Raw genomic sequence first — 55289 nt, 5'->3', positions numbered from 1 at the left:
GCAGCAGCCCTCCGGCGCCCGGCCCCAGGAAGGCCAGCCCGACGGGCCAGATCGCGCGCAGCGTCCCGGCCACGACCAGGACCTGGTACTGCCCGAACCGGGTGACGAGCGGCCGGGCCAGCCGCGAACCGAGCAGCCCGCCGATCGCGGGCGCGGCGAAGGCGAGACCGTACTGCCACGGCGTGAACCCGAGGTGCCCGAGCATCAGGACGGCCAGCAGCGCGTCGATGGCCAGCACCAGGCCGTTGAACAAGGCGGTGTTGAAGAACAGCGGACGCAGCGTCGCGTCGGCGAGGATGTACCGCCAACCGTTGAGCAGATCCCCGGGCCGCAGGCGCGCGCCCTCGCGGCGCTCGGGCCGCGGCTCCTGGCCGCCCATCGCGCGGATGCCCAGGGCCGAGAGCAGGTAGCTGACCGCGTCGGCCACCACCGTCACCACCGGACCAAGGATCCCGATCGCGGCACCGCCCAGCGGCGGTCCGATGATCGTGGTCGTCCAGGTCGTGGACTCGAATCGCGCGTTGGCGACGAGCAGGTCCTCGGCCGGCAGCAGCGTCTTCAGGTACGCGCCGGAGGCCGCGCGGAAGGTGATGTCGGCCGCCGCGACGACGACCGAGACCAGCAGGAGCTGGATGAAGGAGAGCACGCCGAGCGCGAACGCGGCGGGGACCGTCAGCAGCGCCGCGAACCGCACCAGGTCCATCCCGATCAGCACCGGCCGCTTGCGGCGGAACTCCACCCACGGGCCCAGCGGCACCGCCACGGCCGCGCCCACCAGAGCCCCTACGGAGGACAACACCGCGACCTCCGCCGGCCCGGCGTGCAACACCTTGATCGCGATCAGCGGGAACGCGCCGAAGGCGAGCCACGTGCCAAGCGCGCTGGTCCCGTACGCTCCCCAAAGCCACCCGAACTGCCGCCCCAGCCGGTGCCCGCTCCGCATGCCGACGCTCCTCACCACTCCGCCGCACAACCGATCCGCGATCACGATCATCAAAGCGCGCGGCATACGAGGAGATCAAACAACCGCAAGGTCGCTTAGCCACAACCAATGGTTGTATCAGTAGGGTGTCCCGCATGGACCTCGACACCGTCCGGACATTCGTCGCCGCCGCCGACGCGGGGCAGTTCCAGGAGGCCGCCGCCGAGCTGGCGGTCACCCAGCAGGCCGTCTCCAAGCGCATCGCCGCACTGGAGCGCGACCTCGGCGTGCGGCTGTTCAGCCGCACGCCGCGCGGCGCCGAGCTCACCATCGATGGGCAGGCGTTCCTGCCCCACGCCCGCGAACTGCTGCGCGTCGCCGAGCGCGCGGTCGCGTCCGTCCGCGCCGGCAGCCGTCCGCTGCGCGTCGACATCATCGCCTCGCGCGGCGCGGCGTCGGGCCTGATGCGCGGCTTTCACCGCGCGCATCCCGAGGTCGAGCTCGACGTGGTGATGCTGTTCGACATCGAGGCGGCCGTCGCCGCCCTCCGGTCCGGTGTGATCGACGCGTCCTTCCGCGCCGTCGCCGTGCCCGGCCGGCCCCTTCCCGAGCACATCGAGGCCGTCCGGGTGCTGGACGAGCCACTCCAGCTCCTCACCGGGCCCGCCCACGCGCTGGCGTCCGCCCGTTCGGTGACCGTCGCCCAGCTCGCCGGGCACCGGATCTGGATGCCCGGCATCGTCCCCGGCACCGAATGGGCCGCCTACTACGACGACCTCGTCGCCGAGTTCGGCCTCACCATCGAGGCGACCGGCCCCAACTTCGGCTCCGACGCCCTCCTCGACACCATCGCCGACACCCCCGCCCTGGCCACCTTCATGGGCGGGCAGACCCGCCTCGTCTGGCCCGCCGGCCACGGCCTGCGCCGCATCCCGGTGACCAACCCCATGCCCGTCTATCCGCACTCGCTCCTGTGGCACCGCGACAACCCCCACCCCGCGCTGGCCACCCTCCGCGCCCACCTCGCCGCCGCAGGGGCCGGCCACGACGCCGCCGAGACCTGGGAGCCGGACTGGGCGATCCCGCGCTGAACGCCACCGCCGTAGCGGGCGGCTTCAGCATGCGCAGGGGGCGCACACGGTCGCGACGAAGCTCCGCAGCATGCGCGCGGACACCGGATGCGTAACGTCCTCCAGAGCGGTCAGAGCCGCCCGGTGGGCGTCATGGCAGGCGGTCACGGCCAGGTCCAGGGCCTTCGATCGGGCGTCCGGGTCACCGGCGAGAAGGTCGCCGGTGATCCCCGGGAGCGCGTCGGGGATGGCCGAGAGCCGTCCGGAGAGCATCCCGGGCAGCGCGACGTCGAGCCGGGTCCGCTCGCCGCGCACCGCCAGGACCTCTTCGGCGTGCAGGAAGGCGTGCCCGCTGTGGTTGCCGAAGTCCCGCAGCGCGCGGATGGTCTCGGGCGACGCCCCGCCGAGTTGCGCCCCGATGCGGGAGGGGAACTCCAGCAACGCGGCGAACACCTCTCCCGCCCGCGACCGGCCGGCCGGGTCGATCCTGGCGGAGCGGAGCGCGGCGAGCTCACCCAGCCAGTCGGCGAAGGACCACGACACCTCCGGCGCCGAGGCCGCCACCAGCCGCGATGCCTGCGCCAGAAGGAAGTCGCCGGCCAGCACGGTGCTGGCGACGGCCCAGTCCACCCGCCTGCCCGGTGCCGCGCGCGGGGGCATCGGGCCGAGGAAGGCCAGCGCCCCGAGGGTGGCGAGCTCGATCGCGGCGGCGAGGGTGGCGGAGGTGGCGTCGGGCGGTCTGCCACCGGCCAGCAAGGCGGCGAAAAACGGCACGGCGGGCCGCAGCCGCTGGTGCGGGGCCTGTTCTCCGGCGATCAGCAGGCGGGCGATGAACGGCCATTCCTTGCGGACGGTGCTGACCGCGACCTCGTCACAGGCGAGCAGGAACGGCCCGAGCAGCGCCACGTCGGGTGCGGGCAGCGGCATCAGATCGGCGGCCGTCAGCCCGGAGAACCCCTCCGGCGTCAGCACGGCCCGCCGGACCTTCGCCGAGACGGGCCGCTCGTCGCCGGCCGTGGCCACGAGGACGCGCCAGGCCAGGTGGTAGCGCCGGGCGGCGTGCGTTGCCGTCTCGAAGTAGCCGACGAACGTGGCGGACAGCCGCCGCGTGTAGGTTCGCCCCGCCGCGCCCGGATCGTCGGGATGGTCGGCGATAGCCCGGGCGGCCAGCAGGGCACTCTGCACGGCGTAGCTGAGCCCTTCGCCGGTGAAGGGGTTGACCAGTCCGGCCGCGTCGCCGACCAGGAGCCGTCCGTCATGGACGCTGCGCTCGGGGGCGAAACCGCTGTTGAGGACTCCGGTGACCGCCGGACCGGCGGGCAGGGCCCCGGCGAAGCGCGGATCCTCCTCGGCCAGGACGGCCAGGGCGGGTCATGCCGATGATCAGGGTGGATCCGGCGGCGCCGGACACGCGGAGCATGGTCCGCCGTGTCACAGGGACCGATCGAGGGGGATGGTCGCGCATCAGCCGCTGTCTCTTTTCCGAGGGGGACAAGACACATGACTGTGCGTCATGATCACCAGGAAACGTAGCTTGATCAAAAAACCATGATCAGGAGATTCCGGTCACCGATTTGCGTTGATTTCACGACAGAATGGCGATTCGGCGGACCAGAACGAGACGAGAACGGTGCGCCATGCAGACACCTCCTGGGCCACGCTCCTCCGCCGAGATCCGCGCCTACCTGAGAGACCGGCTCAACCAGGCACTTCGCCGTCCTGGCATGTTCGGCGGAGAGATGACCCTACGACTGCTGCTCGATCACCTGACGTACGCCGAACGCGATGACGCGGCATGGGCGGAGGAACTCCGGGTGCTGGAAGCTCGGGGCGCCCGCGACGCGCTCGGTGTGACCGGAGCGTTCACGACCGTGGTGGCCGGCGACTACGAGTCCGGCGTCGCCTCGATCTACGCGGAGTTCGTCCGCGATCGCGGCTGGCTGGACGTCGACCGAACGCTGACGACTGCGGAATACGCGTCCATACGCCGTGAAGTGGCCCTCTGGGTCGTTCAAGATCGTACGCTCACCGAAGTGCGGGAGACGTTCGGTCCGCCCTCCGTCCTCTTCGGCGGCGGCAACGCCCTCTACGGCAAGACGCTCGCCTACGCGACCGAGCGGGTGACCCAGCCGATGGTCTTCTTCCATCTCTGGAACGGAACCGATCCGGAAACCGGGCCGACCTGGCCACCGGCCTACCACGAGCCCATCCTCCTGGCCGTCCGCTGCGGTAGGGGACCGTTCAAGGACACGTTCACCTTCACCCCGCGAGGAAGCATGCGCCGTCCCGGCACCGCATAGCCCGATCCGCTCGACGGACTCGCCGCCCGCGTGGCGACCGTCAACTGCCCGCGCATGTCAGCCGGCCGAGCTCAGTCCCGCGGCTTGCGCCAGGTGATGCTGTAGCGGAACAGAAGGTGCCGGCGATACCGGGAGCCGGGCAGGATCTCGGCGGCCAACGCCCGCATCTTCGCGTACGTCACCGGTGGCGGCCACACCACGGGGGAGGGGGTGCTCCCAGTGGCCCTTCACGATGCGGTGGAGCGTGCCGACGACGACGGCGGCCAGGTCGCGCGGCAGGTCGTCGGGCATGGTGCTGCGGGCCAGACCGACGACGACCAGGACGCCGCCGGGGCGCAGCAGGTCGCGCATGCGGGCCAACCCGGCGGCGGCGTCCATGTGGTGCAGGGTGGCCACCGACGCGATGACGTCGAACGAGGCGGGTTCGAAGGGGTGGGTGAGGAAGTCGCCGAGGATGTAGTCGACGTCGTCCGGATGGTCGCGGGCCTGGTCGATGCTGGGCGCGTGGAGGTCGACGCCGGTGACGCGCGGCACGGTCCGCTGGAGTTCGCGGGCGAGCATGCCCTCTCCGCAGCCGACATCGAGGGCGTGCCGGGCGCAGCCGGCCCTTGCGGGCTGACATCTGAACGTCGCCCGTATCGAGGCGGACGGCCTCGCTGATGCGCGCGCCGGCGTAGTACGGGATCAGCGCGATGCACCGGCCCCGGGGCGACAGGTGCGCCTCCACGGCGCGCAGCCAGCGGATGCGGGCGCGCTCCTCCAGCGCGCGCGGCGCGTTCTTGGGCAGGTCTTCGCGGGCGACGTCGGCCTTGCCCAAGCCCCGGCGGACGTGGAAGTCGTCAGCGCGGTGAGAACGGAGCTGACGTAGACGCGGCTGCGCCTGGCCGGCCCGTCGCGCAGCAGCCACATCCGGTAATCGCGCACGGCCCAATCGCGAGCCTGGCGGTCAGTCAGGGGATCGGCCGGATAGGTGGCTAGGCGCTCAAACAGTGGTGCCCATTCTCATCGTGCACCCGTTCGCTTGACCACCAGAAGGGTGATCAAGAGAGCGGCGACTGCGAAGGTGAGACTGACGGTGAAGGCGGTTCCCATACCGTCAGCGATGGCGTGGACCGTGGGCTGCGTCGCGGAGTCGCTGTTGTCTTTGATGGTTGAGGCGTACACGGCGGACAGTACGGCGATGCCGAGTGATGCGCCGGTGAGCATCGCGGTCTGGAGCACCCCGGCGGCGGCTCCCGACTCGGCAGGGTCGACCGTGGACATGATCGCTATGTTGAACGGCACGACCACCAATCCCAGCCCCGCTCCGGTCAGCAGGAGGGGACCGGCGATGCCGGCCGCATAGCCGGTGGTTGCCGAGATCGGGACGAGCCACGCGACGCCGGTCATGAGCAAGGCCACGCCGATGAGCGCGACCGTCTTGCCGCTGAACTTGGCGATGGCTGGTAAGGCGTTCTGTGCGGTCAGCAGCATCCCGATCGCCATGGGCAGGAATGCCAGTCCAGCCTGCAGTGGGCTGTAGTTCAGCACCTGCTGGAGGAACTGGACGATGAAGAACTGCATGCTCATCGTCACCATGGGGATCAGCAGGAGGGCGGCGAAAGCGCCGGCGCGGGTGCGGTCGGCGAACAGCCGGAGCGGCATGATCGGCTGCCGCGTCCGTGACTCGATCAGTACGAACGCGACCAGCAGCACGATCCCGGCCGTCAGCGCGGCGAGCGCGGCCGGGTCCCGCCAGCCGTGCTCGGCGGTGCGTACCAGCGCGAAGGCGACGGCGACCAGCCCGGACATCGACGTCAGCGCCCCGGCCGCGTCGAAGCGGCCAGTTCGTCGCGGCGACTCGGCGAGATAGCGCGGTGCGATCAGGACGGCGAACAGCCCGATCGGGACGTTGATGAACAGCACCCAGCGCCACGACAGTGCGGTGGTGATGACGCCACCGAGGATGAGGCCGAGAGTCATGGCGGAGGCGGTGACGGAGGAGTAGACGCCTAGCGCCTTGGCCTGCAGGCCGCCCTGGAAGTTGGTGGTCAGCAAGGCCAGCGTGCTCGGCGCGGCCAGCGCAGCGCCGAGACCCTGCGCGGCGCGGGCGACGATAAGCACTTCAGGGTTGGGCGCCAGCCCACCCAGCAGGGAAGCGGCGGTGAACAGCACCATGCCGGCAAGGAACACCCGGCGGTGGCCGAGAATGTCGCCGGCGCGCCCGCCGAGCAGCATCAGGCCGGCGTAGGCGAGCAAAAAGGCATTGGTGACCCAGGACAGTCCAGCGGGGGTGAACCCGAGGCCGCCGCGGATCTCGGGCAGGGCCACGTTCATGATCGTGGCGTCGAGCATCAGGACCAGTTCACAGGAAACGATCACGGCCAGGGTTATCGCGGCGACGCCGGTCAGTTTCACATCAGCGGCTTTCGGCTCGGCCTCGGCGGCGGCCGCCGGTGCTTCAGCAGCGGATCGTTCGGGTGGGCTCGACATCTCTTCTCCTCCGGACCAGAGCATCCAAATAGGGAACTAGGTGGTTCACTATATGGGGCCGGTAGGGTGGGGACGCAACCCGGTCCGGTGTGAAGGAGGTGTCGATGATGACCACATCGGCGCAGCGACCGGCGCGACCAGAGCCGCCCTCCACGCGACGGCGCGGTGAGGCGCTGCAGCGGGTCATCTTCGACACGGTGATCGAGCAACTCGGCACCGTCGGCTACGCCAAGCTGAGCACCAACCGGGTCGCCGCCGCGGCGGGCACCGGCAAGGCGGCCCTGTACCGGCGGTGGCGCAACAAAGACGAGCTAGTGCGCGACGCGCTGCGTGACCTGCTTCCCGCGCCACCGGAGACCTCGCCGGACATGCCGCTCCGCGACGGTCTGGTGATGTTGCTCCGGTACCTCAACCAGGCGCTGTACGACTCCAAGGGCACCGCTTTCCAGGCGGTGGCGGCCGCGGGGGATGAGCAGACTACCCAGCTTCGCGTGCTCTTCCACGAGTCGGTGACCGTGCCCTGCGAGAGGGGCATCGTCGAACTGATCAGGAGACACGGAGGTGCCGCACCGGGTGCGAGCGAGACGGCCATCGCCGCGGCCGGGCCCGCGATGCTCCTCTACCACTGCGTCAGCGGACAGCCCAAGAGCACCGACGAGCAGATCGAGTCGGTCGTCGATGACCTGCTGCTCCCACTCATCGCACGTGGTTGAAGCCCCACGCCGTAGCCTCAGCCTGCCAAGGTGCTCACACCACACCCGTCTCCTCGCCCAGATCGAGATGAACGTCCATATCGTCCAGCGGCGCGTTTAGGTCGTAGATGTACTCGCCGAAGCGGCGAACGTTGTCTTCCTGGTAGGGGGACATGATGGCCACGTCGGCGCGATGGACCGCCTCGCCTTCCCGGATCGAGATCGCGACCTTCATCAGGTCCTGCCAGTGGTCCTCGATCAGCTGCCAGTTGATCGGGTCGCCGAACAGCGCGTCGATGTGCCGATAGCGCACCCCTGGCTCGGGCCGGTGGAAGGTCAGGTCCCGGAAGTTGCGGATACGCGGCAGCAGCTCGAACCCGAACAGATGCGCTAAACCGAAGACCGGGAACCTCTGGCCTTGCGCATTGGCATGGATCTCCTTGGGCGCCGCCTCGCTCTCCTGCTCCAGCAGCCCCTCGATGATGTAGACCGCCTCCCACACCCCACACGGTACGAATCTGAAGAAGAGCGCGATGTAGTTGTCGGCGATGTGGTGGTAAGCAATCCCGCCGTAGCCTCCGTAGCAGATGTGGTACTCGGCGATCAGATTGTCCGCGTAGATGTCGTACTTGGGGCCGTCGGCGGCCACCGCGTTGCCTTCTCCCCACAGCCGGGGCAGATCTAGCCGCAGGTAGGCGTTGACCACGTCGGCGATCGCCTTGTTCAAGCTGGCCACCGTCACGTGCTTGCGGACGGTGTAGGAGAGCTCGTGCGCGCTGATGTGCCCTCCCAGAGGCCGGGCGGCCTGGGCGGCGCCCAGGTTGCAGCCGTAGGCGAAGGCGACCAGCAGATAGCGCTCCAGCGGGTCGGCGGGGTCAGCTTATGAGATCGACTCATGGCCGGTTTTACCCGTATCTCGGCTGGACCCGACGCCTCTCCGAGGTGGCTCTTACAGCAGCCGTCTTTGCAGGACGTCGGCGATGACCGTGGTCACGACCTTGTCGACGGCTCCGGTCTCCGGGGGAGCGCCTTCGCGGCCGGCGAACAGCAGGTGCCCGGCGCCGATCAGTGAGAGCGCGAGCGTGTCGACGTCGGCGTCGGCTGCGATGCGGCCCATCGCGCACTCGTCGTCGAGGTAGGAGGCGAGCATGACCGCGGCCTCCGCCAGGACCGGGATGCCATGGCCTGGCCTGCCGTGACGCAGCCGGGCGCGCAGCTCGTCGCGGAAGATGACGAGACCGACGATTGCCGTCGCGACCGGGTCGAACAGATCCGTCAGCGCGCCGGTGAGGTTGCCGGCGACGGTGCCGGTGCCGGCGGATCGGCGCAGGGCGGCGGCCTGGTCGTCGATCCGGGCGATGCGGTCCCGCACGAGCTCGGCGAGGAAGGCGTCGAAGTCGGCGAAGTGACGGTGCAGGACGCCCTTGGCGACGCCCGCCTCGGTGGCGACGGCGCGGCTGGTCAGCGCGGTCGGCCCGTCCCGGAGCAGGACGCGCTCGGCGGCGTCGAACAGTTGGCGTCGCGCGTCGCGGATGTGCACCCCGGTCGGCACCGCGTGCTCCTCCTTACGCTCACCGCTTATTGCTAGCCGGTTGTCGAGTGGGCGGTCGCCCACTATGGTGGGCGCATGCCCACTATACCGCAGGAGCGATCACGCCCCTCCGAGAATGAGCCTCACCGGGCCCGGCAGATCGCGGAGTCGTTCGGGGTGGACGCCGAACGCTACGACCGGGCCCGCCCTCGCTACCCCGATGCCCTGGTGGAGCGGATCGTCGCCGCCAGTCCCGGGCCCGACGTCCTCGACGTCGGGTGCGGCACCGGCATCGAGGCCCGGCAGTTCCAGGCGGCCGGCTGCACGGTGCTGGGCGTCGACCCGGACCCGCGGATGGTCGGGTTCGCGCGGCGCAGCGGGGTCGAGGTCGAGGTGGCGACGTTCGAGACCTGGGATCCGGCCGGCCGAGCGTTCGACGCGGTCATCGCGGGCCAGGCCTGGCACTGGGTGGACCCGGTCGCGGGCGCGGCCAAGGCGGCCCAGATGCTGCGGCCCGGCGGGCGGCTGGCGGTGTTCGCGCATGTATTCGATCCTCCGCCCGCCGTCGCGGACGCCTTCACGGCGGTCTATCGGCGGGTGGTGCCCGACTCGCCGCTCAATGACCAGCCGCCGGGGCAGGCTTCGGCCATCTACCAGGCGATGTTCACCACGTTCGCTGACGGGATCCGACAGGTGGATGAGTTCGGCGACCCGGAGCAGTGGCGATTCGACTGGGAGCACTCCTACACCCGCGACGAGTGGCTGGATCTGCTGCCCACGACCGGCGGCCTCACCCGGCTCCCGGCTGACAGGCTGGCCGAGGTGCTGGCAGGCGTCGGGGCCGCCATCGATGAGATCGGGGGCGGCTTCACCATGCCCTACACCACGCTGGCGGCCACCGCGGCGCGAACCAACGCCATCTGATCCGGACGCACCTGAGGAGGTGTCTCTAATCCGTTGATGATCGTTAGGGAAACACCAAAAGACCTTGTTTGCCAGGGATTGTCACTAGACGTGATCAATAGGATGCTTGGTGTTGGTGGTCCGCATCCCGCCGTTGTCCCGTACGTCACGTGCGTGGGGAGAGCGGAGCATGCCGACCATGATCGGTCACGTCAGCCAGGAGCGGTACGAACAGATCGTCACTCGCGGCCGGGAGCTGGTTGAACTCCAGACCCGTTCCCAGTTCGAGCTCGGCGACCTGGCGCTGGAAATCGAGCCGATGCAGCCGCACGGCGGCGCGCACCCGGACCGGGGCGAGGCGCTGTTCGGCGTCGTGGAATCCCTGCAGCTGTTCGCCGACGACCTCGCCATTCCGGTGAAGACACTGGAGACCCACCGCTGGGTGGCCTCGCGCTGGCCGGCCCAGCACCGCCGGCACGGGGTCCCGTACTACATTCACAAGACGCTGGCCTCGCTCCGCGACGATGAGGAGCGGTGGGAGCGCATCACCAAGCCTCCGCTGAACAAGCGCACCAGGAAGCACCGGTGGACCGACACGGCCGCCAAGCAGGCCGTCGACCAGAAGTTCGCCGACACCACCTCGGTGCAGCAGAAGGTCGAGCGCATCCACGACCTGGCCCGCGATGAGCAGGTCGCCGCCGCCGTGGCGACCGATCTGCTGCGCCGCCCGGAAGTCGCCTTCAAGGCGATGACCGACACCACCGCCCGGCATCTGGTCAACCGTGCGCAGGTCGACCAGGCCCGGCAGGCCGGCGATGCGGTCCGCGAGCGCACCCCGGCACTGCCCCGGATCGAGCGCAGCCGCGACCTCATCGAGCTGGTCGGCGCGTGCTCGGTGTTCGTGGCCGCGGTGGGCCGGGTGCTGCCGACGCTGCGCGGGCACGCCTTCACCACCGAGGAGATGGCCACCGTGGCACGCAATCTCGGCCGGGTGCGCGCGACCGCCGACTGGCTGGAGACGGCCGTCGAGTCCGGCGACGTGAGCCTGGACGAGGGCCTGGCCCGGCTGCTGCGCGGCGAGTAGCGCCATGCCCTCCAGGGGCCTGGCCGCCAACGTCTGCGGCGACCAGGTTCGTCTCGCGCTGCTGGAGGCCCGCCCGGCCGGACTGACCGCCCGGCAACTGGTCGGCGCCACCAAACTGAGCCTCTTTCAGGTCCGCAAGGGCATCCTCTACATCCGGGAGGTCTCGGCGATGGCCCACTTGACCCCGCTGATCTGGACCTACGCCGACGGCTACCGCTTCTCCTCCCAGCCCGATGATTGGATCGCCTACGAGCGCTCGCGGATGCGCACCGAGCTGACCTGGATCAGCCGGCTGCTGTCGGCGACGGTGGCACCGCACGCGGCCAGCAGACCCGAAGCGGAGTGGGTCAACCTGGTGCTGGGCCAGCTCAACGTGGTGCAGGTGGCGCTGAGCCTGCTCAACAAGGCCGGGCGAGCGTGAGCCGATGCGCAGGCGCCTCTATCCGTCCGACACCAGCGATGAGGAGTGGGCACTGATCGAGCCTCTCCTACCGGTGCCCGCCTGCCGGACGCGCACGGGCGGGCGGCCGGAGAGGCACCACCGCCGCGACATCTTCGACGCGATCAGGTACGTGATCGACAACGCCTGCAAATGGAGGGCCTTGCCCGCGGACTTTCCGCCTTACCAGACCGTGTTCGGGTTCTTCAGCCGTTGGACCAGAGCCGGGGTCTTCAACCGGGTCCGTGATGAGCTTCGCCGCGCCATCCGGTTGCGCGCCGGGCGCTGCCCCAACCCGGTCGCGGGCGTCATCGACTCCCAGTCGGTGCGCGCCGCACCCACCGTCACCGGCCGCTCCCGGTCTTATGACGCCGGGAAAAGGGTGCCGGGGAGGAAGCGCCACCTGGTCGTGGACGCCTTCGGCTTGCTCATGATGGTCATGGTCACGGCCGCGGGACAGCCCGACCACGACGCCGCCCGGGAGTTACTGGCCCGGATGCGGATGCTGCACCCGCAGCTCACCCTCATCTGGGGTGACAGCGCCTACGCCGGGACGCTGGTGGAGTGGGCCCGCCGCGATCGGGTGGTTGATGAACGCCCGCCGCAACGTGATCGACTTTGAACGCAAGCCCTCGCACAGCGAAGCCCACCTGACCGTTGCCTCGATCACGCTCATGACCAGACGGCTGACCAGGAAGAGGCCGCCGGCATGGACCCGAGGGCCAGCGTCTGTTCCGCAGGCCGCCTGAAGAGGGCCGCCAGCTCAGGAAGCCGCCGCCTCGTGGTCCTGCTCGAGAGCAACGCCCTCTAGCATGGCCAACCGCGTCACGAGCCGGGGCAGTTCAGGACCTCCTTGCCAGCGATCGGGAGAGACCTGTGCGCACGCTTGGCCCGCAGCCAGCATCGCGGCCAGTGCCGAGACCGAGTTCTCGTAGATCTGTTCACCCTCGTACTTGTCCATCAGGTCGGCAACGTGGGACGGGGCCTCCCCGCGCGCCGTGTCCCACTCAGCGCCGACCAGACGGTTCGCCTCGGCTCCAAGGTCATTCCCGGGCCACAGGGACACCAGTTCCACGGCGTGCTGAAGCGCCATCTGGGCGCCCCCGGCGACGCACGCGGCGATCGAACGGACGAACTTGGCTCCAGGAAATGGCGACGACGACCCGCGCGAGAGGCCAGGAGGCCGAGTTGACGAAGATCGTGGACACCAATACCCTTTTACTAATCTAATAGGAAAAGGGTATTGCGGTGATCAAGCTTCGCCTCGACCCAAGCTCCGGTGTGGCGACATATCTGCAACTGGTGCATCAGGTCAAACACGCCTTGCGGCTCGGTGTGCTCATGCCGGGCGATCGGCTGCCGACGATCAAAGAGGTCGTCAGCGACCTCGCGATCAACCCGAACACAGTGGCCAAGGCCTACCGCGAACTGGAACACGAGGGCCTCGTCGTCGGCCGGCCCGGGTTGGGCACGTTCGTGCGGCGGTCCCTGGGCGGCGGATCCACGGCCGATCACACCCGGTTCCGCAGCGACCTCGCCCGGTGGGTGCGCGGCTGCCGTGAAGCGGGGCTCGACCAAGGGGATATGGAGGCGTTGTTCGCCTCGGTGCTCGCCGACTCCCCCCAGGAGGGGATCGCATGACGGTGGGTCGGACAGTGAGGATGTTCGGCGGCGGATCCGGTGAGCTCACCGCTCCCGCACAGAGCCCGACGGCTCTGGAGGCCATGAGGCTCGCCAAGCGGTATCGGGGCACGTGGGCGTTGCGCGAGTGCACGCTGTCCGTCCCCGCCGGCCGGGTCGTCGCGTTCGTCGGACCGAACGGCGCGGGCAAGTCCACGTTCCTGCACCTGGTCGCTGGCCTGATCGCCCCCACCCGGGGCAGCGTGCGTGTCTTCGGCGAACCGGTTGGGCAGCGGGCGGCGGCCCTCGCGCGAGTGGCGTTCCTGGCCCAGGACAAACCCCTCTACGACGGCTTCACCGTCGCTGAGATGCTCCGCTTCGGACACCATCTCAATCCGGGGTGGGACGACGCCCTGGCCCGGCAGCGGCTGGCGGAACTGGACATCCCTTTGAACCGCAAGGTCGGCAAGCTTTCCGGAGGTCAGCAGGCACAGGTCGCGCTGACCATAGCCGTGGCCAAGCGGCCGGATCTGCTGGTCATGGACGAGCCGCTCGCCAACCTCGACCCAGTTGCCCGGCACGACGTCATGCGCTCCTTGATGGCGGCCGTGGCCGAGACGCAGATGACCGTCGTGCTGTCCTCCCACGTGGTGTCCGACCTGACCAACGCCTGCGACTGGCTAGTGGTGCTCAACCGCGGCCAGGTCCAGATCAGCGGCGAGGTCGACGAGCTGCTCGCCGCCCACCGGATGCTGTCCGGTCCGGCCGAGCTCGCCGACGGGATGGCGGCCCGGATGCCGGTGATCAGCGACAGCCGCAGCGAACGGCAGGCCGACCTGCTGGCCCGCACCGGCCCGGGAACGCCGTTGCACGACCCGCGATGGAAAGTGTCCGGCGTGAGCCTGGAGGAGCTGGTGCTGGCCTACCTGCGCCGCCCCGACACCACGGCGCTGCCTCGTCCGACCCTGACCACTACCTGACCGCTTAGGAGACATGGAAGTGTTGTGGCTTACCTGGCGGCAGCACCGCATGCAGGTGCTCCTCACCACGGCGCTGCTGGCCGTCCTCGGCGTGGTTCTGCTCATCAGCGCTCTGGGCACAGCCGAGTTCGCCGCCCAGAACGCTCCGGCGACCGACTGCATGGCGGACACGCCCGCGTGCAGCGCCTACCTCGGGGAGATGAACGAGCGCATACGGCTGGTGGGTGAACTCCTCGGATGGCTTTCGCTGCTGGCTCCGGCGGTGATTGGCGCTTTCTGGGGCGCTCCGCTCCTGGCCCGGGAGTTCGAACAGGGCACGCACCAGCTGACCTGGACCCAGTCGGTGACGCGGCGCCGCTGGCTGGCGGCCAAGACCGTCGGGCTCGGCGCCGCGGTCACGCTCGGCGGGCTGGTACTGGCCGCCATCGTGGAGCCCTGGTTGGCCACCTTCGACGTTCCCCCCTACAACGTCGACCGCTTCGACATGAGTTGGTTCCGCGTTGTCGGCATCCTGCCGGCGGCGTGGTGGCTGTCCGCGTTCGTGCTCGGCATGGCCACGGGCGCGCTCTTCCGGCGGACCCTGCCGGCGATGGCGGTGACCCTGGCGGTGTGCGCGTTGGCATTCTTCGGACTCCTCAGGGCGCCGTCCTCCTACGCGACACCGGAGCGAGCCGTGCAGGCCACGGTCATGGACGACCCCACACCAGATGACTCGTTGTACGTGACGAGCTACTGGATCGACGGAGACGGCGTGAAGTACACCTCTCAGGAGAGAGGGCTCGCGCTCGCCGGCCCCTGCGGGACGGACGAGACGACCAAGAAGTACGCCAGATGCTCCTTCAGCCACGGCTATCGACAGGTGACCGAGTTTCACCCCGCGGACAGGTTCTGGCAGTTCCAATGGACCGAGGCGGAAATCCTGCTCATCCCCGCTCTCGCATTGGGCGGCGTCGCTGTCCGGCGCACCCTTCGGCCCCGCATCTGAAGCCCGCTATCGCCTCATCACGGTGACGGGAGGGCCTGGCGCAGGACCGTCACCGCCTCCTGCGAGGCGTCCAGTAGAGGGCGAGCAGTGGATCATGCAGGACCGAGTTCTGTGTGGCGGCGGTCGGCTCTTTGCGACCGGACATTTTAGGGAAGTCAACAAGATCACTTATAGTGACGGGGTTCAAAGACACCTTCTGAGCTTGTTCTTTATCCACCAGACCGTTGCGCTCGTCTGGACTAATGAACAACGCCTTGGGGTGGTCGACCTGCTCAACTCCTCGTTGCTAGGTCTTGTGGTTCGACTCGTTTGAGCGACGCGCTCATCGCTCATCCGCACGAGCCACCCTCGCGACCGATTCAACCCCCGGGTGGTCTAGTCGACGCGTAGTCACCCAAAACAACACCCAAGCGGTACGATGCGAACACCGAACCGGGCAGCTGGCCGTACCAGCAGCACCAGCGGGCAGGACTTCTCCGTCAGGGGGCGTGGCCGTACCGCGCCCACCAGCGGTTTTCCACGTACCTCACGTTGATGGAGAACCCGTCATGACCTCTGCCGTCCCTCGTGCCTTCCACTGTGAGCACACCCGCGCCAAGAGCAGGGTGCTCGCTCTCGTCGAGCGCTCTGGCCAGCCCGCGACCCTGCATGCCGTACTGACCTGTACCGATCCCGCCCTTGCTCAGCACGCCGCCTACCTGCTCTCCTCGGTGGTGGAGAACGGCTTGGGCCCCGCCGCCCGCGCTGAGTCGGAGCGGATCGCAGCGGCTCTGCCCGACGCGCCCGCCGCCTCCTTCCGTCGTACGCTGGCCGATGTCGTGAACGGGACCTGGGCCGACGCCCCCGAGCTCGCCGCCACGTGGGAGTCCCTGCGGCGGGGCCGCGGCGACTCGGCCGGCCTCGGTGGCGACCTTGAGAGCCGCACGCCGGGCGACGCCCGCCTCGACGCCTTCCCAGGGCCGGTCGTACGCACGATCAGCCTGCTGGAGGTGCACGTCCACGACCCGGCGCGCCTTCTCGCGGCGGCCACCGCGACGGGCTGGAGACCGTTCGACGCCGAGGACCTCGACGAGGACGACAGACAGGACGTCGTCGGGGCCGTCATGCACTTCGTCAACGGCCCGGAGTTCCTGCCGGGCGCCGACCAGCTGATGGACGTCGTGCAGGCGCGGCTGCTGCGCGTCGACAGGGGTGATGAGGTGAGCGACTGGAGCACCGCGCCCGTGACGGCGAGGTTCGACACGGGAACGAGGTCCGACCCCGGCGGCCGGGCCGACTGATCGCTACCTCATAGCCACGTCGGCGCGGCCGAGCACGAGATCGTCTCGGCTGCGCCGGGATGTTCACACGCCTAACTTGTTCTTCATCGTCCGGGTTGTTGTAGGGCTGCGAGGGTGCGGCCGCGTTTGACGGTCTTGCCGACGTCGTAGCGGGTGGCGGGCCGGCGGTTGGGGATGCCGGGTGGGCGCCCCGGGCCGGGCCTGGAGGGTTTGGGTACGCTGGCCGGTTGGGCGAGTGCGGGACGCAGGTTCCGAAACCCGCGCCGGACCCGGGCGGGGGTGAGCTGCCCCGGGCAGGCCGGTTTCTCCCACGGGTGACGCAGGTCCTTGACCAGGAGGCGAGCCAGGCGGAGCTGGGTGCAGACGATGACGAGCAGCCAGGTCCAGCGGTCGGCGGCCTGGGCGGCACGAATGCGGGGCCGGGTCCAGCCGAGGGTCTGCTTCCAGAAGCGGTAGGTGTGCTCCAAGTCGAACCTGCGCAGGAACGCCTGCCAGCAACGGTTCACATCCGCGCCGGTGGCGCCAGTCTTGGAGGACCACAGCCAGACCGGCGGGGCGTCACGGTCGCCGGGCAGATGCTCGACCTTCAGCCGGATGAGGGTGCCCTCGATGAGAGGCAACTCGCCTTCGTGGTCGAGCCAGGCCGCGCGGTGGGTGAGGCGCGGGTGGAGCCGGTCCCAGGCGCTCGCCTCGGCCTTGCCGTAGTGGGTGGTGTCGGTGACCGTGGTCACCGCGGGTTGGCCAGGTGGCGGGGTCGGCCAGAGCGAACTCGCCGCCATGCTTGGGCGGCCGGCCACCCTTGGGGTCATAGCATCGTGGCGGGGCGGGCAGACGCAGCACCCGGTCGGACCGGATGCGTCCCAGCAGTTCGACTGGTAGGTCGCGCAGGACATAGGCCAGGCGGGGGATGTCGTAGCCGGCGTCGGCCACGATGAGCATGTCCGGATCGCCGCTGTTCCACTGGCCGGCGGAGATCAGCCGCTCGATGACGCCGCGCAGCTGGGCGGCGGTGACGGCGGTGGCGTCGTCGACGGGACCGAGCCGCACCACGTCCAGCTGCGCCGTCCATGAACTGCGGCCCATCTCCAGCGCCGCGACAAATGAGTATGGCCAGCCCGGGATGAACTGCGAGGCGCTTTTGGCCCGGCCGTAGACGTGGCAAGACAGCCGCTTGGCCGAGCAAGCGGCGTCCGAGCGCAGCCACGGCGACACATCCACCGCCAGTACGATCCGCCCGTCCGGCCAGCGCGGCAGCAGCAGCCTGGCCAGCACCTCGCGCAGCTGTTCCACGTCGATCCGGCCGTGGTTGAGCCCGCCGTACAAGGCGCCGTGCCCGCGCCGGTATTCCGGTGACAAGGTCAGATCCACCGGCGAGTGGACCGGCCCCGGCGCGCACAACAGCGCGTCGGTCAGTTCGAACAACGCATCAGCCCGCGCGCGAAGGCAGGCGTAGACGTCGTTCCGGAACCGGGACAACACCCTGGAGGACTCGACACAGGCGGCATCGTTCAGCAGACTCACCCTCACGGCCTTGTAGCGATCGGCAGCGACTCGACACCGCACATGATCACTCAAGGCCGTCTTGCTGTCCGCGAAACGATCAACCAGCCGCTCAGCACAACGATCCGGACGATAAAGAACAAGCTGAGGGGCTGACATCCGGAACGCCGCCATCCGGTCAGGATCATGCCGTCGACCGGGACCTTCTCGCTCGGCCGCGCGACCAGCACGTCCCCGGGCAGCACCCTTGATGCCGATCTCGCTACCGTCGCGGCGGACACGGGCCCGCGGGTCACGACTGTCGGTGCTGGTCGCGGGGATCGTGGTGATCAGGGCCCGGCCGAGGCGGTGGCGGCCGGAGCGGGGGCCGGCTGGAACAGTTCGATGAGGTTGCCTGCGGGGTCGGTAAGCAGAATCTGGCGTCCGCCGGGGCCGGCGACCACGTCGCTGCAGAAGGACGACAGTCCGGCGCTGCGGAGCCGGCCGATCTCGGAGTCGAGGTCGTCGACGATGAGGTGGATGCGGTTGCGACCGGCGGTGAGGCCGGTGGGAGTGGCGCGGGCGCCGGAGCTGGCCGGTCCGGACAACAGCAGCCTCAGCGGTCCGCGTACCACGTCGGCGAAGGCGGGCGCGGCGTTGGTGCCCAGGGCGAAGCCCAGATGGGTGGTGTAGAAGTCGACGGCGGCGGCCACGTCATCGACGAGGTAGCGGACGCCGGCGAGCTGTTCGGGTGCGGTCATGACGAGACCTCCTGTGGCGTGAGAACGGGCAGCAGGTAGCGGACGCGGGTGTCGATCTCTTCCATGGTGCGGGCGAACGCGGGGGAGCCGGCCCCCTCGGAACGGCCGGGCGTGGCGGGGTCGGGGATGCTCCAGTGCAGGCGCCGGGGATGGCCGCCGATGTCGGGGCAGACCTCGCGGACCTTGTCGCACAGACTGATCACGTAGTCGAAGCGGCGACCGGCCACGGTGTTCACATGCCGGGGACGCTGGTCGATCAGATCGATGCCGTGGCGCTCGCGCAGGAGCTGCACGGCGTACGGGTGCAGTCGCGGCCGTGGGTGACTGCCTGCGCTGGTCACCTCGACACGGCCGCCGGCGTGGTGGCGCAGCAGGGCCTCGGCGATCGGTGAGCGGGCGCTGTTGCCAGTGCAGGTGAACAGCACGACGGGTCGGCGCGCATGTGCCGCTGAGGACGGTGGCGACGGCGGGGCCGGATCGAGGCGGAGTGCGGGATGCAGGACAGCGCCGGTGTCGGCCAGCTCCTGGGCACAGCGTTCCAGGTCCAGGTGGTAGTAGCTGTCACGGGCGTCGAAGGTGCTGCGGCGGGCGGTGACCAGCCCACCGCCGCGCAGAAGCCGTAGATGGTAGGAGACCAGGTTCTGTGGTTGACCGACCAGTTCCACGAGCTCCCGGACCCGGTGGTCGCCGACGGCCAGCAGGGTCAGCAGCCGCCATCGCACGGGATGCGCGGCCAGCTGGACGAAGGCCGGGGCGGCTTGAAGCGAACTCGCCATACGGCGACAATACATCAAAGTAATTTGATGTATAGCTGGTGGATCTTGTCAAGGGATATGGCGGTGCAGGACTCGCAGGGTGGGTCAGAAGGCGTAGGGGCCGAAACGGCCCCAGGCCACGAACGCCGCCAGGACGAGCAGCACCACGTTGACGGCGATCGCCGAGGTCTCCTTGCGGCGGGCGTGGGTGACGGCAGCGCCGATCATGACCAGGACCAGGCCGGCGGCGGCCAGCGGGGTGAGGATCGGCACGACGCCGAGCGCCGCCGGCAGGACCAGCCCGAGCGCGGCCAGCAGTTCCAGGGCGCCGATCGCCTTCACGGCGCCCCCGGAGAAGTCCTCGGTCCAGGCCAGGCCGGAAGTGGCGAGCTTGTCCTTGGGCTGGGTGAGCTTCATCGCACCGGCGGCCAGGAAGACGAGAGCGAGCAGGCCGGCGACGATCCACAGGGCGATGTCCATGGGGGGTCCTCACGTGAGTCACTTGAGATTTCATGCTCAACGTAGGGGGAAATGAGTTGAAGCGTCAAGTGATCGAAGCAAGCGCGTACTTGACGCTTCAAGATAAAGTGGAGGCATGTGCACCCAGGAGCCCCGATGGCTGACCGAGGAGGAAATGTCGGCCTGGCTGGGACTGGCCAGCGCGATGATCAGACTGCCGGCCGCCCTGGACGCCCAGCTGCAGCGCGATGCGGGCATCAGCCATTTCGAGTACCAGGTGCTGGCCGGCCTGTCGATGAGTCCCGAGCGCACCATGCGGATGAGTGAGCTGGCGCAACTGGCCGACGGATCGCTGTCGCGGTTGTCGCATGTGGTCTCCCGGTTGGAAAAGCGCGGCTGGATACGCCGCACACCCGACCCGGCCGACGGCCGCTACACGCTGGCCGTCCTCACCGACGACGGCTGGGACAAGGTCGTGGCCAGTGCCCCGGGCCATGTCGAGGCGGTCCGCGCCCTCGTCATCGACCCCCTGACCAAGGCCCAGCTCCGCCAGCTCACCGAGATCACCAGGCGCGTCAACCGTGCCATCGACCCCGACGGCGCCTGTTCTGCCGAACGCTCCAGCTGACCTCCCTCACGCCTGAACGCGATCCGCACCACCACCGCCCGGGCAGGCCGCCCGCTCGGCGGTCATCCGGAACCGATACCGGCCACCGCCGGAACCACACGACGAGATCGAGCGCCTGCCTCGGCTCAGCGCACCTTACGGAAGAACTCGCGAAGGTCGCCGATGAGCAGATCCGGCCTCTCCATCGCGAGGAAGTGCCCGCCCTCGCCGAGTTCGGTCCAATGCACGACGTGGTGGTCGCGCTCGGCCCAGCGGCGGATGGTCACGTCATGGTTGGAGACCAGCACGCCGGTCGGCACCGTCCCGCGCTGGGGCGCCGCCCACTCCTCTGCGCCTTCCCCCCAGTCCGCGCCGGAGCCGTCGCCGGAGCCGGCGCTCCAGTCGTTCGCGGAGATCTCCTCGTAGTAGATCTGCGCCGCCGACCCGGCTGTGCCGGTCAGCCAGTACAGGCAGACGCCGGTCAGGATGCGATCACGATCGATGCTGTCCTCGGGCAGCCCGTCCTCAGGGTCGGTGAGTTCCTTGAACTTCTCCACGATCCAGGCGAGCTGGCCGACGGGCGAATCGTGCAGACCATAGGTCACCGTCTGCGGCCGTTTGGAGTTGCACCGCAGATAACCGTCGTTGAAGTCCCGCATCGCCTGCCAGCGCCGCTGCTCGACCTCTGACAGGCCCTCCATCTCACCGTCCGCCCCGACCGGGAAGGTGAGCAGGGCGTTGACATGGACGCCTACGACACGGTCCGGATCCTGCTCGGCCATCCGGGGGGCGACCCACGCGCCGGTGTCGTAGCCGTGCACGCCGTAGCGCTCGAACCCGAGCTGGGACATCAGCCGTACGAGCACCCCGGCCATCCTGGCCGCGTTCATGCCCGGCCCGGCCAGCGGCGTGGAGAACCCGAACCCCGGCAACGACGGGATCACCAGCTGGAAGGCGTCGGCCGCGTCACCGCCGTGCGCGCGGGGATCGGACAGCGGGCCGATCACGTCGAGGAAGTCGGTGAACCCGCCCGGCCAGCCGTGCAGGAGCAGCAAGGGCGTGGCGTCGGGCTCAGGCGAGGGCACGTGCAGGAAATGCAGGTTCTGCTCGTCGATGGTGGTGAGGTACTGCGGGTACGCGTTGAGCGCCGCCTCCTGCGCCCGCCAGTCGTAGCGGGTACGCCAGTGCTCCGCGAGCTCCTTCAGGTAGCCCAGCGGCACTCCCCGGCTCCAGCCCACACCCGGCACTTCCTCCGGCCAGCGGGTGTTGGCCAGCCGCGCACCCAGGTCGTCGAGCTGAGCCTGCGGGATATCGAGACGGAAAGAACGGATGTTCGTCATGCCGGAAAAGCTAGGAAGCCCTTAGGACGGCTTCGGTCCTAAGGGTCTGGCAACCTTGAAGGCATGGTGGGGACCTCCGCACGGCTGCTGAGACTGTTGTCGCTCCTGCAGACCCATCGCGACTGGTCCGGGGCCGAGCTCGCCGACCGGCTGGGCGTCACCGCGCGCACGGTCCGCCGCGACGTCGAGCGGCTGCGCCAGCTCGGTTATCCGGTGAACGCCGTGCGGGGGACCGCTGGTTACCGGCTGGGAGCAGGGGCGTCGCTGCCGCCGTTGCTGCTCGACGACGACGAGGCGGTGGCCGTGGTGGTCGGGCTGCGCACGTCGGCGGGTGGCTCGGTCGCCGGGATCGAGGAGACATCGCTGCGGGCCCTGACCAAACTCGAACAGGTCCTGCCCTCCCGGTTGCGACACCGGGTGAACACGCTGCACGCGGCGACCGTCCGGGTCGGCGGCTCCGGGCCCACGGTGAGCCCGGACACGCTGATGGCGATCGCCGACGCCTGCCGTCGGCGCGAACGGCTGCGCTTCGACTACACCAGCCCTCACCGCGTCGACACGAGCCGGTCCGTCGAGCCCCACAGCCTGGTCAGCTTCGGCCGGCACTGGTATCTCGTCGCCTGGGACACCGACCGCGATGACTGGCGTACCTTCCGGGTGGACCGGCTACGGCCGCGCACGCCGACCGGCCCGCGATTCGCGCCCAGACGACCACCCGACGGCGACGTCGCGACCTACCTGGCACACCGGCTCTCATCACGCACCTGGCCGTGCCGGGCGACCGTCAGCCTGCACGAGTCCGCCGAGGCCGTGGCCGACCGGGTGTGGCCGGGGATGGGCGTCGTGGAGGCCGTCGACGACCACACCTGCCTGCTGCACGTCGGCGCCGAAACCCCGTCGGCGCTGGTCTGGATGATCACATCTGTCGACACCGACTTCACCCTCGTCAGCGGCCCACCGGCCCTCGCCGACGCCCTCCGCGCCCAGGCCACCCGCTGCCTGCGGGCCGTACCAGAAAAAGAGTGATCCAGAACGCCGATGCTCGTGCCTCATATCGTCGTCGCATGACGACTGTGCTGTGCGTACCACAATGGCAAGGCTCGGCGTCGAGCAGGGCGCGGCGGTTGACGTCCGGAGCCCGCCGCGCCGCCGAACTCGTTCCGGCCGACACGGTGGTGACCGTGCCGGTGCCGGAAACCGGCGGTGACAAGGTCGCCGGGATCCGGTCCTACGAGGTGCTCATGGAGAGCCAGCGGCTGACGCGGACGGCACTGACCGGCATCGACGACCAGGTGATCACCATCGGCGGTGACTGCGCGGTCGACATCCCGCCGATCGCCGCTGCCCACAACCGCTACGGTGCCGCGTTGACGGTGCTGTGGCTCGACGCGCACCCGGACGTCTACAGCCCGCCGACCCTACCTTCGGGCGCCTTCCACGGGATGGTGGTGCGCGCGCTGTTCACGTCGACCTCGACGTGCTGGAGCCCACCGCCTTCGGCGCGACCTGCTACCCGGAGCCGGACGGCGCGCAGCCGCAACGACTGATCGATCTCGTCTCGCAGGTGGACGGCATCATCGGCGCGGCCATCACCGAACACGCGCCGTCCAGCGACGAGGTCAACCCGGGCGAGGCCGAGGTGATCCGCCGACTGGGCGCCGCGCTGACGTCCGGCATGTCCTCGGGGACTTCGTGATCGTCATCGGGAAGGAGCGCGGGGTGACCTCATCGACCGGTCCGGGCCGCGCTCCGGCCGTGCACGAGCGGCACGGACCTTCCTGCAGGAACCCGTCCACGAAGGAGGGTTCGATCTCTGGGCCGGCCACGCCCTGCCCTACGAGAACAGCGGGTGCGCCTGCTTTCTCGTAGGGCATGGGGCGGGTCAGGCGCCGACGTAGGCCGCGAGGTGCTCGCCGGTGAGGGTGGAGCGGGCGGCGACGAGGTCGGCGGGTGTGCCCTCGAAGACGATCCGGCCGCCGTCGTGGCCGGCGCCGGGACCGAGGTCGATGATCCAGTCGGCGTGCGCCATGACCGCCTGGTGGTGCTCGATGACGATGACCGACTTGCCGGAGTCGACGAGCCGGTCGAGCAGGCCGAGCAACTGCTCGACGTCGGCGAGGTGCAGGCCGGTGGTGGGCTCGTCCAGGACGTAGACGCCGCCCTTGTCTGCCATGTGGGTGGCCAGCTTGAGCCGCTGCCGCTCGCCGCCGGACAGCGTGGTGAGCGGCTGGCCGAGGCTGAGGTAGCCGAGCCCGACGTCGGCGAGCCGGTCGAGGATGGCGTGCGCGGCCGGCGTGCGCGCCTCACCGGCGCCGAAGAACTCCTCGGCCTCGGTCACCGACATCGCGAGCACCTCGCTGATGTCTCGGCCGCCGAGGTGGTGGTCCAGCACCGACGCCTGGAACCGCTTCCCCTCGCACTCCTCGCAGGTGGTGGCCACGCCCGCCATCATCGCCAGGTCGGTGTAGATGACGCCGGCGCCGTTGCAGGTGGGGCAGGCGCCCTCGGAGTTGGCGCTGAACAGCGCCGGCTTCACGCCGTTGGCCTTCGCGAACGCCTTGCGGATCGGGTCGAGCAGTCCGGTGTAGGTCGCCGGATTGCTCCGTCGCGAACCGCGGACGGGCGCCTGGTCGACCGAGACGACACCCGCGGCGGCCGGGATGGAGCCGTGGATCAGCGAGCTCTTGCCGGAGCCGGCGACGCCGGTGACGACGCACAGGACGCCGAGCGGGATGTCGACGTCGACGTCCTGAAGGTTGTGGCGGGTGGCGCCGCGGATCTCCAGCGTGCCCTTGGGGGGCCGCACCATCTCCTTGAGAGCGGCGCGGTCGTCGAGGTGGCGGCCGGTGATGGTGCCGCTGGCCCGCAGCCCCTCGATGGTGCCCTCGTAGCAGATGGTGCCGCCCCCCGTACCGGCGCCGGGACCGAGGTCGACGACGTGGTCGGCGATCGCGATCGCCTCCGGCTTGTGCTCGACGACGAGCACCGTGTTGCCCTTGTCCCGCAGCCGCAGCAGCAGGTCGTTCATCCGCTGGATGTCATGGGGGTGCAGGCCGATGGTGGGCTCGTCGAAGACGTAGGTGGTGTCGGTGAGCGAGGAACCGAGGTGGCGGATCATCTTGACGCGCTGCGCCTCACCGCCCGACAGCGTGCCCGCCGGCCGTTCGAGTGAGAGATAGCCGAGCCCGATCTCCACGAACGAGTCGAGGGTGTGCAGCAGCTTGGCGAGCAACGGCGCGACCGACGGCTCGTCGAGGCCGCGGACCCATTCGGCCAGGTCGCTGATCTGCATCGCGCAGGCGTCGGCGATGTTGATCCCGCCGATCCGCGAGGAGCGAGCCCCCTCGCTGAGCCGGGTGCCGTCGCACTCGGGACAGGTGGTGAAGGTGACCGCCCGGTCGACGAACGCCCGGATGTGCGGCTGCATCGCCTCCCGGTCCTTGGAGAGGAACGACTTCTGGATCTTCGGGATGAGCCCCTCGTAGGTGAGGTTGACGCCGTCGACCTTGACCTTGACCGGCTCCCGGTAGAGGAAGTCGTTCAGCTCCTTCTTGGTGTAGTCGCGGATCGGCTTGTTCGGGTCGACGAAGCCCGACTCGGCGTAGACCCGCACCGTCCAGAAGCTGTCCGACTTCCAGCCGGGGATCGTGAACGCGCCCTCGGCGAGCGACTTGGAGTCGTCGTAGAGCTGGGTGAGGTCGATGTCGGTGACCGCGCCCCGGCCTTCGCAGCGCAGGCACATGCCGCCGGTGATGCTGAAGTCGCGCCTCTCCTTCACGGTCTTTCCGGCGCGCTCGATCTTGACGGCGCCCGCTCCGCTGATCGAGGCGACGTTGAAGGAGAACGCCTGGGGTGAGCCGATGTGCGGCTGCCCGAGCCGGCTGAAGAGGATGCGCAGCATCGCGTTGGCATCGGTGGCGGTGCCGACGGTGGAGCGGGGGTCGGCGCCCATCCGCTGCTGGTCGACGATGATCGCGGTGGTCAGTCCTTCGAGTACGTCGACCTCGGGCCGCGCCAGCGTCGGCATGAAGCCCTGCACGAACGCGCTGTAGGTCTCGTTGATCAGCCGCTGCGACTCCGCCGCGATCGTGCCGAACACCAGCGAGCTCTTGCCCGAGCCGGAGACGCCGGTGAACACCGTGAGCCGTCGCTTCGGGATCTCGACGCTGACGTCCTTGAGGTTGTTCACGCGCGCGCCGTGCACGCGGATCAGATCGTGGCTGTCGGCAACGTGCGGCGCGGGTGACGGCAGGTCCGTCCTCGGGGCCGTGCTCATCGTTTCTCCATCTGTTACGCGGGGCCGCCTTCGCGGTCTCCGTAGGCGTCGCTTGGCTGCGTCTAACGAACTTCGAACATTATGTCGGTTTCTTCATCGCCGCGGCTGCACTTCGGCCAGTGGGACGCTTGGCCGGAGGCACCAGACACCCAGGCTAGATGTGGCTCGGTGACGGTACTTCTCGATTTCTGATCGGTTCGGTCACCTGCTTCGTGACGCGTCCTGTTCAACCGCCTCGCCGGGCGCGAGCCAGGGGAAACGCGTGTGGGCTCCTCCCGGAGAACCGGGAGGAGCCCACACGATCCGACCGCTGAGGGTCAGGGCAGGTCGGGGTAGCGACCGTAGTAGTCGCCGACCTGCTGGCGGTAGCCCGGGTCCTTGTGGGTGGCCTCGTCGAACTCGGGCGCTTCCTTGATCTCTTCCTTGGTACGGGCCAGGAAGACCTTCTTGTTCTGGGGGTCGACCTCGGTCACGGTGCTGGCCGGCAGGATGACCTTCTTGCCGAAGATCCAGAAACCGGTGTCGACGACCAGGTAGCTGTCGCCGACGACGTTGCTCTCCTCGTCGACCGATCCGATCTTCCCGTCGACGGCTTCGACGTCGAATCCGATCAGGCTCACGCTGGTGTCGGAGATGACGCCTTCGCGGTAGCTCCACGGCTGAGTCATATGGGGTTTGCTCCCTGTCGTCGATGGTGTGACAGGGCTTCGGCTACCCAGCCATCGTGCGGTAAACGTCCGGCACGTGATGGCCTACGGCACCGGCCGATCGGAGGTACGCGGCCGCCTCTGCTGCGTTCATCACATAGAGCCAGCACGGAAAGACGGGTAGCCTTCTGGCGTTGACCTGAGACAAGCATCCCATAGGAGCACATTTTGACCGTCCACGGAGACGCCGATCGGCTCCGCATCGAAACGCTCCTGAGGGAGCAGGAAGAACGCATCCTCAAGCGCTGGCTGGACATCGCCGGAGCGGCCGTCGGCGGACGCGCGGACCACGGAGTCCTGGGCGGGCGGATGCGCGAGATCTACCAGGCCATGCTGAGGTCGCTGTCCGAGGGAGACGACTCCAGCGACCTGCGCGGCCTGCTGGCCGAGCTGTCCCGCATCCAGGCGCGAGAGGGGTTCACTCCGTCCGACACCGCCGTCCTGGTGCTCAGCGTCAAGGAGGCGGTGTACGAGACCATCGAGGCCAGCGAGGAGACCGCTGCCCTGCGCGGCTACATCTGGTTCTCCAAGTTCGTCGACGACCTGGCGCTCTACACGTTCGAGACCTACGTCACCGCCCGCGAGAAGATCATCACGGACCAGTCCGAGCAGTTGCTGGAGCTGTCCACGCCGGTGGTCAAGCTCTGGGAGGGCATCCTCGCGGTGCCCCTGGTGGGGACGCTCGACTCCGCCCGCACGCAGGTGGTCATGGAGAAGCTGCTCCAGGCGCTGGTCGAGACCGGCTCCGAGCACGCTGTGATCGACATCACCGGGGTGCCGGCGGTCGACACCCAGGTGGCCCAGCACCTGCTCAAGACCGTGGCGGCCGCGCGGCTGATGGGCGCGGAGTGCGTGGTCTCCGGCATCCGCCCGCAGATCGCCCACACCATCGTCACCCTGGGCATCGAGTTCGGCGACATCGTCACCAAGTCGTCGCTGTCCGACGCCCTGGCGCACGCGCTGCGGCAGAGCGGCGTGCAGGTGACGCACGGAGCGAGCAAGCGCGTCGTCGTGGCGACGGAGCGGGCCTGATGGAGCGGGTGCCCGTCCTCAAACTCGGCGACGTCCTCATCGTCTCCATTCAGATCGACCTGCAGGACCAGGGCGTTCTGGCGCTTCAGGAGGACCTTGCCGACGCGATCGTCGAAAGCGGCGCTCGCGGCGTGATCATCGACATCTCCGCCGTCGAGATCGTCGACTCCTTCATCGGCCGCATGCTGGCCACCATCGCCTCCATCTCGCGCGTGCTCGACGCCGAGACGATCGTCGTGGGCATGCGCCCCGCGGTCGCGATCACGCTCGTGGAGCTCGGTCTCTCACTCGGCGGCGTACGCACGGCGCTCAATCTCGAGAAGGGCGTCGCGCTGCTCGAAGACCGCGACAACGCCAGGGCGGTCGCGGTGCCGAGGTGACGGACGCCATCGAGCTGCCCATCGCCGCCAACGGCGACGTGGTCCTGGTGCGCCAGCGCGTGCGCACCAGCGCCCAGCAGGTGGGCCTGTCACTGGTCGACCAGACGAAGGTGGTGACCGCCGCCAGCGAACTGGCCCGCAACACCCTGGTGTACGCCGGGGGTGGCCGGGTGCGGATCGAGGTCGTCAGCAACGGCGCGCGCGGCGGGCTCCGGCTCACCTTCGCCGACGAGGGCCCCGGCATCCCCGATCTGGAGCTGGCGCTCACCGACGGGTGGACGACCGGGGGCGGCCTCGGGCTGGGCCTGAGCGGCTCCCGTCGCCTCGTGGACGAGTTCGACCTGGACTCCGAACCCGGCAAGGGCACCCGGGTGACGGTGATCAAGTGGGCCAGGTGATTCGGTCCAGAGACGAGTCCTGGGTCCGGGTCGAGGACGCGAGCGCCATCGGAGCCGTCCGCCGCGCCGCCGCGGCGCTCGCCGAGACGGCCGGCTTCGGCGAGCACGACCGGGGAAGGGTGGCGCTCGCGGTGAGCGAGGCCGCCTCCAACCTGGTCAAGCACGCCACAGAGGGGATGATGCTGATCCGGGCTCTCCCGGGGCCGGCCGCGGCCGTCGAGGTCATCGCCCTGGACAGGGGGCCGGGCATCCGCGACTTCACCCGCGCCCTGCGCGACGGCTACTCCACCACGGGCACCCTCGGGGTCGGGCTCGGCGGCATCGCCCGGATGGCCTCCTCCCACGAGGTCTACTCCGTTCCCGGACGCGGAACGGTGATCAGCATGTGCTTCACCGCCGGCGCGGCCCCGGCGCCCGCCTCCCGGGTGAGCGGCCTGACCCGGCCCATCGGCGAGGAGAGCGTGTCCGGCGACGCGTTCGCCTGCGTGGACAGCCCCGGCACGGCGGTCGCGATGCTGTGCGACGGGCTCGGCCACGGGGAACTGGCGGCCGGCGCCTCCCGGCAGGCGGTGCGGGTCTTCCAGGAGCACAGCGATCTGCCGCCGGTGGCCCTGCTGGAGCGTGTTCACCGCGCGCTCGCCGGCACCCGGGGCGGCGCCGTGGCGGTGGCCAGGCTCGACCGCGAGAGCGGCCTGGTCCGCTACGCCGGGGTGGGCAACATCTCGGGCTGGATCATGCACGCGGAGGGCAGGCAGGGCATGATCTCCGTCCCGGGTATCGCCGGCCATCAGAGCAGGACGTTTCGCGAGTACGAATACACCATGCCGCCGCACAGCATGGTCGTGATGCACTCCGACGGGCTCACCGACCGGTGGGACGTCTCCTCCTTCCCCGGGCTGACGACGCGCCCCCCGACGGTCGTGGCCGCCACGCTGCTCAGGGACGCCGGGACACGCAGGGACGACGCCTGCGTGCTCGTCATGAAGGGCCCCGCATGAGCGCCACGCAGCTGGCCAGGATCAGCGTCAGGAACGATCAGGACGTTTTCGCCATGCGCAGGGTGGGACGCGAGGTCGCCGCGGCCTCCGGCATGTCCGAGCAGGACCAGATCCGGGTGGCCACGGCGCTGAGCGAAGTGGGGCGCGAGATCGTGATCGAGGGCCACGCCGATGTCGGCGTCGCCTTCCTGCTCGACGAGGACGACCTCGTGATCTCGCTGAGCTTCCTGACCGGGGACCGCCACTCGTCCTCCGACGGCATGGTGATGGCGGGACGACTCATGGATGCGGTCGAGGTGGACCGCCCCGGCCAGGTGATCATGCGTAAGCGGCTCACGTCGGGGCCGCCGACGCTGCCGATCAGTCAGATCCGCGCCCGGATCGACGCGCTGACACCCACGAGCGCGCTGGAGGAGCTACGTCAGCAGAACCGTGAGCTGGTCTCGACCCTGGAGGAGGTCCGCCAGCTCAACACCGAGCTGGAGGAGACCAACCAGGGGGTCATGGCGCTGTACAACCAGCTGTCGGCCGAGCTGGAGGAGACCAACCGCGGGGTCGTCGCGCTCTACGCCGAGCTGGACGAGAAGTCGCTGCAGCTGCGCGAGGCGGGCGAGGCCAAGAACCGGTTCTGGGCCACGGTCAGTCACGAGCTGCGCACCCCGCTCAACTCGATCATCGGCCTGGTCCGCCTGCTGACCGGCCCCGGCGGAGAGCCGCTGGGCACCGAGCAGACACACCAGATCGACCTCATCGGCTCGTCGGCGGAGACCCTCCTGGCACTGGTCAGTGAGCTGCTCGACCTGGCCAAGGCCGAAGCCGGGCGGCTCGACCCGCAGCCGACCACCGTCGACCTGGTCGCGCTGGTCGAGCGGCTGCGGCTGACGCTGTGGCCGACCTCCGGCACCGAGCGGGTCGTTCTGACGGCGCACGTGCCGGAGCCGGCCCCAACGATGCTCGCCGACGAGGCGATGCTCATCAGGATCCTGCGCAATCTGCTGGCCAACAGCCTGAAGTTCACCGAGGAGGGCGAGGTCACACTGCGGGTGACCCACGACACCGCGGCCAGCGAAATGGTGTTCACCGTGACCGACACCGGGATCGGCATCCCGGCCGAGCACCTCGCGCACGTCTTCGAGGAGTTCTACCAGGTGCCGGGCCCGGCGCAGCTGCGGGCCAAGGGCACCGGGCTCGGCCTGCCGTACGCCCGCAGACTGGCCGAGGCGATGGGCGGCTCCCTCATCCTGACCAGCTCGCAGGGACAGGGCACCACGGCGACGTTCCGGCTTCCGCACACCCTGGACGACATCCCCGTCGTGAACCGGATCCTCATCGCCGACGACGACGAGAGCTTCCGTGCCGGGCTGCGCCGGATGCTCACCGGGTTCGCCGCCCACATCGACGAGGCGCCCGACGGCGCGGCCGCGCTGGAGGCGATGGGCGCCGCGCCCCCCGACCTCGCGCTCCTGGACCTGCTGATGCCAGGCCTCGGCGGCGCGGCCCTCCGGCAGCGGATGGCCGACGACGCGCGGCTGCGCGACATCCCCGTGATCATCGTCACGGCGGCGTCGTCCACTCACCACCCGGACCACGCCGACGCGGTGCTCGCCAAAGCCGGCCTGCGCCGGGACGTGCTGCTGGGTGCCATCCGGCAGGCATTGGGAAGCCATCATGACTGAAAGCGGGAAAAATCAGGCGAGGGTCCTCGTCGTGGACGACACGCCGACCAAGCTCTACATCCTGTCCAGCTGGTTGCGGCGGGCCGGCCACCAGGTCGCCGAGGCGACCGGCGGGCTGGAGGCACTGCGGAAGGTCAGGGAGATCCGCCCCGACCTGGTCGTGCTGGACGTCCGCCTGCCGGACATCTCCGGGTACGAGGTCTGCGAGCAGATCAAGAGCGATCCCGCCTTCTCCTCGATCCCGGTCATCCAGATCTCGGGAGCGGCGATCACCACCGCCGACCGGGCGCTCGGGCTGCACCGCGGCGCCGACGCCTACCTGGCCGAGCCCATCGAGCCGGACGAGTTCGCCGCGACGGTCGAGGCGACGCTGCGCTACTACCGGGCGCGGCAGCGGGCCGAACGCCTGGCCGGCAAACTCGGCGCGCTCGCCGAGCTCACGCTGGCGATGAACGCCGCCGAGACGTTCGACGACCTGCTGTCCACCGCTGTTGAGGGCACCAGCAAGATCCTGGGCAGGCGCGCCGGGGCGCTGGCGCTGCTGCCCGACGGCCGGCCCCGCAGGTTCACCGCCAACCCGCCCGGCGGCACCACGACGGCCAGGAGCGCCGCGCCCGCCGCCCTGGAGGGGCTGACCGAGCTGGCGCTGGGCGACCGGGCCGGCACGCAGATCTTCACCATCCCGTACGACTACTGGTCGAAGGTGGCCCCCGACACCCCGGCCCGCCAGGACATCGTGGCCGTCATGTCACGCACGAAGCCCAATCGGCCCGCGGTCGTCCTCGGCGTGGAGCAGGACTCCGAGCTCGACGAGGACGAGCTGAGCATCCTGCGGCAGCTCGGTCAGGCCGTGGCGCTCGCGGTGGAGGCGCTGCGCGCCTACGCCGAGGAGCACGCGATCGCACTCACCCTCCAGCGCAGCCTGCTGCCCTCCCGCGTGCCCGAGGTGGCCGGGCTCGACATCAGCTGGCGCTACCAGCCGGCGTTCGACAACGTCGAGGTGGGCGGCGACTTCTACGAGGTGCTGGAGCTCGGTGAGCAGGTCCTGATCGGCGTCGGGGACGTCCAGGGACACTCGCTGCTGGCCGCGACCGTGATGGCCGAGCTGCGCCACGCACTGCGGGCCTCGCTCCTCGACTCGGTGGATCTCGGCCGGTCGCTGGCGCTGCTCAACGACGTCCTGCGGCGCTACCACCCCCGCATGACCGCCACCGTGTGCCTGACCCTCGTCGATCCGGCGACAGGGGAGACCCTGGTCGCCAACGCCGGTCACATCCCGCCGCTGCTGGTCGGCGCCGATGGCACGGCCCGCTACCACGAGCTCGGCAACCTGCTGCTGGGCGTGGCCGGGGAGGTCTACCGGGTGGACCAGGTGACCGTGCCGCCGGGGGGAGCGGTGCTGATGTTCACCGACGGACTCATCGAGGACCGCGACAAGTACCTCGACGAGAGCCTCGAGATCGCCAGGAAGATGGCCGAGACGATCGGTGACGACGTGGACGAGTTCGCCGACCGGCTGATCGAGAGCTTCGGCGCCCGGGAGGACGACGTCGCGCTGGTGCTCTTCCGTCGCCGGTGACCGGCCGGGGCCCCCTGCCCGCCGACGAGACCACGGCGGCGATCCTCAGGAATGTTGATGAGATCCGGGCGCGAACCGCACGGTGATGGACAGGCCCCCGTCGGGGCGTGCGCTGGTCGTGAGAGTGGCGTGGTGAGCGTGCGTGACGGCGTTGACGATGGCGAGGCCGAGGCCGTAGCCGTCGCGGCTGCCGTGACGTTCGGGCGCCAGTCTCTGGAAAGGGTGAAGGAGTCGCTGGATCTGGTCGTCGGGGACGACTGGCCCGCTGTTGGCGACCGTGAGGGCCACCCGCGTGCCGGAGGTCCGCGTGCTGATCTCTACGTGCCCGTCCGCGTGGTTGTGGCGGATGGCGTTGTCGACGAGGTTGGCGACGAGGCTTTCGATCAGTCCCGGATCTCCGGCGATCACCGCGGGCGCCAGGTGTTCGGCCAGGTCAATGCCTTTCCGCGTCGCTTGGTCGCGGCGCGAGGCGAGCACCCCTGCGGCTACGTGGGCGAGGTCGAGAGGGTCCCAGCGGGTGACGCCGCGCTCGCTGGTGGCCAGAGCGAGCAGTGCTTGGACGAGCCGCTCCTGATGGCCGCCCAGAGCGAGGGCCTCCCGGCAGGCCGAGCGCAGGGTCTCGGTGTCGGCGTCAGGGTCGGCGAGGGCGACTTCAAGCAGGGTGCGCAGGCCGGCGAGAGGGGTGCGCAGCTCGTGGGAGGCGTTGGCGACGAAGTGGCGTTGGGCGTCGAAGGACGCTTGCAGGCGGGCGAACAGGCCGTCGAGCGTATGGCCGAGCTCGGTCAGCTCGTCCGTGGGCTCGCCGAGGTCGAGGCGGCGGTGGAGGTCTCCGGCGGAGATGATCTGGGCGGTGGCGGTGATGGCGCGCAGCGGGTGCAGGAACCGGCCGGCGACGAACCAGCCGAGAGCCAGGGAGACGGGAATCAGCAGGACCAGGGCGACGGCGGATCCCGTGAGGAGTCGGGGCAGGCCGATGCCGGACCCGGTGTCGATGATCGCGCTCGATGAGGGCCGGCCTTGGGGGGTGGCCGCCTGGACGCTGGCGAGCGGGACGGCGACGAACACGAGCACCAGGACCCCGGCGGTGTAGATGCCCGCCGCGTAGGCGAGCGCGAGCCGCGTCTGCAGGGACCTCCTGGCGAGCTTCTGGGAGGTCATGACGGTCCGATGCGGTATCCGCCTTCGCGGACGGTCTCGATCACGGGCGGGTCGCCGAGCTTGGCCCGTAACCGGTGCATGGTGTGCTTGACGGCACTGCTGAAGGGGTCGGCGGCCTCGTCCCAGACGCGTTCGAGGAGCTCCTCGGCGGAGATGACCACGCCGGGTACGGCGAGCAGGCATTCGAGCAGGGCGAACTCCCTGGGGCTCAGCTCTAGGCGCCGGCCGGCCCGGTACACGGCACGGCGGGCCGGATCGAGGGTGATGTCCCCGCATGCCAGGGTGGGCGGTAGCGGCGGGGTGGCGCGGCGGGCCAGGGCGCGGACGCGGGCGACCAGTTCGGCGAACGCGAACGGCTTGGGCAGGTAGTCGTCGGCGCCGAGGCCGAGCCCGGCGACGCGATCCTCGACCGTGCCGGAGGCGGTGAGCATCAGGACGCGGGTCTCACAGCGGCCGTGGGCCAGTCGCCGGCAGATCTCGTCCCCGTGGACGCCGGGCAGGTCACGGTCGAGGATCAGCACGTCGTAGCGGGTGGCGGCCAGGCGGTCGAGGGCGGTGGTCCCGTCCAGGACGACGTCGACGGCCATGCCCTCGCGGCGCAGCCCGGTGCCGATGGAGCGGGCGAGGACCTCGAAGTCCTCGACGACGAGGACCCTCACCGTCACTCACCGCCGGTCGTCGCGCGGGCGGGGCGGCCGGACCGGCCGCCAGGTCGAGGTGACATGGCTCAACGATGCCAGATCCCCGGTCGCAGCCGGGTCGCGGCGGCTGCGACCCGGCTGGAACCGGGTGCCCCGTACAACCGTCGGCATGAGTTCATTCACGCCTGACCGATCCGGCCGGCGGGCCGGGCGGGACGGCTTCCCACAGATGCTGCGCGCGGAGTGGACCAGGTTCCGCTCCGCGCCGGGCTGGGTGCTGGCCATGGCGGCGTCCGTACTGGTCACCGTGTCGCTCGGACTGCTGATCGCCGGGGGCGTCCGCAGCGTCTGCGTGACCGGGAAGGGAGAGGGCCCCTGCCCTGCGCCAGTGGTGGGTCCCGACGGTACGGCGGTGAGCGACAAGTACTACTTCGTGCACCAGCCGCTCAGCGGGAACGGCAGCATCACCGCCCGCGTGTCGGACATGACCGGGCAGATCCGGCTGCCGGACGTCGTACCCGGGGTGCGCAACGTCAAGGAGGGGGTGGTGCCGTGGGCGAAGGCCGGGCTCCTGGTCAGGCAGAGCCTCACGCAGGGCACGCCATATGCCGCCGTCATGCTCACCGGAGCCCACGGTGTGCGGATGCAGTACAACTACCTCCATGACGTGCCGGGCGGTCCGCACAATGGCCCGCAGTGGCTGCGGCTGACCAAGTCGGGCGACACCGTCACCGGCTACGAGTCAGATGACGGCAGGACGTGGGCCGAGATCGGCACGGTCACGCTGACCGGGCTGCCGGAGAGGGTCGAGATCGGGCTGTTCGCCACCTCGCCAGGCGCGTTGTGGGAGATGGCGAAGGCCTTCTCCGCGACCACCGCCACCTTCGACCAGATCACCCTGCGGGGCGCGAACGGTTCGTGGCACCACGACGACGTCGGCGTCGTCATGGAGTCCGACGGCAAGACCCCGCATCACCCGGGCGGGGTCGTCGAGTCCGGCGACCAGCTCATCGTGACCGGGAGTGGTGACATCGGGCCCGCCACGGTGGAGGGCGGTGTGCGCGCGGACCTCATGCTGATCGGCGGGGCCGTGGGGCTGATCCCGGCGCTCGTCGCGGCCGTCACGTTCTTCACGGCGGAACACCGGCGCGAGCCGGCCAGGAGCAGCCTGCCGGTCGCGCGGCATCCGGCGCGGGTGCTGGCGGCCAAGGCCGTGGTGGTCGGCGCGGTCGCGTTCGTGGCGGGGCTGGTGTCCTCGGGGGTCGCGGTTCCTGTCGGCCTGGCGCTGTTGCGTGCCCATCAGAACCCGATTCAGCCGATCACCTTGGGTACCGAGCTGCGGGTGATCGTCGGCTACGCGGCGCTGACCGCGACCGCCGCCGTGCTGGCTCTGGGCCTGGCCGCGCTGGTCAAGCGGGGCATCGTCGCCATCGGACTGGCCATCACGCTGATCGTCGTGCCCTACCTGCTGGCGACTGCGGGCCTGCCGCCCTGGCTGCTGATGATCACCCCTGCCGCCGGATTCGCGATCACGCAGAGCGTCCCCACGTTCGCGCACGTGGACGTGATCTCATCACTGCTCGGGGTCTACTACCCGCTCCCGCCATGGGCAGGTTTGACCGTGACCTGTGGATACGCCGCCCTCGCCCTCGGGGCGGCGATAGCCGTACAGCGCAGCGCGGCCCGGCGAGGTCCCGGCCCGGATCGGTGAGGCGAGCCCGCACTCAGCCGGTTACGACGACCTCGGTTGGGCCGTCGACCGCCGACAAGGTCTCCGTTTGGCGGTCATGCCTCTCACCGCGTTGATCATCTATCACGGCTCGCGGCCAGGTCGGCGTAGGGCAAGGGACAGTCCGGGCAGGTGCAGTGGGTCAGGCTGTCGCAGCCGGCGCTCACCACCGCGCTCAGCGCGGACCGGATGGTGGTCAGGTCGGCGATCCGCGCGTCCACCTCGGCGATCTTCTCCTGGGCGCGCTCGCGCAGGTCAGCAGTGGGGTGGCCGCGCCGGCCGGTGTCGAGCAGCTCGGCCACCTCCTCCAGCGTGAAGCCGAGCCGCTGCGCCGCTTTGATCACCGTCAGCAGGGTGACGGTCTCCGGTGGGTACGCGCGGTGCCCACCGGGGCTGCGCCGCGGTTCGGCGATCAGCCCACGGCGTTCGTAGTAGCGCAGGGTCTGCGGGTTGACCCCGGCCTGCTCGGCCACCTGCCCGCTGCGCAGGTACGGCCCGGCCGGGTCCTGCGGGTCGAGGTGCCGTCTCACGCCGGTGGTCCCGCCTCAGGGGTGCCCGCGCGGGCCTGCAGCGCGTCCAGCATGTCGGTCTGTTCCGCGGGCACCGTCACCTCCAGCGCCAGGCCGCCGCCGGCGATGGTGAGGGTGAAGGTGAAGAAGGAGCAGCAGCCGTTCTCCCGGGCCGCCAGTTCGGCCGCCCGCGCCGCGTTGTCCGGGCTGAAGGCGAGGTCCAGGCGCAGCCGGGTGTGCTCCGGCCGCGCCACGCCCCGCAGCGCGTCGGCGAACAAGGCGTCGAACTCGGCCACGCGAAGCGGTTGCTCGGCGGTGGGCAGGGTGCAGGCTGAGGGAGCCCATCCCAAGTCGAGGGCGATGTCGTGGGTCATGCCTCGACGGTAAACCTGTACCTGGGTACCGGATGCAAGGGCTTGGCACCAGAAGCGAACCCCTGGCCGGCCGGTCAGTCGTCCGGCGGCGCGTTCTTCGCCCGCTTTCGCCACATCGGGTACGGCAGGCCGGCACCCCGGTTGATGACGAAGCCCTGCAGGACGATGACGAACACCGCGACCATCATGATCAGCAGGTGGTCGGGGGTCCGCAGCAGGCCCAGCGAGACGATCAGGGTGGTGGCGCCGGCCGGCGGATGCGCCGCCTGGAAGACCGGCATCAGCCCACAGGTCAGGCCGAGCGCGATGGCGCAGGCCAGGATCCGCTGCCAGTCGATCTTCTCCAGGTCGGGCGGCACGGCGAGCAGGCCGGTGACCGCGAGCGAGAACCATCCGGCCAGTACGCCGATCAGGTGTCCGACCAGGGCGTTGTGCGGCGAGGACGCGGCCGCCAGCGGCGTGTAGAAGAGCAGGAAGGCCGTGGGGCCCAGGGACGGGAAGACGAACGGGGCGTCGGTGTTGTAGGCGATGATCGCCATGAGGAAGATCGAGATGAAGCTGTTGACGCCCGTGTAGAGCGAACGCACCACCCACCTGGGATACCGGTCCTCCAACGACTCCAGGTGGTAGGGCTTCGCCCCGCGGGTCAAACGTCGCTCCGTTTCCAGCCCGGCCGGAGCGCCGCGGTGCCGATGTTCTGCGGGTCGCGGGCCCGGTAGACGATGTACGGCCTGAACAGATACTGCACGGGCGCGGCGAACGCGTGGACCAGCCGGGTGAACGGCAGGATCGCGAACAGCAGCAGGCCGGAGATCGCGTGGATGCGGTACTCGATCGGCGTGCGCGCCATGAGCGCCACCTCGGGCTGGAACACGAAGAGGCTGCGCACCCAGGGCGAGAGGTCGACGCGGTAGTTGTAGTGCAGCGTCGCGGCGTTGATCAGCGTGGCGGCCAGCCCGAACGTCAGCGCCGCGACCAGGAAGATGTACATGATCTTGTCGTTGACGGTGGTGGCCAGGAAGACCGGCCCGGTGGTGCGCCGCCGCCAGACGAGCAGGACGATGCCGGCGTAGGTCAGCACGCCGGCGGCGATGCCGAGCCAGAGCGCCAGGGAGTGGTAGATGTTCTCGCTGAGCCCGATCGCGCTCGTCCAGCTCTGCGGGACGAACAGGCCGAGAAGGTGGCCCAGCAGCACGATGAGCAGTCCCATGTGGAACATCGGGCTGCCCCACCGCAGCAGCCGCGACTCGTACAGCTCGGACGAGCGGGTCGTCCAGCCGAACTTGTCGTAGCGGTATCGCCAGATGAGGCCGGTGACCAGGATTGCCACGGCGATGTAGGGAAAGGCTCCCCACAGGAAGATGTCAATGGGCGAGGGCATCATGGACCCTCACCATCGAAGTGGGCAGGGCCTGGCGGCTCCGGCCCGGCACGGACGAGATCACGTGAGACCCCCGGTGGTGGCGATGGGATGCGACGAGGGGAGTCCGATGGTGCCCAGCCCGACCAGTTCCGGGCCGCCGTCGAGCGGGCGGCGGGCCATCCGGGTGGCCTCCTCAGGGGTGCGGGGAGAGGCACCGGGCAGCGTGCCGCACACCGCTTCCAGCAGCCGCGCGTACGGCGTGGCGACCTTGATCAGGGCGAACTTCAGCAGTTCGAGCCCGGCCCGGTGTTCCTGGAGCAGCTCCGTCCCGTCCTCGCGCTCCAGGGTCGCGTAATCGAGGACGACGGGCAGGTAGTCGGGCAGCTCGTCGTTCCCTGGAGGCGTCAGGCCGTGCGCCCGGTAGCGCGCCTTGATCGCGGCGAGGGAGAACCCCCGGCGGCGGGTGTCGCCGTCGGTCCACCAGGTCAGGTGCAGCGAGCGGCGGTTGCGGATGTCGAAGACCGACACATAGTGCTCCTCGGCCCGCAGCGGCTCCTGGCCCGCCAGGTGCTCGGCGAACTCGGCGACGGCGGCAACCGGCGGATGCGCGCCGGTCTCAGCGAGCGCGGCCCGGATCAGCGGCAGCCGGTCGAGCAGGGCTTGGTCGGGGTAGCGCAGGCACAGCCCGGCCGCCCGGCGCACCACGGCCACGCCGTCGGCGGACAGCTCGGGTCGCCGCGAGGTCCATGGTGGCTTCATCACGACTCCTCGCGCTTGCGCCGCTCGCTGATCTCGCCCGGTTCGGCGCCCAGCCCCTCGCCCTTGTCCACCTGACCGCCTCGGGGGCCGTCGCCGCCCTGCGACCGGTACGGGAACAGCCCCTCGGGAAGGCCGCGGCCGTCCCAGTTGAGCAGGTTGATCCGGCCCCTGTGGCCGGAGGTGTCGGCGGCCGACTCCGAGGTCTGGCGTTCGCGCAGGCCGTGGAAGGTCTCCACGGACAGGGGCGCCGGCCGGCCGGACGCCTCACCGAACGGCCCCGACGTCTCGGTGCCGCCCATCCCCGGACCGCCCTCGTAGTCAAGGCTGCATCCGCTCAGCGCGGTCTCCTCCAGGTTCCGTACGTCTCCGGCGGCGGCCGTCGGGATGACGTAGCGCTCCTCGTACTTCGCCAGGGCGAGCAGCCGGAACATGCTGTCCAGCTTCTCGACGCCGAAGCCGACCGAAGCGGCGATCTCCGGGTCGACCGGCTCGCCGAGGTTGATCCGCCGCCGGTGGGAGCGCATCGCGGCCAGCCGTCGCAACGCCAGCTCGACGGGGGCCGGGTCGCCCGCCGTGAAGAGCTCGGCCAGGTAGGAGACCGGGATGCGGAGCGTGTCGATGGCGCCGAACAGGTTCTGGTAGTCCTCGCCGTCGTGGCCCGAGGCGGTGATCGCCTCCACCACGGGCGAGAGCGGAGGCACGTACCAGACCATCGGCAGCGTGCGGTACTCCGGATGCAGCGGCAACGCCACGCCGTAGGTGGCGATCAGGTCGTAGACGGGCGAGCGGCGGGCCGCCTGGATCCAGTCGTGCGGGATGCCCGCCCGCTCGGCGGCCCGCCGGACTTCCGGGTCGTGCGGGTCGAGGAACAGGCTGAGCTGCGCCGGGTAGAGGTCCTGCTCGCGCGGGGTGGCCGCGGCCTCCGGCGCCCGGTCGGCGTCGTACAGCAGCACGCCGATGTAGCGCAACCGGCCGACGCAGGTCTCGGAGCAGACGGTGGGCTGACCGACCTCGACGCGCGGGAAGCAGAAGGTGCACTTCTCGGCCTTGCCGGTGCGGTGGTTGAAGTACATCTTCTTGTACGGGCAGCCCGTGACGCACATCCGCCAGCCGCGGCAGCGGTCCTGGTCGACCAGCACGATCCCGTCCTCCACGCGCTTGTACAGCGCGCCCGACGGGCAGGACGCCACGCACGACGGGTTGATGCAGTGCTCACAGATGCGCGGCAGGTAGAACATGAAGGTCTGCTCGAGCTCCGTGCGCACCTTGTCCTGGATCCGCTGCAGGACGACGTCGTCGCCCTGGTGCTGCGGCATGCCGCCCAGGTCGTCGTCCCAGTTGGCCGACCAGGTGATGTTGTCCATCCGCTTGCCGCTGATGAGCGAGCGGGGCGCCGCCACCGGGAAGTCGTCACCGGCGGGGGTGTCGAACAGGTCGTTGTAGTCGTAGGTCCACGGCTCGTAGTAGTCGCGGATGTTGGGCAGCAGCGGGTTGGCGAAGATGCTCGCCAGCCGGCGCATCCGCCCGCCCGCCTTGGGGACCAGCCGGCCCCGCGAGGTCAGCTTCCAGCCTCCCCGCCAGCGTTCCTGGTCCTCGTAGCGGCGTGGATAGCCCTGCCCGGGGCGCGTCTCCACATTGTTGAACCACACGTACTCGACGCCGGGCCGGCTCGTCCACGTCTGCTTGCAGGTGACCGAGCAGGTGTGACACCCGATGCACTTGTCGAGGTTCATCACCATGCAGATCTGGGCCATGACGCGCATCAGTACTCGACCTTCTGTGCCCGTCGCCGGATCACCGTGATCTCGTCACGCTGGGTGCCGACCGGGCCCATGTAGTTGGGGAAGAAGGAGAGCTGGGCGTATCCACCGATGAAATGGGTGGGTTTGACGAGCACGCGCGTCAGCGAGTTGTGGATGCCGCCCCGCCGTCCGGTGGTCTCGCTCTTGGGGACGGCGATGACGCGGTCCTGGGCGTGGTGCATGTAGACCGTCCCGGCCGGCATCCGGTAGGACACGATGGCCCGGGCGACCACCACGCCGTTGCGGTTGACCGCCTCGACCCAGTCGTTGTCGGCGACGCCGATGGCCTCGGCGTCCTGCGGGCTGATCCAGATGACCTGACCGCCTCGCGACAGCGACAGCATGATCAGGTTGTCCTGGTATTCGGAGTGGATGGACCACTTGTTGTGCGGGGTGAGATAGCGCACGGTCACCTCGCGCGCGCCGTCCGGGCCGAGGACGGGCTCTCCGAACAGCCGGTGCATGTTCAGCGGCGGCCGGTATGTCGGCAGGTTCTCGCCGAGCTCGGCGATCCAGTCGTGGTCGAGGAAGAAGTGCATGCGCCCGGTGAGGGTGTGCCAGGGCTTGCCGTGCTCGGTGTTGATGGTGAAGGCGCTGTACTGGCGTTCGCTGGTCTCGATGCCCGCCCACTCGGGGCTGGTGATGGTGGTCTGCGGGTGCGCCTGGGTGGCGGCGTACGTGATGCGGTGGTCGGCTTCGGCGCGGGCGAGGTCGGCCAGCCCGTTGCCGGTGCCCACCTGCCGGGCCAGGGTGCGGAACCCCTGGTCGGCGAGGCGTCCGTTGGTCGAGCCGGACAGCGCCAGGATCGCCTCGCACGCCTTCTTGCCGGTGTCGATCAGCGGCAGGCCGTCGGCGGGGCCGCCGCGCGCGACGCCGTTCGTCTGGCCCAGCAGTCTGACCTCGTGATCCACCTGGTAGTTGACGCCCTTGCAGGGCACGCCCTTGGACTCGGCGAGCGGGCCGAGGGTGCGCATCTGGGCGGCGATCGCCGTGTAGTCCCGCTCGACGACGGTCACGCTCGGCATGGTCCGGCCGGGGACCGGTGTCGATCCGTCGGCCCGCCAGTCCTGCGCGACGCCCGTGGGGTTGCCCAGTTCGCCGGGTGTGTCGTGCTGGAAGGGCGTGGCCACCAGGTCGTACCGGGTGCCCAGATGCTCGCCGGCCAGCTCGGCCACGCCGTCGGCGATGTCGTTGAAGATCTCGAAGTCGGTGCGGGCCTGCCAGGGCGGCTCCACCGCCGGGTTGAACGAGTGCACGAACGGGTGCATGTCGGTCGCGTTCAGATCGTGTTTCTCGTACCAGGTCGCGGCCGGCAGCACGATGTCGGACAGCAGGGTCGTGGACGTCATCCGGAAGTCCAGCGAGAGCAGCAGGTCGAGTTTGCCCTCGGGCGCGGGGTCGCGCCAGCGCACGTCGCGTGGCCGGATGTCCTCGGGCGCCTCGGTGGCCCGCAGGTTGCTGAGCGTGCCCAGCAGGTGGCGCTGGAAGTACTCGGCTCCCTTGGCGGACGAGCCCAGCAGATTGGCCCGCCACGCGATGAGGATGCGTGGCCAGTTGTCCGGATGGTCCGGGTCCTCGGCGCAGAACTTCAGCCGGCCCGCCGCCAGTTCACCGGCGACGTGCTCGCCCGGGTCCCGGCCGGAGGCGCGGGCCTCGTCGGCCAGGTCCAGCGGGTTGCGGTCGAAGGTGGGGTAGGAGGGCATCCAGCCGAGCCGGGCCGACTGGGCCAGGACGTCGACCGCCGTCATCCCGGCCAGGTGTCCCTTGCCGAGCGGCGAGGCCAGGGCGTCGGCGCGGAAGTGGTCGTAGCGCCACTGGTCGGTGTTGAGGAAGAAGAAGCCGGTGCCGATCATCTGCCGGCTCGGCCGCTTCCAGTCGTTCGCGGTGGCCAGCGTGGTCCAGCCGGTGAGCGGGCGGCACTTCTCCTGACCGACGTAGTGGGCCCAGCCGCCGCCGTTGCGCCCGATGCAACCGGTGATCAGCAGCAGCGTGATGAAGTTGCGGTAGGTGGTCTCCGAATGGAACCAGTGGTTCGTGCCGGCGCCCATGAGGATCATGCAGCGGCCGTTGGTGCTCTCGGCGGTCATGGCGAACTCGCGGGCGGTCCGGATGGCCGCGGCGGCCGGCACCGAGGTGATCGTCTCCTGCCAGGCCGGGGTGCCGGGGGACGCGGCGTCGTCGTAGCCGGTCGGCCAGTCGCCGGGCACGCCGTCGCGGCCGACGCCGTAGCGGGCCAGCATCAGGTCGTACACGGTGGTGACCAGCGGCCCGCCGGGCGTCAGCCGTCTGGCCGGGACGCCGCGCCGGAGCACCGCCCCCGACCCGTCGGCGGTGTCGAACCGGGGGAGCAGCACCTCGGCGCCCACGGCGTCGGGCAGGCCGTGCAGGGTGAGCCGGGGCAGGACGTCGCCGAGGTCGAGGTTCCAGCGTCCGTCCTCGTGCGACCAGCGGTCGGCGACGGTGCCGGAGGGGACGACCAGGTCGCCGGTGGCCTCGTCCAGCAGCACGGTGCGCCATTCGGCGTTCTCGGCCGCGGCGTGCTCCCCGCCGAGGTCGGTGGCGCGCAGGAACCGCCCCGGGATGTACGCGCCGTCCTTCTCCTCCAGCCGGACGAGGAACGGCATGTCGGTGAAGCGGCGCACGTAGTCGAGGAAGTACGGCACCTGCCTGTCGACGAAGTACTCGCGCAGGATCACCTGGCCCATCGCGTGGGCCAGCGCGCCGTCGGTGCCGGGATGGGGGTGCAGCCAGTCGTCGGCGAACTTGCTGTTGTCGGCGTAGTCGGGGGAGACCACGACGACCTTCTGGCCGTTGTAGCGGGCCTCGACCATCCAGTGCGCGTCGGGCGTGCGGGTGACGGGAACGTTGGAGCCCCACATCATCAGGTAGGCCGCGTCCCACCAGTCGCCGGACACCGGCACGTCGGTCTGGTCGCCGAACACCTGCGGGGAGGCCACCGGCAGGTCGGCGTACCAGTCGTAGAACGACAGCGCCTGGCCGCCGATCAACGACAGGAACCGGGTCCCGATCGCGTGGGACAGCATCGACTGGCCGGGGATGGGGGTGAATCCCACGATCCGGTCGGGACCGTGCGTCTTGATGGTGTGCACATGGGCGGCGGCGATCATCTCCAGCGCCTCGTCCCAGGTGGTGCGCACCAGCCCGCCCTTGCCGCGCGCCTGCTGGTAGCGGCGCCGCCGCTCCGGGTCGCCCACGACGTCCGCCCAGGCCAGCACCGGGTCACCGAGCCGCCTGCGGGCCTCGCGGTACATCTCCACGAGCACGCCGCGCGCGTACGGGTAGCGCACCCGGGTCGGGTGGTAGGTGTACCAGGAGAACGCCGCTCCGCGCGGGCAGCCCCGGGGCTCGTACTCGGGACGATCGGGGCCTGCCGTCGGATAGTCGATCTCCTGGGTCTCCCAGGTGATGATCCCGTCCTTGACGTACACCTTCCAGGAGCAGGAGCCCGTGCAGTTGACTCCGTGGGTGGAACGTACGATCTTGTCGTGCGCCCAGCGGTCACGGTAGAAGACCTCGCCCGCGCGTCCGCCCCGATAGGACACGTCCCTCAGGTCATCGGAGTAGGTGCCCCGGCTGAAGAAGTGTCCGATCCGCAGGAGGGCCGACGTGGCCCCCTCCTTGGGTTCCTCGGCCGTTCGCTCGTTGACCATGTCGTGTATCTACCAACGGTGGCGGCAGACAACCGATCAAAATCCTATACGTAGAGTAATGGCTCGATTTCGAAGAGTTCGCCCAGCTCGGCGCGATCCGCGAAGAGGCTCGCACGCACCTCGGGGGCGAATATGACCGGACATGGGGCGTTCGCCCCTTGGGCGGGAGCCTTCACTCCTCGGGCAGGAGCTTGCCGAGCAGGGTGCGCAGCTCGCGCTCGGCGTCGGCGCCGAGGACGTCGAGGATCTCGGCCTGCAGGCGGCGCAGCGCGTCGTGGACCACGACGAGACGCCGCCTGCCGAGGTCGGTGAGCTCCAGGGCGTAGCGGCGCCGGTCGTGGGGGTCGCGGCCACGGGCGACGAGGCCGAGCTGGACCAGCTCGTCGACCACCTGGGCGGCGGCGGGCTCGGTGATGTCGAGGTGTTGGGCGAACCGCTGCTGGGGGCACGGGCCCAGCTCGTCGATCGCCGTCAGGGAGCCGAAGTGCCGGGTGCGCAACCCCGAGCCGGCCAGCAGCGCGTCGCCCATGCGGCGCAGGCGGTAGTGGGCCTGGGCGACGAGGAAGGCGGTGGTCTGGAGCGGCTCGGGCTCGGGAAGCAGCAGGCTCAGCAGCTCGTTGAGGCGCCGCCGCTCGGCCGGCGTCAGGGGAGCGGTGACGCGGGCGTCGCGCTCGGCGACCTGCCGGCGCATGGCGTCCCGGGCCCGGCGACCCTCCTCGGTGATCGACAGCGTGTAGGAGCGCCGGTTGGCCGGGTTGCGGGTGCGGGTCACGTGGCCGGCGGCTTCCAGCCGGTCGACCAGCCGGACCATGATCGTGCGGTTGATGCCGAGCCGCTCGGCCAGCTCGTGCTGGGAGTCGGCGTCCTGGTCGGCGAGCGTGTCGAGGACGACGTAGTCGCGGGCCTGCGGGTCGTCGCGCACCGCCTCGGCGGTGAACCGGGCGTAGACCCGGCGCAGCAGCTTGCCGACGGCTTCCTGGGTCTCCGTCGTGGCCGGCCTGTCGTCCACTGATGCACCTCCGCCGGGCAGCTTACCGAAGCCGGTGATGGTTAAGCTGAAAAATAGTTGGCAGATTGACAGTTAGAGTATGGATAGTTAGCGTAATTGATATCGCGTCGGACCTCTGGACGCGCCAATCCCCTGCCACCTCGCCGCGCGCCAGACCTCCGGCGCGCCCATGCCCATGGAGCCAAGCCATGACCTTCACCCTCGACATGACGATGATGTTCGCGATGCACGACGCCCTGCGGCGCGAGCTGGAGCGCATCGCCAAGGTCGCCGCCCGCGCCGGCGACGACCCTCGACAGGTGCTGCGGACCGCCGCAGGCTGGGAACTGTTCAAGACGTTCCTGGTGGTCCACCACACGTCCGAGGACATCGCGCTGTGGCCCGCCATGCGGCAGGCGCTGGCCGCCCGTCCCGACGACCTCGCCCTGCTGGACGCCATGGAGGACGAGCACGCCGCCATCGACCCCCTGCTGGCCGGCGTCGACGAGGCGCTGGCCGACCGCGACCACGGCGCCGAACGCCTCGGCGGGCTGGTCGACGCCCTGGTCACCGGCCTGGGCGGGCACCTGCGCCACGAGGAGGCCGAGGGCCTCGCATTGATCGACGCCACCCTGACCGGCGAGCAGTGGCAGCACTTCGCCGAGGTGCACCGCGACCGGATCGGCGGCGACGCGCCCCGCTACCTGCCGTGGCTGCTCGACGAGGCCGACCCGGAGACGGCCGCGCGCGTCCTCGGCCGGATGCCGTCCCCGCTGGTGGCCGCCTATCACGACGAGTGGCGCCCCGCCTACGCGTCCCTGCGCCTCTACTCCTGACCCCCTGACACCTCACCACCGAGAGAGCCCCCTTGATGTCCGTGCACGACGAAGTCCGCGCCCTGCCCGGCGCACCCACCCGCGAACGTCCCGGCCTGGCCCTGCTGGTCATCGCCGCCGCCCAGCTCATGCTCGTCCTCGACGGCACCATCGTGAACGTCGCCCTGCCCAGCATCCAGAGCTCCCTGGGCATCGCCCAGGCCGACCTGAACTGGGTGCTCACCGCCTACGCCCTGGCCTTCGGCGGACTACTGCTCATAGGCGGGCGCGCCGGCGACCTGTTCGGCCGCCGCCGCGTCTTCCGCCTCGGCCTGGTCGTGTTCACCGCGGCGTCGCTGCTCGGCGGACTCGCCCCCACCGGCACGGTGCTCATCGCCGCCCGTGCGCTGCAGGGCGTCGGCGCCGCCATCGCCGCGCCCACGGCGCTGTCCCTGCTGGCCACCACCTTCCCCGCCGGTCCGGCCCGCACCAGGGCGCTCGGCGTCTACGGGGCGATGGGCGGCCTCGGCTCGGTCGTCGGGCTGCTGCTCGGCGGCGCCCTCACCGAATACCTCGACTGGCGCTGGGTCCTGTACGTGAACGTGCCGATCGCGGTCGCGGTGCTGGCCGGCACCGGCGTGCTGGTCGACGGCGGTCGTGACCGCGGCCGCGTCGACCTGCCCGGCGCGGTGACCGCCACCCTCGGCCTGGGCTCCCTCGTCTACGCCATCAACCGGGCCGGCTCCCACGGCTGGACGGAGCCGGTCACCCTCGGCCTCTTCGCCGCCGCGGCGCTGCTCCTGACCGTGTTCCTGCTGGTGCAGCGACGCAGCCCGGCCGCGATGCTCCCGCCCACCATCCTGCGCGACCGCGGCCGGGCGGGCGCGAACGCCGTCATGTTCCTGATGGGCGCGGGCATGATGGCCACGTTCTACTTCCTCACCCTCTACATGCAGACGATCAAGGGGTACGGCCCGATGCGGACCGGGCTGGCCTACCTGCCGTTCGCACTCGGCATCGGCGTGGCCTCGGGCACGATCGGCCCTCGCCTGCTGAGCCGCCTGTCCGAACGCGCGGTCACCGTCATCGGCCTGACCCTGGCGACCACAGGCATGGCCTGGTTCACCCTGCTCACCCCGGAGACCGGCTACGTCGCCGTCCTGCTGCCCGCCCAGTTCGTCGCGGGAGCCGGGCTCGGCCTGGGCTTCGTCACCACGACCATCGGCGGCGTGCGGGGCGTCGCCGCCCGCGACACCGGCATCGCCTCAGGGCTGGTCAACACCAGCCAGCAGATCGGCGGCGCCCTCGGCCTCGTCGTCCTGGCCGCCGTGGCCACCGCCGCCACCGCCGACGCCTTGCTCCCCGCGTCGCTGACGACCGGCTACACCACGGCTCTGCTGGCCGGTGCCGGCCTCTACCTGGCCGCCCTTCTCGTGGCCGCCGCCACGCTACCCCGGACGCCCCCATCCGCACCCCCGGCCGACCCGGAGTCGGTGACCGTCAGCCGAGTGGGCGCACACGGCGGCTGAGCCGGTGTCAGGGTTCGACCAGGCCGGCGCGGATGGCGTGCCGGGTCAGGTCGAGGCGGTCGCGCAGGCCCAGTTTGCCGAGGACGTTGGCCCGGTGCCGGTCGACGGTCTTGACGCTGATCACCAGAAGGTCGGCGATCTCTTTGGAGGAGTGCCCTTCGGCGATGAGCTTGACGATCTCCTCCTCGCGCGGGGTCAGCAGGCTGTCGGGGACGGTCTCGCCCTGCTCGTGGCGCTGCAGGTAGTCGCGGATGAGGGCGGTGACCGCCCCGGGGTAGAGGAACGGCTCGCCGCGCATCGCGGCCCGGCACGCCTCCAGCAGGTCACGGTCGGCGACCGACTTCAGCACGTACCCGGAGGCGCCCGCCTTGAGCGACTCGAAGAAGTACTGCTCGTTGTCGTACATCGACAGCATGAGCAGCCGGATGCCGGGCGCCCGCCGGGAGATCTCGCGGGCCGCCTGGATGCCGGTCAGGCGGGGCATGGCGATGTCGAGGATGGCCAGATCGACCTCGATGCCGGAGCGGGTGGCGATCTCGATGGCCTCGGCGCCGTCGCCCGCCTCGGCCACCACCGTCAGGTCCGGCTCGGCGTCCAGGATCAGCCGCAGCCCGTGACGGACCAGGGCGTGATCGTCGGCCAGCAGGATGCGGGTCTGCCGCTGCTCCGTACCCACGCTCATCTCGCCCACGCTCATCTCGTTCACGCTCGCTCCTTCGTGACCGGCACGGCCAGACGAACCCGGAGCCCGCCCCCCGGCGCCTCCTCGATGGTCAGGTCGGCGTTGACGAGCAGGGCACGCTCGCGCATGCCTCGGATGCCGGCGCCCTCGCGGATCGGGCCGCCGTCGCCGTCGTCGGTGATGCGCAGCACCACGTCGCCGTCGTCGGCGCACAGCGACAGCTCCACGCGTGAGGCGTGGGCGTGGCGGGCGACGTTGGTCAGGCCCTCCTGCGCGATGCGGTAGATCACCAGCTCCACGTCGCTGCTCACCTCGGGCAACCGGGGGTCGAACACGCGGGCCACCGGCACGCCGCTCATCTGGGAGAAGTCGCTGGCCAGCGCACTCATGGCGCTGAGCAGCCCGAGGTCCTCCAGCACACCGGGCCGCAGTCTGCGGGCCACCTGACGCACCTCGTCGAGGCTGGCGCGGACCGTCTCCTGCACGGTGTGGAGCTCCTCGCGCAGGTCGTCGGGGGCGCGGTCCACCGCGCGCTTGAGGCCGAGCAGGACGACGGTGAGGCTCTGGCCGATCTCGTCGTGCAGCTCGCGGGCGATGCGCTGGCGTTCGGCCTCCTGGGCGGCCAGGGTGTGGGCGGTGCTGGCGCTGCGTTCGGCCTCCAGCCGGTCGAGCATGGAGTTGAACGTGGCGATGAGCGTGGTCAGGTCACCGTTGCCGTTGTGGGCGATGCGGTCGCTGTGGCGCAACAGGTCCACCCGTTCCATCAGCGTGGTGAGGGCGCTGAGCGGCGCGAGACTGTTGCGCAGCACGAACGCGTTGACCATGATCATCAGGGCCAGTCCGATGAGCAGGATCGGCACCTCGGTGAGCAGCACGGGGGAGGAGACCGTCGCCGGCGACAGCGCCAGCACGGTCAGGCCGATGGTGAAGAGCAGGCCGTTCATCACGACGATCCGCCAGAACAAGGCCGAGGCGGGCGTGCGCGCGAGCCGGCTCGCCCGGGCTCCCAGCATCGCGGGCCTGTTCGATGGTGCGGTCATGTATCCAGCCTCACCGCTGGTGAGGGTATTTGTCCATGCGGGCCATGCCGCATTGCGCACCGCCCCGACGCGACGGCTCAGACGTCGTCTACATGCCGTCCACCAGCGCATATGGGTGCCAGACCCGATGGCGGGCACAGCCTGCCCGGCACGAGCCCGCTCACGCGCCGGGGGAGCGGTCACTCAGGCTCCCGTGACGCCGTCCACGCACTGCCGGATCAGATCGGCGTGCCCGTTGTGCCGGGCGTACTCGCCGACCATGTGGACGAAGACCATGCGCAGCGAGTACGTGCCGCCGCCGGGCCGGACCAGCGTGGAGTCGAGTGACACGCCCGCCACGGCCTGGCGGGCCAGGTGCTGCTCGGTGAGCAGCGTGGCGTACTCGGTCTCGGCCCGCGCCGGGTCGAGGTCCTCGAAGTCGGCGTCGGGCCGCTCCGGGGTCGAGTACAGGTTCTCGATCGGCTCCCCGCGAAAGCGCCGGAACCAGTTGCGCTCCACCTTCGACAGGTGCCGGATCAGCCCCAGGAGCGACAGGTTGGACTGCGGGATGGGCGCCAGGGCGAGCTGCTCTCCGGTGAGCCCGGCGCACTTGTGCAGCAGCGTCGAACGATGCCAGTCGAGCAGGTCCCGCAACAGCTCGGGCTCGGGCGCGACCAGCGATCCGCCGGTGCGGGTCACCTCGGGAGCAGTCCAAGTCATCCGGACATGATGCCACGAATCGGATGTACGTCCGCAGCCCTCCACCCGCCCGCTCATCCGGGCTTCGACCTCGCACCCGGGCCGGCCGATCTGATGCGGCCGGTCAGGAACTCCTGTTCGGCGGCGTTGTCGCTGAGTGCCAGGGCCTCCCGGTAGGCCCGGACGGCCTCCGTGTCGCGGCCGAGGCGGTGCAGCAGGTCGGCCTTGGTCGCGGGCAGGTAGCGGTAGCCGGCCAGGCGGCCCTCCGCCTCCAGCGCCTCGACCTCGGCCAGCGCGGCCGACGGCCCGTCGACCATGGCCAGGGCCACCGCCCGGTTGAGCGCGACGACGGGTGACGGCCAGATCCGCAGCAGCTCTCCGTACAGGGTGAGGATCTGCGGCCAGTCGGTCTCGGCGTAGGTGGGCGCCTGCGCGTGCAGAGCGGCGATCGCCGCCTGCAACGTGAAGCGTCCGGGCGGACCGGCGGTGAGCGCGGCCACCACGAGCCGGTCGGCCTCGGCGATCAGCTCGTGGTCCCACGCGGAGCGGTCCTGCTCCTCCAGGCGCAGCAGCGTCCCGTGCGCGTCGGTGCGGGTGGCGCGGCGCGCGTGCTGGGCCAGCAGCAGTGCCAGCAGCCCGGCGGTCTCACGCTCGCCCGGCAGCAGCAGGCGCAGCATCCGGGCCAGGTCGAGCGCGCGCCCGATGAGCTCGTCGCGGACGAGCCGCTCGCCGGAGTACGCGGTGTGGCCGGTGGCGTAGAGCAGGTGGACGACGGTCAGCACCGAGTCGAGGCGCCGGGGAAGCTCACCGGGAGCGGGCACGGCGTAAGGGATGCGGGCGACCGCGATCTTCTTCTTGGCCCGGGTCAGCCGGGCGGCCATCGCCGATTCGCCGACGAGGAAGGCCCGCGCGATGTCCTCGGTCGCCACCCCGCAGACCAGCCGCAGTGTGAGCGCGACCCGCGCCTCCTCGGCCAGCGCCGGATGGCAGCAGGTGAAGATCAGCCGTAGCCGGTCGTCGGGAATGGTGTCCCGCCCGGACGGTCCGGACGGCTCGAACGCCTCGGACGGCTCGGTGTCATCGGGCTGCACCAGCAGCGGCAGCTTGGCGTGCAGGGTCCGGTCGCGGCGCGTCATGTTGAGGGCGTTGCGCCGCGCGACCGTCGTCAGCCACGCGCCGGGCCGCTCCGGCACCCCGTCGTGGGTCCACGTGGTCAGCGCCTTGACGTAGGCGTCCTGCACCGCCTCCTCGGCGCTGTCGAGGTCGCGGGTGACGCGCACCGTCGCGGCGAGCACGTACGCCCACTCGCGACGGTGCGCGTCGGCGACCGCCTGCTCCACGGAATCCACGGAATCGACGGGATCGACGGAGTCCACGCGGCTCAGTCGTCCGCCGGAGTCTCGAACCCGATCAGCGGCCTGACCTCGACGCCCCCGCTGACGATCGGCGTCAGCCGGGCCAGCGCCAGCGCGTGGTCGAGGTCACTCGCCTCGATCACGAAGACGCCGGCCAGCGCCTCCTTGGTCTCGATGAACGGGCCGTCCGTGATCAGGTCGCCCCGGATCGCGGTGGCCGTGGCGGACGGCTCCAGCGCCAGCCCCGCGACGATGCGCCCGCCCTGCTCGGCGATCCGATCGGGCAGCCGGTCGTGGGCCTCCATGATCTCCGGTGGCAGGTCGGCCACGCCACCGGGTGTCTCGCGCTCGAAGATGAGCACCGCGTACTGGGGCATCACACAACATCCTTCGCGAACACGCCGTCCAGCCAGGTGCTCCAGGTCTGGGTGAGCTCCGCCTCGTCGGCACCGGCGACAAACATATGGTGCGCGACGCCGACCGGCCAATCCCACTCGTCACGGCCGTAGAAGCGGTAGAGGGCGTCGTCGCCGCGCACGCCCAGGAAGGTGGCGGTGGCGTAGTCGACGACGCCGTCTATCGGCTCCATCCCGGCTGGTGCCAGCCGAACCGTGTCGCCGGCGGCGACGTCCTCGGGCACGCCCAGGGCCTGGCGCAGCACCGCGAACCCGCCCTTCGCCGACGAGTCAGGGGCCTCCGCGCTCACGTAGGCCGCGTCACGCCCGGAGAAGTGCCGCAGATACTCGCCGAGTGAGTGGTAGTAGAAGGCGGTGTGCCGCCGGCAGGCGTCGAGCTCCCGCTCGTGGTTCTCGGTGGTCTCGCCGCGATGCCGGTAGCTCAGGAAGGTGCCGCCCCGGCTCGGCTCCAGCACGTAGTCGAGCTCGTTGGACCCGTCTGCCGACCGCGTGGTGAAGTGACGCGGCGGATCCCAGACGGTGACCGTGCCCGCGCTCGTGAGGCCGCGTTCCGCGCCGCCGACCCACGGCTCGTATGCGATCTTCCAGTACCAGCCGGCGGTGTGGACGGTGAACGCGTCCCACACCTCGCGCGGGGCGGCGGGCAGCTCGCCCTCCCACCGCACTTCGAATCGTTCGGACATGTCGTACGCCTCCATGCTTCGTCAGTCGTAGCCCTTCACCCCTACGACACGCGGGCACGGCCGGAATCGACAACGGCGCGCGATCCTTTTCAGCGTGATCTGGCGTGGAACCCTGGGCGTTTACGACTTTGTTGGCCGATTCGGTTCACGCGGCTAGGCCGAGTTCAGCGCCGAGTCGTTCCAGGTGAGAGGCGCGAGTGCCGCGGATCGGGGTGTCGGTCCACCAGGCGTCCAGGCGGATGAGGTTGATCGCGGTGGCGGTCAGCAGATGCGCGAGTCGGGTTTTGAGCAGTCCTCGATAGCGGGTGCGGCGGATTCCGCCTGCCCGGACGGCCTGGGAGATCGTGCCTTCGACCCCGGCCCGGACGGCGTAGCGCTCCTTCCACGCCTGGCTCTCCTGCTCGCGGCGGCGCTGGTCGAGGATCTTCTGCTGGGCGGCGGGTGGCAAGGTCGGGCTGCGCCCGTAGCGGTGACCATCGGCCTTCGTGCAGGAGGCGCGCAGTGGGCAGGGTCCGCAGTCCGTGATGGCGAAATGTACCCGGGTGATCGGCGTCCCGTTGGGTTTGCGCTGATCGGACCAGGAGACACTGGTCGCGCCAGCGGGGCAGGTCGCCGTGCGTGTCTGCCAGTCGATGGTGAACGCCTCCTGGCCCAGCCCCTGCTTAGCTGTGGCATGGGTATCCAGCCCGACCGGCCCCAGCAGGTCGATCGCCTTCTCCTGGCGGGCGGTCAAGATCAGCGTGGCGGTGACGTAGCCCGCGTCCACCACGTGGGTGCCGGGCTCCAGCCCCCGCCCGGCCAGATCGAGGTGGATCTGCTCGGTGACCTCGCTGTCGACCACAGTGGCATCGGTCGTATGCACATTGGTGATCAGGTGCGGCTGATCGGGCTCACAGGTCTCGCTCAGGTGCACCTTGTAACCGCACCAGCCCGCACCACGCTTGAGACCGTAATGAGCATCGCGGTCATAGGGCGAAGACAGCCGTGCTCTGGCCGGCGGGAGATCGTTGCCCTCCCGCCAGCGCACCCCCTTGCCGTCGCGGTGATACTGCTGGATCCAGGCCACGCGCAAGGTCTCGACCGCGGGGATGGCCCGCAGCCAGCGCGGGGCATCACCCGCGTGGATGGCCTCCAGCAGGGCAAAGCCATCCTGTCCCACCGTGGTGGCCCACTGGGTGCGCGCATTCTCTCCTTTGGGAAAGCGGTAGGAGTCCACTCGACGCCCATAGCGTTCGATCCACTCGGGAGCAACCATCTCCGCCAACCAGCCGGGTGCAGCGGCGGCCAGCGCCTCCAGCGCAGCCCGCAATGTCTCCCCGACGAACTCCATCCGGTTCAACGTCCGTACCGCCGCCAGAACGTGCGTGGAATCGGTCCGCTGCCGTCCACCGGCACACAGCAGCCCCAGCTCCGAGCAGCGATCCAGTAGCAGGTCGAAGACCCTGTCCTCGATCCCGTGCTCGATCAACCGACCCCGAAACTCGCTAAGCACCGAGAAGTCGAATCCCGGGTCGGTCAACTCCAGAGCCAGGGCGTATTTCCAGTCGATCCGCCCGCGGACCGCATCGGCGGCCTGCCGGTCGGTCAGCCCCTCGGCGAACTGCAGCACCGTGACCAGCGCCAGCTCACCAGGTGCCCGCCCTGGCCCGCCCCGACGCGGGAAGGCATCGGCGAACTGCTCGTCGCTGAACAGCACACCCAGTTCATCTCGTAACCGGATGGCCAGACATCCCTTGGGGAACGCCGCTCGTGCCACCGCGACCGTCGCCTCGGGGATCTGAACAGCGGATCTAGGTCGCAGAGACACGACAGAACCTCCTTCGTCCTCTCCGCGGCCCAAGTCCCCTCAGCGTCTCCCGCGACCCGGCAATCATCAACCGAATCGACCAACAAAGTCGTTCACGCCCGGGAGGAAACGACAGCGCGGGAGGGCCGCCAAGGCCCGAGCGGTGCGGTGACCGGTAGGCCGTGGAGCGGCTCAGCCCGGGCGTTCTTCGTTTCCTATCCCGGTGGCATGGGGTTGGCGATAATGTGTTCGAGGTGAAGCTGGTGGTGCGGGTGAAGCTGCTGCCGACGCCTGAGCAGGCGGCGGCGCTGGAGGCGACGTTGCGCGCGGTCAACGACGCGGCCACCTGGGTCTCGCAGCTCGCCCACGACCGGCGGGTGTTTCGCAACTACGATCTGCGCAGGCACGTCTACGGGCAGGTCAAGGACAGGTACGGGCTGGCGGCCCAGGCCGCGCAGCACGTCATCAAGAAGGTCGCCGACGCCTACACCACCCTGCACGCCCATGTCCGCAACGGCCATCTGGGCAGGCCCGGCTCCGCCCGGCGTGAGCGGGTGCTGGCCCGGCCGATCGTCTTTCGCCCCGG

Annotated in this window: 56 protein-coding genes and 1 pseudogene (1 of these 57 running past the window's edge); 25 read left to right on the top strand and 32 right to left on the bottom strand. The window is 70.1% G+C overall.

Annotated elements, in window-relative coordinates; translation table 11 throughout:
* Window positions 1-943: the 5' portion of an MFS transporter gene (locus AC5L3X_RS37305; RefSeq protein ID WP_494863391.1), read on the bottom strand. Its footprint begins 335 nt before the window's first position; only the first 943 of its 1278 coding nucleotides appear in the window; it begins with the start codon at window positions 941-943; its stop codon lies off the left edge, out of view.
* A gap of 134 nt (window positions 944-1077) precedes the next feature.
* Here AC5L3X_RS37305 and AC5L3X_RS37300 point away from each other — a divergent pair, with 134 nt between their 5' ends.
* On the top strand, window positions 1078-2013 hold the full coding sequence (locus AC5L3X_RS37300; protein WP_494863389.1) for a LysR family transcriptional regulator: 936 nt from the start codon (window positions 1078-1080) through the stop codon (window positions 2011-2013).
* 24 nt (window positions 2014-2037) lie between these two features.
* Here the strand turns inward: AC5L3X_RS37300 and AC5L3X_RS37295 are convergent, their stop codons facing one another.
* Window positions 2038-3177, bottom strand: coding sequence for a polyprenyl synthetase family protein (locus tag AC5L3X_RS37295; RefSeq protein WP_494863387.1), 1140 nt, complete (start codon window positions 3175-3177; stop codon window positions 2038-2040).
* A 452-nt stretch (window positions 3178-3629) separates the two neighbouring features.
* Here AC5L3X_RS37295 and AC5L3X_RS37290 point away from each other — a divergent pair, with 452 nt between their 5' ends.
* Window positions 3630-4292, top strand: coding sequence for a hypothetical protein (locus AC5L3X_RS37290; RefSeq protein WP_494863386.1), 663 nt, complete (start codon window positions 3630-3632; stop codon window positions 4290-4292).
* Window positions 4293-4349: 57 nt separating this feature from the next.
* On the opposite strand, the gene AC5L3X_RS37285 is transcribed toward AC5L3X_RS37290, so the two are convergent.
* Window positions 4350-4931 carry a class I SAM-dependent methyltransferase gene (locus AC5L3X_RS37285; RefSeq protein WP_494863404.1) on the bottom strand — a complete coding sequence of 194 codons (582 nt, stop codon included), beginning with the start codon at window positions 4929-4931 and terminating at the stop codon, window positions 4350-4352.
* A 363-nt stretch (window positions 4932-5294) separates the two neighbouring features.
* The gene (locus AC5L3X_RS37280; RefSeq protein ID WP_494863385.1) at window positions 5295-6764 is read right to left on the bottom strand and encodes an MFS transporter; all 1470 of its coding nucleotides are present in this window, start codon (window positions 6762-6764) and stop codon (window positions 5295-5297) included.
* A 104-nt stretch (window positions 6765-6868) separates the two neighbouring features.
* Between AC5L3X_RS37280 and AC5L3X_RS37275 the strand changes: the two genes are divergently transcribed.
* Complete coding sequence (locus AC5L3X_RS37275; protein WP_494863383.1) at window positions 6869-7477, top strand: TetR/AcrR family transcriptional regulator; 609 nt, start codon at window positions 6869-6871, stop codon at window positions 7475-7477.
* A 34-nt stretch (window positions 7478-7511) separates the two neighbouring features.
* On the opposite strand, the gene AC5L3X_RS37270 is transcribed toward AC5L3X_RS37275, so the two are convergent.
* The gene (locus AC5L3X_RS37270) at window positions 7512-8318 is read right to left on the bottom strand and encodes a Tn3 family transposase (RefSeq protein WP_494863403.1); all 807 of its coding nucleotides are present in this window, start codon (window positions 8316-8318) and stop codon (window positions 7512-7514) included.
* Window positions 8319-8405: 87 nt separating this feature from the next.
* On the bottom strand, window positions 8406-9008 hold the full coding sequence (locus tag AC5L3X_RS37265; protein ID WP_494863381.1) for a TetR/AcrR family transcriptional regulator: 603 nt from the start codon (window positions 9006-9008) through the stop codon (window positions 8406-8408).
* Window positions 9009-9083: 75 nt separating this feature from the next.
* On the opposite strand from AC5L3X_RS37265, the gene AC5L3X_RS37260 reads away from it, so the two are divergent.
* The 4 genes from AC5L3X_RS37260 (at window position 9084) to AC5L3X_RS37245 (ending at window position 12035) form a co-directional block, all read left to right on the top strand.
* Window positions 9084-9911 (top strand): class I SAM-dependent methyltransferase, encoded by an 828-nt coding sequence (locus tag AC5L3X_RS37260; RefSeq protein ID WP_494863380.1) that lies wholly within the window; start codon window positions 9084-9086, stop codon window positions 9909-9911.
* A gap of 169 nt (window positions 9912-10080) precedes the next feature.
* A complete protein-coding gene (locus AC5L3X_RS37255) occupies window positions 10081-10974 on the top strand; it encodes a DUF6192 family protein (protein ID WP_494863378.1) in 894 nt (297 codons plus the stop codon).
* A 4-nt stretch (window positions 10975-10978) separates the two neighbouring features.
* Complete coding sequence (locus AC5L3X_RS37250; RefSeq protein ID WP_494863376.1) at window positions 10979-11395, top strand: hypothetical protein; 417 nt, start codon at window positions 10979-10981, stop codon at window positions 11393-11395.
* A 4-nt stretch (window positions 11396-11399) separates the two neighbouring features.
* The gene (locus tag AC5L3X_RS37245) at window positions 11400-12035 is read left to right on the top strand and encodes an IS5 family transposase (RefSeq protein ID WP_494863375.1); all 636 of its coding nucleotides are present in this window, start codon (window positions 11400-11402) and stop codon (window positions 12033-12035) included.
* A gap of 141 nt (window positions 12036-12176) precedes the next feature.
* Here AC5L3X_RS37245 and AC5L3X_RS37240 read toward each other — a convergent pair whose 3' ends face one another.
* Entirely contained in the window at window positions 12177-12506 is a 330-nt protein-coding gene (locus tag AC5L3X_RS37240) for a hypothetical protein (RefSeq protein ID WP_494863373.1), read from the bottom strand.
* A 155-nt stretch (window positions 12507-12661) separates the two neighbouring features.
* Here AC5L3X_RS37240 and AC5L3X_RS37235 point away from each other — a divergent pair, with 155 nt between their 5' ends.
* The 4 genes from AC5L3X_RS37235 (at window position 12662) to AC5L3X_RS37220 (ending at window position 16278) form a co-directional block, all read left to right on the top strand.
* Window positions 12662-13054 carry a GntR family transcriptional regulator gene (locus AC5L3X_RS37235; protein WP_494863371.1) on the top strand — a complete coding sequence of 131 codons (393 nt, stop codon included), beginning with the start codon at window positions 12662-12664 and terminating at the stop codon, window positions 13052-13054.
* Complete coding sequence (locus AC5L3X_RS37230) at window positions 13051-14013, top strand: ABC transporter ATP-binding protein (RefSeq protein WP_494863369.1); 963 nt, start codon at window positions 13051-13053, stop codon at window positions 14011-14013. Before AC5L3X_RS37235 ends, AC5L3X_RS37230 begins: the two co-directional genes overlap by 4 nt.
* A 13-nt stretch (window positions 14014-14026) precedes the next feature.
* Window positions 14027-14998: an ABC transporter permease gene (locus AC5L3X_RS37225; RefSeq protein ID WP_494863367.1), complete on the top strand. Its 972-nt coding sequence runs from the start codon at window positions 14027-14029 to the stop codon at window positions 14996-14998.
* Between the two features lie 548 nt (window positions 14999-15546).
* On the top strand, window positions 15547-16278 hold the full coding sequence (locus tag AC5L3X_RS37220) for a hypothetical protein (RefSeq protein WP_494863365.1): 732 nt from the start codon (window positions 15547-15549) through the stop codon (window positions 16276-16278).
* 83 nt (window positions 16279-16361) lie between these two features.
* Here AC5L3X_RS37220 and AC5L3X_RS37215 read toward each other — a convergent pair whose 3' ends face one another.
* The 5 genes from AC5L3X_RS37215 to AC5L3X_RS37195 form a co-directional block, all read right to left on the bottom strand.
* The gene (locus AC5L3X_RS37215) at window positions 16362-16898 is read right to left on the bottom strand and encodes a hypothetical protein (RefSeq protein WP_494863364.1); all 537 of its coding nucleotides are present in this window, start codon (window positions 16896-16898) and stop codon (window positions 16362-16364) included.
* Entirely contained in the window at window positions 16837-17952 is a 1116-nt protein-coding gene (locus tag AC5L3X_RS37210) for a transposase (RefSeq protein WP_494863362.1), read from the bottom strand. The genes AC5L3X_RS37215 and AC5L3X_RS37210 overlap by 62 nt, the downstream gene beginning before the upstream one ends.
* A 155-nt stretch (window positions 17953-18107) precedes the next feature.
* Entirely contained in the window at window positions 18108-18518 is a 411-nt protein-coding gene (locus AC5L3X_RS37205) for a VOC family protein (RefSeq protein WP_494863360.1), read from the bottom strand.
* Entirely contained in the window at window positions 18515-19294 is a 780-nt protein-coding gene (locus AC5L3X_RS37200; protein ID WP_494863358.1) for an arsenate reductase/protein-tyrosine-phosphatase family protein, read from the bottom strand. The genes AC5L3X_RS37205 and AC5L3X_RS37200 overlap by 4 nt, the downstream gene beginning before the upstream one ends.
* Window positions 19295-19378: 84 nt before the next feature.
* Window positions 19379-19753, bottom strand: coding sequence for a DoxX family protein (locus AC5L3X_RS37195; protein ID WP_494863356.1), 375 nt, complete (start codon window positions 19751-19753; stop codon window positions 19379-19381).
* Between the two features lie 115 nt (window positions 19754-19868).
* On the opposite strand from AC5L3X_RS37195, the gene AC5L3X_RS37190 reads away from it, so the two are divergent.
* Entirely contained in the window at window positions 19869-20360 is a 492-nt protein-coding gene (locus tag AC5L3X_RS37190) for a MarR family winged helix-turn-helix transcriptional regulator (RefSeq protein WP_494863354.1), read from the top strand.
* 125 nt (window positions 20361-20485) lie between these two features.
* Here AC5L3X_RS37190 and AC5L3X_RS37185 read toward each other — a convergent pair whose 3' ends face one another.
* A complete protein-coding gene (locus AC5L3X_RS37185) occupies window positions 20486-21679 on the bottom strand; it encodes an epoxide hydrolase family protein (protein WP_494863352.1) in 1194 nt (397 codons plus the stop codon).
* A 63-nt stretch (window positions 21680-21742) separates the two neighbouring features.
* Between AC5L3X_RS37185 and AC5L3X_RS37180 the strand changes: the two genes are divergently transcribed.
* The 3 genes from AC5L3X_RS37180 to AC5L3X_RS37170 are packed head-to-tail and all read left to right on the top strand — an operon-like array spanning window position 21743 to window position 23375.
* Window positions 21743-22705, top strand: a complete 963-nt coding sequence (locus AC5L3X_RS37180) for a helix-turn-helix transcriptional regulator (RefSeq protein ID WP_494863350.1) — start codon at window positions 21743-21745, stop codon at window positions 22703-22705.
* A gap of 38 nt (window positions 22706-22743) precedes the next feature.
* Window positions 22744-23226 carry an arginase family protein gene (locus AC5L3X_RS37175; protein ID WP_494863348.1) on the top strand — a complete coding sequence of 161 codons (483 nt, stop codon included), beginning with the start codon at window positions 22744-22746 and terminating at the stop codon, window positions 23224-23226.
* Window positions 23157-23375 (top strand): hypothetical protein, encoded by a 219-nt coding sequence (locus tag AC5L3X_RS37170; RefSeq protein WP_494863346.1) that lies wholly within the window; start codon window positions 23157-23159, stop codon window positions 23373-23375. Before AC5L3X_RS37175 ends, AC5L3X_RS37170 begins: the two co-directional genes overlap by 70 nt.
* A gap of 186 nt (window positions 23376-23561) precedes the next feature.
* On the opposite strand, the gene AC5L3X_RS37165 is transcribed toward AC5L3X_RS37170, so the two are convergent.
* A complete protein-coding gene (locus AC5L3X_RS37165) occupies window positions 23562-25955 on the bottom strand; it encodes an ATP-binding cassette domain-containing protein (RefSeq protein WP_494863344.1) in 2394 nt (797 codons plus the stop codon).
* Between the two features lie 317 nt (window positions 25956-26272).
* On the bottom strand, window positions 26273-26623 hold the full coding sequence (locus AC5L3X_RS37160; protein ID WP_494863343.1) for a PRC-barrel domain-containing protein: 351 nt from the start codon (window positions 26621-26623) through the stop codon (window positions 26273-26275).
* A gap of 207 nt (window positions 26624-26830) precedes the next feature.
* On the opposite strand from AC5L3X_RS37160, the gene AC5L3X_RS37155 reads away from it, so the two are divergent.
* From AC5L3X_RS37155 to AC5L3X_RS37130, 6 genes are read left to right on the top strand one after another with little or no spacing between them, the layout of a single operon-like run.
* Window positions 26831-27694, top strand: coding sequence for an STAS domain-containing protein (locus tag AC5L3X_RS37155; RefSeq protein WP_494863341.1), 864 nt, complete (start codon window positions 26831-26833; stop codon window positions 27692-27694).
* Window positions 27694-28074: an STAS domain-containing protein gene (locus tag AC5L3X_RS37150; protein WP_494863339.1), complete on the top strand. Its 381-nt coding sequence runs from the start codon at window positions 27694-27696 to the stop codon at window positions 28072-28074. The genes AC5L3X_RS37155 and AC5L3X_RS37150 overlap by 1 nt, the downstream gene beginning before the upstream one ends.
* Window positions 28071-28472, top strand: a complete 402-nt coding sequence (locus AC5L3X_RS37145; protein WP_494863338.1) for an anti-sigma regulatory factor — start codon at window positions 28071-28073, stop codon at window positions 28470-28472. Before AC5L3X_RS37150 ends, AC5L3X_RS37145 begins: the two co-directional genes overlap by 4 nt.
* Window positions 28469-29470, top strand: a complete 1002-nt coding sequence (locus tag AC5L3X_RS37140; RefSeq protein WP_494863336.1) for an ATP-binding SpoIIE family protein phosphatase — start codon at window positions 28469-28471, stop codon at window positions 29468-29470. Before AC5L3X_RS37145 ends, AC5L3X_RS37140 begins: the two co-directional genes overlap by 4 nt.
* A complete protein-coding gene (locus AC5L3X_RS37135) occupies window positions 29467-31146 on the top strand; it encodes an ATP-binding response regulator (RefSeq protein ID WP_494863334.1) in 1680 nt (559 codons plus the stop codon). The genes AC5L3X_RS37140 and AC5L3X_RS37135 overlap by 4 nt, the downstream gene beginning before the upstream one ends.
* Window positions 31139-32725 carry a SpoIIE family protein phosphatase gene (locus tag AC5L3X_RS37130; RefSeq protein ID WP_494863332.1) on the top strand — a complete coding sequence of 529 codons (1587 nt, stop codon included), beginning with the start codon at window positions 31139-31141 and terminating at the stop codon, window positions 32723-32725. Before AC5L3X_RS37135 ends, AC5L3X_RS37130 begins: the two co-directional genes overlap by 8 nt.
* A 45-nt stretch (window positions 32726-32770) precedes the next feature.
* On the opposite strand, the gene AC5L3X_RS37125 is transcribed toward AC5L3X_RS37130, so the two are convergent.
* Together AC5L3X_RS37125 and AC5L3X_RS37120 are read right to left on the bottom strand one after the other, a co-directional pair.
* Window positions 32771-33883, bottom strand: coding sequence for a sensor histidine kinase (locus AC5L3X_RS37125; RefSeq protein WP_494863330.1), 1113 nt, complete (start codon window positions 33881-33883; stop codon window positions 32771-32773).
* The gene (locus AC5L3X_RS37120; protein WP_494863328.1) at window positions 33880-34542 is read right to left on the bottom strand and encodes a response regulator transcription factor; all 663 of its coding nucleotides are present in this window, start codon (window positions 34540-34542) and stop codon (window positions 33880-33882) included. Before AC5L3X_RS37120 ends, AC5L3X_RS37125 begins: the two co-directional genes overlap by 4 nt.
* Before the next feature lie 151 nt (window positions 34543-34693).
* Between AC5L3X_RS37120 and AC5L3X_RS37115 the strand changes: the two genes are divergently transcribed.
* Window positions 34694-36235, top strand: a complete 1542-nt coding sequence (locus AC5L3X_RS37115) for a DUF1349 domain-containing protein (protein WP_494863327.1) — start codon at window positions 34694-34696, stop codon at window positions 36233-36235.
* A 95-nt stretch (window positions 36236-36330) separates the two neighbouring features.
* Here AC5L3X_RS37115 and AC5L3X_RS37110 read toward each other — a convergent pair whose 3' ends face one another.
* The 8 genes from AC5L3X_RS37110 to AC5L3X_RS37075 form a co-directional block, all read right to left on the bottom strand.
* Window positions 36331-36783 (bottom strand): MerR family transcriptional regulator, encoded by a 453-nt coding sequence (locus AC5L3X_RS37110; RefSeq protein ID WP_494863326.1) that lies wholly within the window; start codon window positions 36781-36783, stop codon window positions 36331-36333.
* Window positions 36780-37136 carry a hypothetical protein gene (locus AC5L3X_RS37105; RefSeq protein WP_494863325.1) on the bottom strand — a complete coding sequence of 119 codons (357 nt, stop codon included), beginning with the start codon at window positions 37134-37136 and terminating at the stop codon, window positions 36780-36782. Before AC5L3X_RS37105 ends, AC5L3X_RS37110 begins: the two co-directional genes overlap by 4 nt.
* 74 nt (window positions 37137-37210) lie before the next feature.
* Complete coding sequence (locus AC5L3X_RS37100) at window positions 37211-37786, bottom strand: HPP family protein (protein ID WP_494863323.1); 576 nt, start codon at window positions 37784-37786, stop codon at window positions 37211-37213.
* The gene (gene narI, locus AC5L3X_RS37095; protein ID WP_494863322.1) at window positions 37783-38517 is read right to left on the bottom strand and encodes a respiratory nitrate reductase subunit gamma; all 735 of its coding nucleotides are present in this window, start codon (window positions 38515-38517) and stop codon (window positions 37783-37785) included. Before narI ends, AC5L3X_RS37100 begins: the two co-directional genes overlap by 4 nt.
* A 60-nt stretch (window positions 38518-38577) precedes the next feature.
* A complete protein-coding gene (gene narJ / locus AC5L3X_RS37090) occupies window positions 38578-39258 on the bottom strand; it encodes a nitrate reductase molybdenum cofactor assembly chaperone (protein ID WP_494863321.1) in 681 nt (226 codons plus the stop codon).
* Complete coding sequence (narH, locus tag AC5L3X_RS37085; protein ID WP_494863320.1) at window positions 39258-41021, bottom strand: nitrate reductase subunit beta; 1764 nt, start codon at window positions 41019-41021, stop codon at window positions 39258-39260. The genes narJ and narH overlap by 1 nt, the downstream gene beginning before the upstream one ends.
* On the bottom strand, window positions 41021-44731 hold the full coding sequence (locus tag AC5L3X_RS37080; RefSeq protein WP_494863319.1) for a nitrate reductase subunit alpha: 3711 nt from the start codon (window positions 44729-44731) through the stop codon (window positions 41021-41023). The genes narH and AC5L3X_RS37080 overlap by 1 nt, the downstream gene beginning before the upstream one ends.
* 172 nt (window positions 44732-44903) lie before the next feature.
* On the bottom strand, window positions 44904-45740 hold the full coding sequence (locus tag AC5L3X_RS37075) for a MarR family winged helix-turn-helix transcriptional regulator (protein ID WP_494863317.1): 837 nt from the start codon (window positions 45738-45740) through the stop codon (window positions 44904-44906).
* Between the two features lie 188 nt (window positions 45741-45928).
* Here AC5L3X_RS37075 and AC5L3X_RS37070 point away from each other — a divergent pair, with 188 nt between their 5' ends.
* Both AC5L3X_RS37070 and AC5L3X_RS37065 read left to right on the top strand, forming a co-directional pair.
* A complete protein-coding gene (locus AC5L3X_RS37070) occupies window positions 45929-46555 on the top strand; it encodes a hemerythrin domain-containing protein (protein WP_494863316.1) in 627 nt (208 codons plus the stop codon).
* A gap of 35 nt (window positions 46556-46590) precedes the next feature.
* Window positions 46591-48063 (top strand): MFS transporter, encoded by a 1473-nt coding sequence (locus AC5L3X_RS37065; RefSeq protein WP_494863314.1) that lies wholly within the window; start codon window positions 46591-46593, stop codon window positions 48061-48063.
* A gap of 7 nt (window positions 48064-48070) precedes the next feature.
* On the opposite strand, the gene AC5L3X_RS37060 is transcribed toward AC5L3X_RS37065, so the two are convergent.
* From AC5L3X_RS37060 to AC5L3X_RS37030, 7 genes are all read right to left on the bottom strand, one after another.
* Window positions 48071-48760, bottom strand: a complete 690-nt coding sequence (locus AC5L3X_RS37060) for a response regulator (protein ID WP_189129026.1) — start codon at window positions 48758-48760, stop codon at window positions 48071-48073.
* Window positions 48761-48765: 5 nt separating this feature from the next.
* Window positions 48766-49785, bottom strand: a complete 1020-nt coding sequence (locus AC5L3X_RS37055; protein WP_189128993.1) for a HAMP domain-containing sensor histidine kinase — start codon at window positions 49783-49785, stop codon at window positions 48766-48768.
* Window positions 49786-49968: 183 nt separating this feature from the next.
* Window positions 49969-50484 carry a DinB family protein gene (locus AC5L3X_RS37050; protein ID WP_494863313.1) on the bottom strand — a complete coding sequence of 172 codons (516 nt, stop codon included), beginning with the start codon at window positions 50482-50484 and terminating at the stop codon, window positions 49969-49971.
* Between the two features lie 53 nt (window positions 50485-50537).
* Window positions 50538-51812 carry an RNA polymerase sigma factor gene (locus tag AC5L3X_RS37045; protein ID WP_494863311.1) on the bottom strand — a complete coding sequence of 425 codons (1275 nt, stop codon included), beginning with the start codon at window positions 51810-51812 and terminating at the stop codon, window positions 50538-50540.
* Window positions 51813-51844: 32 nt separating this feature from the next.
* Window positions 51845-52195 carry a YciI family protein gene (locus AC5L3X_RS37040; protein WP_494863401.1) on the bottom strand — a complete coding sequence of 117 codons (351 nt, stop codon included), beginning with the start codon at window positions 52193-52195 and terminating at the stop codon, window positions 51845-51847.
* Window positions 52195-52917, bottom strand: coding sequence for an SRPBCC domain-containing protein (locus tag AC5L3X_RS37035; protein ID WP_494863309.1), 723 nt, complete (start codon window positions 52915-52917; stop codon window positions 52195-52197). Before AC5L3X_RS37035 ends, AC5L3X_RS37040 begins: the two co-directional genes overlap by 1 nt.
* A 145-nt stretch (window positions 52918-53062) precedes the next feature.
* A complete protein-coding gene (locus tag AC5L3X_RS37030) occupies window positions 53063-54724 on the bottom strand; it encodes an IS1182 family transposase (protein ID WP_494863307.1) in 1662 nt (553 codons plus the stop codon).
* Window positions 54725-54957: 233 nt separating this feature from the next.
* On the opposite strand from AC5L3X_RS37030, the pseudogene AC5L3X_RS37025 reads away from it, so the two are divergent.
* A pseudogene (locus tag AC5L3X_RS37025) lies at window positions 54958-55289 on the top strand (RNA-guided endonuclease TnpB family protein); the annotation flags it as partial.

The sequence above is a fragment of the Nonomuraea sp. CX421 genome, from assembly GCF_059358955.1.
This window is presented reverse-complemented; position numbering and strand designations above follow the sequence as displayed.

Bases quoted from the DNA above. Each gene is read 5' to 3' on its own strand.
- AC5L3X_RS37300 (WP_494863389.1), top strand. From the start codon at position 1,078: ATGGACCTCGACACCGTCCGGACATTCGTCGCCGCCGCCGACGCGGGG.
- AC5L3X_RS37290 (WP_494863386.1), top strand. From the start codon at position 3,630: ATGCAGACACCTCCTGGGCCACGCTCCTCCGCCGAGATCCGCGCCTAC.
- AC5L3X_RS37280 (WP_494863385.1), bottom strand. From the start codon at position 6,764: ATGTCGAGCCCACCCGAACGATCCGCTGCTGAAGCACCGGCGGCCGCC.
- AC5L3X_RS37275 (WP_494863383.1), top strand. From the start codon at position 6,869: ATGATGACCACATCGGCGCAGCGACCGGCGCGACCAGAGCCGCCCTCC.
- AC5L3X_RS37260 (WP_494863380.1), top strand. From the start codon at position 9,084: ATGCCCACTATACCGCAGGAGCGATCACGCCCCTCCGAGAATGAGCCT.
- AC5L3X_RS37255 (WP_494863378.1), top strand. From the start codon at position 10,081: ATGCCGACCATGATCGGTCACGTCAGCCAGGAGCGGTACGAACAGATC.
- AC5L3X_RS37250 (WP_494863376.1), top strand. From the start codon at position 10,979: ATGCCCTCCAGGGGCCTGGCCGCCAACGTCTGCGGCGACCAGGTTCGT.
- AC5L3X_RS37245 (WP_494863375.1), top strand. From the start codon at position 11,400: ATGCGCAGGCGCCTCTATCCGTCCGACACCAGCGATGAGGAGTGGGCA.
- AC5L3X_RS37240 (WP_494863373.1), bottom strand. From the start codon at position 12,506: ATGGCGCTTCAGCACGCCGTGGAACTGGTGTCCCTGTGGCCCGGGAAT.
- AC5L3X_RS37230 (WP_494863369.1), top strand. From the start codon at position 13,051: ATGACGGTGGGTCGGACAGTGAGGATGTTCGGCGGCGGATCCGGTGAG.
- AC5L3X_RS37225 (WP_494863367.1), top strand. From the start codon at position 14,027: ATGGAAGTGTTGTGGCTTACCTGGCGGCAGCACCGCATGCAGGTGCTC.
- AC5L3X_RS37220 (WP_494863365.1), top strand. From the start codon at position 15,547: ATGACCTCTGCCGTCCCTCGTGCCTTCCACTGTGAGCACACCCGCGCC.
- AC5L3X_RS37210 (WP_494863362.1), bottom strand. From the start codon at position 17,952: ATGGCGGCGTTCCGGATGTCAGCCCCTCAGCTTGTTCTTTATCGTCCG.
- AC5L3X_RS37205 (WP_494863360.1), bottom strand. From the start codon at position 18,518: ATGACCGCACCCGAACAGCTCGCCGGCGTCCGCTACCTCGTCGATGAC.
- AC5L3X_RS37200 (WP_494863358.1), bottom strand. From the start codon at position 19,294: ATGGCGAGTTCGCTTCAAGCCGCCCCGGCCTTCGTCCAGCTGGCCGCG.
- AC5L3X_RS37195 (WP_494863356.1), bottom strand. From the start codon at position 19,753: ATGGACATCGCCCTGTGGATCGTCGCCGGCCTGCTCGCTCTCGTCTTC.
- AC5L3X_RS37190 (WP_494863354.1), top strand. From the start codon at position 19,869: ATGTGCACCCAGGAGCCCCGATGGCTGACCGAGGAGGAAATGTCGGCC.
- AC5L3X_RS37185 (WP_494863352.1), bottom strand. From the start codon at position 21,679: ATGACGAACATCCGTTCTTTCCGTCTCGATATCCCGCAGGCTCAGCTC.
- AC5L3X_RS37180 (WP_494863350.1), top strand. From the start codon at position 21,743: ATGGTGGGGACCTCCGCACGGCTGCTGAGACTGTTGTCGCTCCTGCAG.
- AC5L3X_RS37175 (WP_494863348.1), top strand. From the start codon at position 22,744: ATGACGACTGTGCTGTGCGTACCACAATGGCAAGGCTCGGCGTCGAGC.
- AC5L3X_RS37165 (WP_494863344.1), bottom strand. From the start codon at position 25,955: ATGAGCACGGCCCCGAGGACGGACCTGCCGTCACCCGCGCCGCACGTT.
- AC5L3X_RS37160 (WP_494863343.1), bottom strand. From the start codon at position 26,623: ATGACTCAGCCGTGGAGCTACCGCGAAGGCGTCATCTCCGACACCAGC.
- AC5L3X_RS37150 (WP_494863339.1), top strand. From the start codon at position 27,694: ATGGAGCGGGTGCCCGTCCTCAAACTCGGCGACGTCCTCATCGTCTCC.
- AC5L3X_RS37135 (WP_494863334.1), top strand. From the start codon at position 29,467: ATGAGCGCCACGCAGCTGGCCAGGATCAGCGTCAGGAACGATCAGGAC.
- AC5L3X_RS37130 (WP_494863332.1), top strand. From the start codon at position 31,139: ATGACTGAAAGCGGGAAAAATCAGGCGAGGGTCCTCGTCGTGGACGAC.
- AC5L3X_RS37125 (WP_494863330.1), bottom strand. From the start codon at position 33,883: ATGACCTCCCAGAAGCTCGCCAGGAGGTCCCTGCAGACGCGGCTCGCG.
- AC5L3X_RS37115 (WP_494863327.1), top strand. From the start codon at position 34,694: ATGAGTTCATTCACGCCTGACCGATCCGGCCGGCGGGCCGGGCGGGAC.
- AC5L3X_RS37105 (WP_494863325.1), bottom strand. From the start codon at position 37,136: ATGACCCACGACATCGCCCTCGACTTGGGATGGGCTCCCTCAGCCTGC.
- narI (WP_494863322.1), bottom strand. From the start codon at position 38,517: ATGCCCTCGCCCATTGACATCTTCCTGTGGGGAGCCTTTCCCTACATC.
- narJ (WP_494863321.1), bottom strand. From the start codon at position 39,258: ATGAAGCCACCATGGACCTCGCGGCGACCCGAGCTGTCCGCCGACGGC.
- narH (WP_494863320.1), bottom strand. From the start codon at position 41,021: ATGCGCGTCATGGCCCAGATCTGCATGGTGATGAACCTCGACAAGTGC.
- AC5L3X_RS37080 (WP_494863319.1), bottom strand. From the start codon at position 44,731: ATGGTCAACGAGCGAACGGCCGAGGAACCCAAGGAGGGGGCCACGTCG.
- AC5L3X_RS37070 (WP_494863316.1), top strand. From the start codon at position 45,929: ATGACCTTCACCCTCGACATGACGATGATGTTCGCGATGCACGACGCC.
- AC5L3X_RS37065 (WP_494863314.1), top strand. From the start codon at position 46,591: ATGTCCGTGCACGACGAAGTCCGCGCCCTGCCCGGCGCACCCACCCGC.
- AC5L3X_RS37060 (WP_189129026.1), bottom strand. From the start codon at position 48,760: ATGAGCGTGGGCGAGATGAGCGTGGGTACGGAGCAGCGGCAGACCCGC.
- AC5L3X_RS37055 (WP_189128993.1), bottom strand. From the start codon at position 49,785: ATGACCGCACCATCGAACAGGCCCGCGATGCTGGGAGCCCGGGCGAGC.
- AC5L3X_RS37050 (WP_494863313.1), bottom strand. From the start codon at position 50,484: ATGACTTGGACTGCTCCCGAGGTGACCCGCACCGGCGGATCGCTGGTC.
- AC5L3X_RS37040 (WP_494863401.1), bottom strand. From the start codon at position 52,195: ATGCCCCAGTACGCGGTGCTCATCTTCGAGCGCGAGACACCCGGTGGC.
- AC5L3X_RS37035 (WP_494863309.1), bottom strand. From the start codon at position 52,917: ATGTCCGAACGATTCGAAGTGCGGTGGGAGGGCGAGCTGCCCGCCGCC.